This is a genomic window from Streptomyces capparidis, assembly GCF_054782095.1.
In genome coordinates, this window is record NZ_BAAGTD010000034.1 from 1 (window position 1) to 56,854 (window position 56,854).

A 56,854-nucleotide genomic window follows, 5' to 3' on the forward strand; every position below is an offset into this window, starting at 1 on the left:
CCAACGACCTCGCCATCTCCTTCTGCCACGGCATCAGCACCTGACCACCTCCCACCCCCGAACCCAACCCCACCCCCCGAACCCAACCCCAACCCCAGCCGCGGCCCTTCAACCGCGGCCCTCCAACCGAACAGCGCCACCCCCCTTTACCGAATATCACTTTTATTCCCACTTTTCCCTCCCGGCAGTTCGAGAAGGCGGCCCCGGAGACCGGCGGCTGGACCTACCCGCGGATCCCGGACCTGACCATGCGCCAGAAGCTCCTGCTCCTGCCGCGGCCACGTCGAACAAGCCCTCCTGGAAGGCGCCACCACCGCCTGACCTCCCGAGCCGGGGAGGCGCGGCACCGTCTGGTCACCCACTGGCCAACTCCCAGTGGTGGTCACGCGAACATCTGCGCGAATAGTTTCGGGGCCGACCGCGCGCGACCAGGTGGGCCATCCGCCGTCGTCCGCACCACCCCTCACAGCCCCGAGCGGAGAGAACCTGCCTTGAGAGCGAGATCCTTCTGGTCGCGCCGCGCCGCACTGCGACCCGTGCCCGCGGTGCTCCTGCTCGTCGGTCTCCTGTCCGTCCCGCAGGAGGCAGCCGCCGCCGCGTCGGACCCGCGCGACATCCCCGTCAGCGCGGGCATCAGCGGCCGGGCCGCCACCGCGCTGACCGGCGAACTCGGCCCGGAGCGCACCGGCGGCGTCTATGTGGACCGGGAGAGCGAGCGGCTGGTGGTCACGGTCACCGACGAGGCCGCCGCGGCCGAGGTCCGCGAGGCGGGCGGCGTCGCCCGGCGCGTCAGCCACAGCGCGGCGGACCTGGACGCCGTCACCGCGGCGTTCAACGAGTCCATCAGCATCCCCGGCACCACGTGGGGCACGGACATCAAGGCGAACCGGGTGAGCGTGGAGGCGGACAGCCGCGTCTCCGACGCCGACTACGCCCGGCTGCTGCGCACGGCCGAGCCCTTCGGCTCCGCCGTGCGGGTCACCCGCAGGGAGGACGGCGAGCTCACCAAGACCATCTCCGGCGGCAACTACATCTCGGCGGTCGGCGGCCTGATCGAGTGCTCGCTCGGCTTCAACGTCCGCAGCAAGAGCGACAACAACTCGCTGTTCTTCCTCACCGCCGGGCACTGTCTGCACGCGGCGCCCGGGACCGCCGACTGGCGCAACGGCGCCGGGACCTACGTCGGCTACGAGGTGGGCGGGTCCTACCCGACCAACGACTTCGGGCTGGTCCGGCACTACAACGCCGACATCGGCAAGCCGGGGAACGTCTACCTGCACGACGGCAGCTACCAGAACATCACCCACTCGCGTGACCCGGGCGCCGACGAGTACCTGTGCAGCAGCGGCTTCAAGACCGGCTGGATCTGCGGCTACGTGCTCCAGAAGAACGTCACCGTGAACTACGGCGACGGCAACGTCGGCGGTCTGTTCCGGTGGACGAACTGCACCGAGAGGGGCGACAGCGGCGGCCCCGTCTTCCACGGCGACGCGGCGCTGGGGATCAACTCCGGCAACATCACCTGGAACGACGGCTGCGACAGCCTCGCCCAGCCGGTCAACGAGGCGCTGGCCTGGCACGGCATGGAGGTCTACTGACCTGAACCCCGCCGACGGCCCGGCCCCCGGCACCGCGCCGGGCGCCGGGCCGTCGGCGCCGGGCGGCGAGACGGACCGGCGAATGTCATGCCGGCTTCAGCGGGCGGTCACCGGGCGGGCCCAGGATGACCGGCGTTCGCACATCGGCAACATCTCCGGGAGTGGTGGCCTTGTCCGGTTTCCCCCGTCCGACGGACTGGGATCGCAGACGGTTCGTCCAGGCGCTGGGCGGTCTCGCCGGGTTCGCGGCGCTGGCCCAGGTGCCCCTGGAGCGGGGAGCGCTGGCCGCCCCGCGCGGCGGGCTCGGGGGCTACCCCTTCTCGCTGGGCGTGGCCTCGGGCGACCCCTCGCCCGACGGCTTCGTGCTGTGGACCCGGCTGGCCCCGGACCCGCTGGCGCCCGGCGGCGGGGGCATGCCGGACCGCCCGGTGGCCGTGGACTGGCAGGTGGCCACCGACGAGGGCATGCGCCGGGTCGTGCGCGGCGGCACGGTGCGGGCGCTGCCCGAACTGGCGCACGCGGTGCATGTGGAGCCGACCGGCCTGCGCCCCGACCGCGTGTACTGGTACCGGTTCCGCTGCGGGGACGACCTGTCCCCGGTCGGCCGCACCCGCACCGCGCCCGCCCGCAGCGCGCGCGTGGGACGGCTGTCGTTCGCCTTCGCCTCCTGCCAGAACTGGCCGGACGGCCACTACTCGGCCTACCGCAACCTCGCCGAGGAGGACCTGGACCTCGTCGTCCACCTCGGCGACTACGTGTACGAGGGCGGCATCCCGGCCGACGGCGGCCTCCGCCGGACCCCCGTGCCCGAGCAACTGCGCCCGGCCTGCCGCACCCTGGACCGCTGGCGGCTCCAGTACGCCCTCTACAAGAGCGACCCCGACCTCCAGCGCGCCCACGCCCGCTTCCCGTGGGTCGTCACCTGGGACGACCACGAGGTGCAGAACGACTACGCCGGTGAGACCTCGCAGTACGAGGGCGGCATCGCCGCCCTGCGCGCCGCCGCCTACCGGGCGTACTACGAGCACCAGCCGCTGCGCCGCGCCGCCATCCCGCGCGACGGCGGGATGCGCCTGTACCGGCGCCTGGCCTACGGCGACCTCGCGGAGTTCAACGTCCTCGACGGCCGCCAGTACCGCAGCGTCCCGCCCTGCGGCTGGGGCGAGGCGCCCGCCTGCGACTCCGCCCACGACCCGTCGGTGACCATGCTGGGCCGGCGGCAGGAGAGCTGGCTGGAGCACGGCCTCGCCCGGTCCGGGGCGCGGTGGAACGTCCTGGCCAGCAACGTGATGATGGCCCGCCTGGACCACGACGGCCCCTCCGGCGACACGCTGTGGCACGACGCCTGGGACGGCTTCCCCGCCGCCCGGAACCGCTTGACCGGCCATCTGGCCGAGGCCCGGGTGCGCAACCCCGTCGTCATCACCGGCGACTGGCACTCCACCTTCGTCAACGACATCCGGCGCGACTTCGACGACCCCGGCTCGCCCGTGGTCGCCACCGAGTTCGTCGGCACCTCCGTCTCCAGCAACGGGGACGGCGAAGTGTACGGGCCCTACTACGGCCCGATGATCCGCCACAACCCGCACATCCGCTTCTTCGACGGCGACCGGCGCGGCTATGTGCGCTGCACCCTCGACCGCCGGCGGTGGCGCACCGACCTGCGGATGGTCGGCACGGTCAGCCGACCCGACGTGCCCGCGGAGACCTTCGCCTCCTTCCTGGTCGAGGACGGCCGCCCCGGCGCCCACCGGGTGTGACGGACCGAGGGGGCGCCCACCGCGGTGGGCGCCCCCTCGGTGTCCCGGGCCGGCCGGGGCGTCAGTGCCGGTTCTGCACCTCGGGGTCGTTGAAGCCCACGGAGAAGACGGTCCGCAGCGACATCGAGGTCTCGCTGTCGTAGCCGAGGCAGGCGTCACCGTCCCCGGTGGCGTCCTTGAAGTCGTCCGGGTGGTTCGCCTTCAGCGAGTTGCTCGGGCAGATGTGCTCCGTCAGCCCCCACAGCTCGTCCACCTGCGTCGCGTCGAGCTTGGGCCAGTGGCTCAGGGCCTGCGGCGTGCCCACCGCCCAGTTCCCGGTGGCCTTCCCCTCGGCGTTGGTGCACGCCGTCGGGGCCCGAGTGTCGCCCACCCAGGTGTGCGAGAACACGGCCGGCTTGGTGCCGCAGCCCTTGTGGAACGCGAAGTGGAGCAGGCCCTGGCCGTCGGTCCAGGTCATGCCGCCCTGAAGGCCCCGGTAGCGGGAGGCCGCGTAGGCGTCCTCGATGACGGTCTTGCCACCGGACATGTTCAGCAGCCCCGGATACGTCGCCGAGCCGGCCGGGTTGAGCTGGTAGCGCACCACCCGGCCGCCGTTGAGCTCACCGAACCACTCGCCCGTCACCAGCTTGAACGGCCCGCCGCCGGTCTTGTCCAGCGACAGCCACGAGTAGCAGAGCTGGTCCGGGTCCATCACGCCGTTGCTCCCGTTGGCGGCGCAGGAGCTCGGCGTGCCCGCCTGCTGGTAGTAGTGCACCTGCGGCAGCACGTACGGGTAGCCGCACGCGCTGGACCTGCCGTTGCTGATGCCGTAGCCGGTGACACCCGAGCCGTAGGTGTCCACCTTGGCGAGCTTGTTGATGTCGAACACGCGGATGCCGTGGGCGGTGTCCGTCATGTAGATGTGGTTCGCGTACCAGACGATGCCGCCGCCGTGCCCCGTGACGTACTTGAAGTTCGAGGCGGTGGACGAGGTGCTGGTCGGCTCGACGAGCAGGACGTGGCGGTACTTGCCGGTGTCCCGGTCGATGAAGGTGAGCTTCATCGTGTTGTTGGACTTGCAGCCGTTGCTGGTGTCCTCGCCCTTGAACGTCTTGTAGTGCCAGGCGACCGCGGTGACGTGCTTGCCCTGGATGGCGCCGTCGCCGCCGTCGGCGGTGCCGGTGCTGCTCATCCCCTGCGGCCACCAGCGCGCGGTGGTGTCGTCGGCGTGCGCCGACGACCAGCACCAAGCGGTCTTGGTGGTCACCGGCGGCAGCGCCTTCGTCTCATTGCCCGAGCAGGCGCGCATCGACCGCAGGTTCATCCAGTTGTCGGTCGCGCCGGACGAGTTCTTGGTGTAGTTCGTCGTGACGACGTCCGTCAGGTCGGCGTGGTCGGTGAGGTGGTTGTTGTAGAGGTTGTTCGTCGCCGCCACATAACTGGTGTCGGTCATCTTGAACTTGTCGCCACTGAGCGACAGCCGCGTCATCGTCGGCGCGTCCTCCGCGACCGCCGACTGCGCGCTCACCCCGGTGAACAGCGCGGCCGTCGCCGCGACACAGGCCAGCAGCCTGGATCTCCGTGTACGTCCCATGGGCACCTTCCGCCGAATCATGTGATGAACATGCAAAGTGCCCAAGATCCTAAACGCGCCCGACCCACCAACACCCACCCCGGCCACGGACGACGGAACCCGGACCTTCGGTGCCCCACGGGGAACGCGCACTTCCACGACACCGCGCACGCCCTGGGCGGCCGCGCCGGGGCCGGGTGTTGGTCCTTGCGTGCCGGTGGGCGGTCAGCGGCGGCGCAGGGAAGGGTCGAGCAGCGCGGGCGGAGTGTCGTACTTCTCGTGTGGGGCCAGGTCGGTGCCGGGGGCGACGATCGCGTCGATGGCGTCGAGCACGTCGGCGGGGAGCACGGTGTCGGCGGCGGCGAGTTGCGCGGGCAGGTGGTCCGGTGTGCGGGGGCCGATGAGCGCGCAGGTCACGGCGGGGTGCGCGGTCACGAATCCGAGCGCGAGCTGGATCATGGTGAGTCCGGCCTCGTCGGCGACCAGGGCCAGCTTCTCGACGGCGTCGAGCCTGGCCCGGTTGGCGGGGACGGCGAGGTCGAAGCGCTCCGGCAGGAGCGACGACCGGTTGGTGGTGATCTCCCGGCCCGCGCGGACCGCGCCCGTCAGCCAGCCCGACGCCAGCGGGCTCCACGCCAGCACCCCGAGCCCGTACTCCTCGGTCACCGGCAGGACGTGGGCCTCGACGCCGCGTTGCAGGATCGAGTAGCTGGGCTGTTCGGTGACGTAACGGCTCAGACGGTGCTCGCGGGCGGCCCACTGGGCCTGCACGATGCGGTGGGCGGGGAAGGTCGAGGAGCCGAAGTAGCGGATCTTGCCCGCGCGTTGCAGGTCGGTCAGGGCGGACAGCGTCTCCTCGTCGCCGGTGCTCGGGTCCCACCGGTGGAGCTGGTAGAGATCGACGTGGTCGACGCCGAGGCGGCGCAGGCTGTTGTCCAGCTCGGTGACCAGCCAGCGGCGCGAGCCGCCCCGGTGGTTGCGCTCCTCGCCCATGGGCATGCCCGCCTTGGTGGCGAGCACGATGTCGTCGCGGCGGCCGGCGATGGCCTTGCCGACCATCTCCTCCGACTCGCCGTCGCCGTACATGTCGGCGGTGTCGATGAGGTTGATGCCGGCCTCGAGGGCGGCGTCGACGATGGCGGTGGCCTCGTCCTGGGTGGTGCGGCCGATCCGGCCGAAGTTCATCGCGCCGAGCGCGAGGGAGCTGACCTGCACACCGGTGCGGCCCAAGGTGCGGTACTGCATGCGTGCTCCTCCATGGGAGACAAAGCGGTGGGTGGGACGATGCACGAGTTGGTGACCGGGCTCGTGCTCTGCCATCATCGGGAAATCGGAACCTTGTTCCGGAACGACGTTACGGAACGCTGTTCCGTTTTGCAAGGCCGGTGGTGGAGGGAGTCGCGCGGTGGGCGGGAGTGGCGAGGGTGCGGGGCGGGCGGCCCCGGCCGGGCGGAAGGACGCCCGGCGCAACAAGGAGGCGCTGCTGGACGCGGCCGCGGCGGTCTTCGTGGAATCGGGCGTGGAGGCGCCCGTGCGCGAGATCGCGGCCAGGGCCGGCGTCGGGCTGGGCACGATCTACCGCCACTTCCCGACCCGGGCGGACCTGATCATCGCCGTGTACCGGCACCAGGTCGACGCCTGCGCCGACGCCGGCCCCGCCCTGCTGGCCGCCGCCGCGACCCCGCACGCGGCACTGCGGCAGTGGATCGACATGTTCGTCGACTTCCTGGTCACCAAGCACGGACTCGCCGCCGTGCTGCACTCCGACGAGGCCGGCTTCGACGCGCTGCACGCCTACTTCCTCGACCGCCTGGTGCCCGTGTGCGCCCAACTGCTCGAAGCCGCGGCCGCCGCCGGCGAGATCCGCTCCGACCTGGGGGCCCACGAGCTCATGCGCGGCGTCGGGAACCTCTGCATCGGCGCGGACAGCGACCCCCGCTACGACGCCCGGCGGCTGGTCGGGCTCCTCGTCGAAGGACTGCGCCGGCCGGACTGACCGCCGCCGCCGACCGCGGACTCCCGCCCGCGAGCACCCGCGGGGGAGTGACGCGCATCACATGCCAGGGGTGGAGATTCATTGCCGGATGCCACGCCGCCCGGGGCCGAGAAGGGAAGCTGTCCCCGATCCCGGTGAGGAGTCCACGTCCGTATGACCGCCCCCACAACCGCCGCCGAGAGCGCGGGTGACGCGCCGACGCCACCGCTGCGCATACCGGCCCTCTCCTGCGACGAGGGCCCGCGCGTGACACTCGTCCGGGCCCGTGGCGACCGGCGCAACGTCCTGGTGATCGGCGGCGATCCACGGGTGCGCCGCCCCGTCCTGGTCGCGCTCGAACAGGACGGCTCGGTCTCCCGGCGGTACTTCGCCGACGACCCGCACGCGCCCCCGGAGCCCGTCAGGCCCTTCGACGCGGACACCACGCGGCTGGTGCAGGCGCTCCAGGCGCGCGAGGCCGCGGTGCTCGGCGCCGACCAGGTGGTGGACCGCTTCACCACGGACGTCCTGGGGCGGCGTGGCGCACGGTGGCGCGAGGCGGTGTCCACCGCGCTGCTCGGCGACTGGAACGCCCCGCTGATGCGCGACGAGCGCCTCGACCCCCGGATCATCGGCCGCCTGAAGGGGGAGGCCGAGCGGCTGCACCGCCAACTGATGCCGCTGTGGCGGCGCCGCACCCGCGGTTCCCGGCTGCTGCTGCTCGACACCCCGCTCGGTGACGGGCTCACCCTGTACGACCTCGTGGCGGACCGCGCGGCCCCCGAGCGGGCGGGCCTGGAACGCGGGGGAGACGACACCCGCCTCGTCGCCGTCCTGAGCCGCCTGCGCCCGGACGAGCGCATCGTGGCCCTGGCCTGGGCCGAGCGGGGGGTGACGACATGGGCGGAGGCCGCCCTGTACGCGGGCGCCGAGGACCCCGTCGCCACCGGCGAGCGCGTCCGCCGCAAACTCAAGCGCCTCGCCGCCCGCCACCACGCCCGCGCCGCGGCGGCCGCACGCACCCGGGCGGGCGCCCCGTGAACCTCCTCGCCGCCGCCCTGCCGGAGTTCCTCGGCGGCCTGGCCGCGGCCCTCGCCGCCGCCCCGGTCACCTGGGCCCTGCGCCGGGTGCGCGGCGGTCCGCGCCGCCCTCCGCCCGGCGACACCACCGGGGCGTGATCAGCGCCCGCGCGGTGGCCGGGCACCGGAGTTCGGCGTACGTCGGCGGGGCGGGGAGCGTGATGGGATCATGAGGGCATGACCAGCAACGTGTTCTTCGACATGACGATAGGCGACCAGCCCGCGGGGCGGATCGAGTTCAAGCTCTACGACGACGTGGTGCCCAGGACCGCGCGCAACTTCCGGGAACTGGCCACCGGCGAGCACGGCTTCGGCTACAAGGGGTCGTCGTTCCACCGGATCATCCCCGAGTTCATGCTCCAGGGCGGCGACTTCACCAACGGCAACGGCACCGGCGGCCGCAGCATCTACGGCGACACGTTCGACGACGAGAACTTCTCGCTCAAGCACACCAAGCCCGGCCTCCTCAGCATGGCCAACCGGGGCAGGAACACCAACGGCTCGCAGTTCTTCATCACCACCGTCGTCACCTCCTGGCTGGACGGCGCCCACGTCGTGTTCGGCGAGGTCGTGGAGGGCTACGACCTCGTCAAGAGGATCGAGTCCCAGGGCAGCCAGTCGGGCACCCCGAGGACGAGGATCACCATCGCGGACTGCGGGACGCTGTAAGGCCCCCGCTTCGGCACCGCCGTCGTCGCCGGACGGGCACCGGGGCGTGCCCGGCGGCTCCTGCCCGTACGCCGTCCCGGCGGGGTCGCGGGCAGGAGCCGTGGCCGGCGGGGAGGCCGCGGAGCCGCGGCCTCGTGGGGCGCGGCGCCGATCGAGCTGCCGGCCCGAAGCCGACCGCGGGGAGCGGGGGCGGTCCGGGGACGAACGCCGCGCAGTGCCCGCAGGCCATGCCCCCGACGCCGTAACCGCGCTCGATCACGCCGACCCCTCCTCGGTGCCGGGCGTCGCGCTCGCCCATACCGCGAGCGAGGAGCAGGACGCCGGTCGCCTGTCTGGAGAGGACGCGGAGGGCGCGCTCCGCGCCAGTCTGTTCCGCGTGCTCGGCGCGGCCGGGGGAGAGGGTCCTTCGCCGCGGCCCGAGTGAGCACATCGTCGTGAGCGCGGTCGTTCGCCGTCCGGCCGTGTCGGGCGAGGGCGAGGGGTGGGATCGCGAGCCCAGGCCGACGGCGGTGACCGGCGCCATGACCGCTAAGATGAACAGCGTCGTCAAGATTTCGGGTGCGGAGCCCACGCGCGGAGGCGCCGATGCCGAGTGAGATCCCCGGTGGGCCGCGGACGGCGCCGGTTCGTCGCCGGGCGGACGCTGAGCGGAACCGCGACGCGATCGTCGTGGCCGCGGCCGGTTGCTTCCTCGCCGATCCCCAGGCCGGGATGTCGGCCATCGCCCGCGCCGCCGGGGTCAGCCGGGTCACGCTGTACGCGCACTTCCCCACCCGGGAAGCCGTTCTGGAGGCGGTGCTGGAGCGCGTGGTGGAGGACGCCTCCGCGGTGCTGGAGGCGCGGACCGGGGAAGCGGTCCCGGCGGACGAGGCCCTGCTCGGCCTGGTCCGGTCGTCCTGGCAGGTCCTGGACCGTCACTCCGCCCTGTTCCTCGCCGTCTCCACCGCGCTGAGCCCGGCGCGGATGCGTGAACACCACGAACGGGCGCTCGCTCCCCTGCGTGAGCTGCTGCTCCGGGGGCGGCGGGAGGGCGTCATCCGCCGGGACCTGCCCGTCGAGTGGCTCGTGACCGTCTTCCACACCCTCATCCACGCCGCCGCGGCGGAGGTCCAAGCCGGAAGGCTGTCCGCCGACCAGGTTCCGGACGTCCTGGGGCGCACCCTCCTTTCGGCGATGCGTCCCGCGCCGAGCTGACAGGGGCGGCAGCGGTGGCCCCGAGCCGCCCGGTGGGCCGGAGGCGACCGGGAGGGGGCGCGGCCGCGGCGGGGTGAGGGCGAGGGCTCGGGCGGGATTCGCCGCGGAGCGCCGGGTCCGGTCGCTCAGGTGAGCGCCGAGCGCCAGCGAAAACTTTACATAGATGTTCACAATCCTTGGCCGCGCGGGCTACGGTAACCCTTACACCACTGTTCAATATCAGGAGTCTCGGTGACCCGCGAGCACGCCGCCGTACCCGCCCCGCCCCGCCGCTGGCTGACCCTGGCCCTGCTGTGCATGGCCCAGTTCATGCTGATCGTCGATGTCACGGTCATCAACGTCGCGCTGCCCACCGTCGGCGAGGAACTGGCCCTCACCCCCGCCGAGCTGACCTGGACGGTGACCGCCTACACGCTCTGCTTCGGCAGCCTGCTGCTGCTCGGCGGCCGCGTCGGCGACGCGGTGGGCCGCAAACGGATGTTCCTGGCGGGGCTGTCCGTCTTCACCGCCGCGTCCCTGCTGTCCGGCCTCGCCGAGAGCGGCGGCACGCTGATCGCCGCCCGCGCCGCCCAGGGGGTGGGCGCCGCCATGCTCTCCCCGGCCGCGATGGCCGTCATCACCTCGATGTTCCACGGCCAGGAGCGCAACAGGGCGCTCGGTGTGTGGGCCGCCGTCGGAGGCAGCGGCGCCGCGTTCGGGGTGCTCCTCGGCGGCCTGCTGACCTCGGGGCCGGGCTGGGAGTGGATCTTCTTCGTCAACGTTCCGGTCGGTGTCGTCGTCCTCCTCTCCGTGGCCGCCGTGCTGAAGGAGGAAGCGCGCCCGCACGGCCGTCACGGTGACGGACCGAGGGGTGTCGACCTCCCCGGGGCGCTCACCATGACGGCCGCGCCCGCACTGCTGATCTACGGTCTCGTCCAGGCCCGCGACCACGGCTTCGGCTCGGCGTCGGCGCTGCTCCCACTCGCGGGCGCCGCCGCCTGCGCGGGGGCGTTCGTCGCGGTGGAGCGGTCGGTGCGGGCCCCGCTGGTCCGGCTCGCCGTCCTCACCCGGCGCAACCTCGCGGGCGGCGGCCTCGTCATGCTCGCCGCCTCCGGACTGCTGATCTCCATGTTCTTCCTGTGCTCCCTGTACGCGCAGGAGGTCCTGGACCTGGACGCGCTGGACACCGGCCTGGTCTTCCTGCCGGTGGCGGTCGCCATCACGCTGAGCGCGCACGCCGGCTCCCATGTGATCGGCCACCTCGGCTGGCGGCCCACGGCCGCGGCGGGCTTCCTGCTCGCCGCGCTCGGCAGCCTCCTGCTGTCCCGGGTCGGCGACAGCGGGAGCGCGTGGTCGCAGGTGCTGCCCGGCTTCCTGCTGGTCGCGCTCGGCCTGGGCGCCGGGTTCGTGGCCGCGACCACCAGCGCCATGAACGGCACGCCGCACGAGGACATGGGCCTGGCATCCGGCCTGGTCAACACCTGCCACGAGATGGGCTCCGCCCTCGGGGTGGCCGTGGTGGCGGCGGTCGCCGGCGGAAGCCTGGAGGCGGGCGGCGGAGCGGCGCCGTCGGTCGGCGGTTTCGCCGACGCGTTCCTGGCCTGCGCCGCGCTCTCGCTGGCCGCGGCCGCGGCCGGGGCGCTGCTGCTGCCGCGCGGCCTCCCGGACCCCTCCCAGGGGCCGGTCCTCGCGCACTGAGCCACGGTGGCGCACCGGGTCACGGGGACGACGGATCGGAGTACGGCCACCTGGACCCGGTCAGCCCCGCCGGGCGCGGCGGCACGGAGCAGTCCGGCGGGCACCTACCATGTGGGCGTGATCCGTATCGGGCAGCTCGCAGGGCCGCGGCCGCGTCGGCCGCGGTCGAGCGGGTTGCTCGTGCTCGCCCTGCTGGTGGGCCTCATCGGCATGCACGGGCTGAGTCCCGCCGCCACGGCGGCCTCCGAGCACCGGGGCGGGGCCGACGTCGTGATGACGGGCACCGTCGTCACCCCGGCGCAGCACGACGGCTGCGACGAGCACGGTCACGACTGCGACGGGCACGGCGGCGCCGACCACGCCGATCAGACCTGCGCGTCCGGCGCGGTGCCCGGTGGGCCCGCGCTGCCCGCCCTCCTCCCGGCCCTGACCCGCCCCGTCATCGAGCCGGAGGCGGTACGCGCCCCGGTCGTGCACGCGCCGGACGGCGGGCGGGCCCCACCGTCCCTGGCCGAGCTCCAGCTCCTGCGCATATAGGCGCGCCCCGCGACGCCGCACGCCCTGTCGGGCGGCGCGGCGCCGCCACCGCACGCGCCTTTTCGACCACGCAGCAGGAGTACTCACGACATGACGTCCCACCGTTCGCTCGCCCGCCGTGCCGCGCTTGTCGCGGCAACCGCCGCGGCGGCCGCTGTCCTGGCCGCCTGCGGCTCGGACGATGGCCACGGCGGCCACGACCCGGGTTCCACGACGAGCCCGAGCGCCTCCCCCTCGGCGAGTGCCCCCGCGGAGGCCGCCGCGCACAACGCCGCCGACGTGACGTTCGCCAAGGACATGATCCGGCACCACCGCCAGGCCATCGCGATGGCCGACCTCGCCGCGACCCGGGCCTCGTCCGCCGACGTCGAGTCGCTGGCGGAGAAGGTCAAGGGGGCCCAGGAGCCGGAGATCAGGACGCTCTCCGGATGGCTCACCTCCTGGGGTGAGCAGGTCCCCGAGGAGGGGGCGGGCGCGGACCACGGCGGTCACGACATGTCCTCGGGGATGCCCGGGATGATGAGCCCGACCGAGATGGACAGGCTCGAGAAGGCGTCCGGGACCGCGTTCGACACCATGTTCCTGGACATGATGATCAAGCACCACGAGGGCGCGGTCACCATGGCCAGGACCGAGAAGGAGGACGGCGAGTACGGCGCGGCCATGGAGCTCGCCGACAAGGTCATCGCGGACCAGAGCGCCGAGATCCGGCAGATGGAGAAGATGCTCGGCAAGAGGTGAGCCGGGCGGAGACCCGCGGGGTGGGGCGGCGCCGCCCCACCCCGCGGGGCATCCGGTGCGCCGGGGCCACCGGGCGGTCCCTTCCCGACCCGCCGGGTCGCCCTTCCGCCTCCCGGGAGCGCGGGCACGCGGAGGTTCCCGCGGGTCCTGCGCACACCGTCCCGCCCGCACGAGGAGGTTCGTGCGGGCGGGACGGTGCGAGGGCGGTCCGGCCGCCCTCGCGGCGGTGGCAGTGGCCGCGGCGGCGCGGGGTCAGTGGTAGGCGTGGGCGACGGCGTGGCCCTTGCCGCGGCCGATCATCCACTTGTTCACCGGCGTGGTGATCACGAACGCCACCGCGAAGCCGCCCAGCAGCGCGGTCCAGAACAGCGCGTCGGACAGGTGGGCGTCCATGGCTCCGGGGGTGAGCGCGATGATCGCGTTGTCCACCGTCTCCATCACGGCGATGGAGACGGTGTCGGCGGCCAGCGCCACGCGGATGGCGGCCTTCCAGCCCAGGCCCGTGCGGCGGACCGCGAACAGGGTGAAGGAGTAGCCGAACACGAAGGCCAGGGAGATCGCGAGGACCATGGTCGGGGCGTTGGCCCACCCGAGGGCGGTGCCGATGACCATGCCGAGGATCTCGCCGATGGCGCAGCCGGTGAGGCAGTGCAGGGTCGCCTTGGCGGCGGTGCTCCACGAGGCTCCGGACGCGTGCCCGCCGTGGTGGCCGTGGGCGTGGCCGTGGTCCTTGCCGTCGGTGTGGGCGTGCCCGGAGTGCTCGTGGGTTGATGCGCTGGCGTGGTGAGACGCGTGGTCCACGGTGTCCTCCCTTTCCTGGCTGTTCTGTTCCCGCGCGGACCCGACTTCCGGCTCCACACTCAGGAAGTTATACCCCCAGGGGGTATCTGTCCAGGGAATCTGTCCAGGGATTCCGTGGGCGGACTTCCCGGCTGCCGGTGGCGCCCCGGGTCGCGCGGCGCCCGGGGAGGGGGGCCGGACGGGGTGCCGACCGCGCCCACCTCGGGGCCGGCGGCGGGCCGGCCGAACGGGCCGCGGTGTCGGGTGGCCCGCCTCGCCCCCCGGAAACGTCCGGCTCCGGGCGGGCGACCGCCCCCTTCGTCGGCGGGCCCCTCGCCGCGCGCCGTCCTGTCGCCCTCGGGGCTTCACGGGAATACCTCCGGGGGGTATGTTGTCTCCGCGAGTCAAGGTACCCCCCGGGGGTATGTGTCGTGTCGTGGAGGAGGAAGGGTCATGCAAACCGTCAATCCCAAGCGCTGGTGGGCACTGCTGGTGCTCGCCGCCGCCCAGTTCATGGTGATCATGGACACGTCCATCATCGGCGTGGCGCTCCCGGAGATGCAGCGGGACCTGGGCTTCTCCCAGGGAGACCTCCAGTGGGTCTTCAACGCCTACGTCATCGCCTTCGGTGGACTGCTGCTGCTGGGCGGCAGGCTCTCCGACCTGCTGGGCGCCCGGCGGATCTTCGTCGGCGGCTGGGTGGTGATGATCGCCGGCTCGGTGGTCGCCGCCGCCGCGAGCACCGCGTGGGTGGAGATCGCCGGCCGCGCCGTGCAGGGCGCCGGCGGCGCCCTGATCGCCCCGTCGTCGATGACGCTGCTGATGATGCTCTTCGCCCATGACCCGAAGGAACTGGGCAAGGCCATGGCCCTGTACGGGGCCGCCGCTCCCGCCGGCGGCACGGCCGGTGTCTTCCTCGGCGGCGTGTTCACCGAGTGGATGAGCTGGCCGTGGGTGTTCATCATCTACATCCCGATCGGCATCGCCACGCTGCTGGCCACCGGGCTGCTCCCGGACGTCGCCGGCCGCCGCGGGTCGGTGGACGTCCTGGGAGCGGTCGCCGTCACCGCCGGTCTGGCGCTCGCCGTCCTGTCCGTCGTCCGGGCCCCCGAGGCCGGCTGGGGCTCCACCGGGACCGTGCTCGGGCTGATCGGCGCCGCCGTCCTGCTCCTGCTGTTCTTCCTCGTCCAGCGGACCGGCAGGGCGCCGCTGATGCCGCTGGGCATCTGGCGGGTCCCGGGCCTGGGCGTCTCCAACCTGGCGATGACGCTGCTGGGCGCCGCGTGGATCCCCATGTGGTACTTCCTGAACCTCTACCTTCAGCAGGTCCTCGGCTACGGGGCCTTCGCCAGCGGGGCGGCCCTGCTGCCCATGACGGCACTGCTGATGATCTTCATGACGGCCGTCACCGCGCGGCTGCTGGCCCGCCTCGGCGCGAAGCCGCTGATCGTGGGCGGTCTGCTCGCCCTGGCGATCGGTCTGGTGTGGCTGTCCGCGGTGGAGCCGACCGGCACCTTCGCGGTGGACGTGCTCCCCGCGTCCCTGGTCGCCGCCCTGGGCATGTCCCTGGCCTACATCCCCGCGATGATGTCGGCGATGTCCGGCGCGCCGCGGGAGCAGGCGGGCCTGGCGTCCGGCATCGTCAACACCACCTACCAGGTCGGCTCGGCGCTCGGCCTCGCGGCGCTGACCGCCGTGGCCACTTCTCGGGGCGCGGACCGGATCGGCGACCTGAACGCGCTGACCGACGGCTTCCGCGCCGCCTTCATCGGCGCGGCCGCCGTCGCCGCCACCGGGGCCCTGCTCACCCTCCTGCTGATGCGCTCAGGCGGGCCGGGCGGGGGCGCGGCGGAGGAAGCGCCCGCGGAGCGGCTCCCGGGTGAGTCCGTGAGCGCCTGATCCGCGTGGGCTGCCGCACAGGGACACCCCACATCGAGAACGCGGCGGGACCGCCCGGAGAAGCCACAGGCACCGGGCGGTCCCGCCGCGTGCGCTCAGGGATGAGCGGACCTCGCGCGCGACCCGGGCAGGGAGGGGCTCCTGCCGGGTGCTCATGGGCCCGGCGGGAACGGCCGCCTCATGCTCCGGCGGCCTCGATCAGGGAGAAGGCCAGGGGCGGCGGCAGCGGGGTGACGGTGGTGACGGTGAGGCCCGCCCGGTCGAGCAGGGTCTCGAACTCGGCGCGGGTGCGCTCGCGGCCCCCGACGTTCACCAGCATGTTCAGGTCGGTCAGATACATCACCGGGGGCGTGGTGCCGTCCACGGTGGGCCGCAGGACCGGCTCGACGACGAGGACGCGGCCGTGCTCGGGCAGGGCGTCGCGGCAGTGGCGCAGGATGGCGGCGGCCCGTTCGTCGTCCCAGTCGTGGACGACGCTCTTGAGCAGGTACAGGTCGCCCCCGGCCGGGACGGAGGCGAAGAAGTCGCCGGTGCGCAGCTCACAGCGGTCCTCCACGTCCGCGCGCTCCAGTGTCTCGCGGGCCTGGGCGAGGCCCTCCGGTGTGTCGTGGAGGACGCCGCGGCAGGTGGGGTGTTCACGCAGGATCGCCGCGAGCAGGGTGCCGTCGCCGCCGCCCACGTCCACGACGGTGCCGAACCGGCCGAAGTCGTAGGCCGCGGGCAGGGCGGCGGCGGTCGCCCGGGTGCCCTGGCTCATCGCCGCGTTGAACCGGGCGGACAGCTCGGGGTGCTCCTTCAGATAGGCGAAGAAGTCCGTGCCGAACACGTCGTCGAACGCGGTGCGTCCGGTGCGGACGCTGTCGTCGAGGTGCTCCCAGGCCCGCAGCATGGCCGGATCGCTGAACATCAGGCTGAAGGAGTGGAGCGAGTCGGGCCGGTCGGTGCGCAGCAGCGCTCCGGCCGAGGTGGCGGAGAAGCGGCCCGGCTCCGTCTCGGCGAGCAGGTCGAGCGCGGCGAGCGCCCGCAGCAGCCGCGACGTGGCCCGGGCGTCGGTGCCGTACTCCCGGGCGAGCTCCTCGGCGGCCGCCGCGCCGTCGCCGATCCGGTCCATCAGGCCGAGCCGCGCGGCCGTCGCGACGACCTGGGCGGCCATGGGCCCGAGGATCATCTGCACCAGTTTCCCGCGCGCCGCCTGCGCCGCCGCCTTCTGATCAGGGTCCACGGTTCCCCCTCGTGACGTCCGACTCGGTGCTCACTGACGAGTGATCAGAAGCGTAGGCGAGGGGAGAGGCAGGTGGCAATGAATGTCGTTTCGGATCGCTGGAGTCCCGGTCGACCCGACTTCCGGGAAGAGGGTTTCCCCCCGGTCCGCGGCGGCCGTTCAGGAGCGGACGAGGCGGGCGATGGCCTGCGAGGCCTCGGCGACCTTCTCGCGTGCCTCGTCGCCGCCCTTGCCGATGGCGTCGGTGACACAGCAGTTCAGATGGTCGTCCAGCAGCGCGAGAGCGCAGGACTGGAGGGCCGCCGTGGCGGCGGAGATCTGGGTGAGGACGTCGATGCAGTACACGTCGTCCTCGACCATCCGCTCCAGTGCCCTCACCTGCCCCTGGATGCGACGCAGCCGCCGCAGGGCGGTGTCCTTGCCGTTGCCGTTGCCGTTGCCGTGACCGGGCATGGGTGCCTCATTCCTGTGCTGTGAAAGCGGTGGGGGGTGGACCGTGCGGTCCACCCCCCACAGTCGGCGGTGCGTCTCAGTCGGCGGCGCGGAAGTTGCGCAGTCGCAGGCTGTTGCCGACGACGAACACGGACGAGAAGGCCATCGCCGCCCCGGCGAGCATCGGGTTGAGGAGCCCGGACGCGGCCAGCGGCAGGGCCGCGACGTTGTAGGCGAAGGCCCAGAAGAGGTTGGACTTGATGGTGCCGAGGGTCCTGCGGGCCAGCCGGATGGCGTCGGCGGCGGCGCGCAGGTCGCCGCGGACCAGGGTGAGGTCGCCGGCCTCGATGGCGGCGTCGGTGCCGGTGCCCATGGCCAGGCCCAGGTCGGCCTGGGCGAGTGCGGCGGCGTCGTTGACCCCGTCGCCGACCATGGCCACCGAGCGGCCCTCGCCCTGGAGGCGCTTGACGACGTCCACCTTGTCCTGCGGCATGACCTCGGCGATGACCTCGTCGATGCCGACCTCGCGGGCGACGGTCTCGGCGACGGCCTTGTTGTCGCCGGTGAGCAGGATCGGGGTCAGGCCCAGGGCGCGCAGGCGGCGGATGGCCTCGGCGCTGGTGTCCTTGACCGCGTCGGCGACCTCCAGGACGGCGCGGGCCTCGCCGTCCCAGGCCACGGCGATGGCGGTGCGGCCCGCGCGCTCCGCCTCGTCCTTGGCGGCCTTCAGCTCGGCGGGCAGTTCGACGCTCCACTCGGCGAGCAGCTTCTCGCGGCCGACGAGGACGGCGTGACCCTCCACGACACCCTGGACGCCGAGTCCGGGGACGCCCGTGAAGTCCTCGGGGGTGGGCAGGGTGCCGACCCGCGCGGCGGCGCCGGTGGCGACGGCCTGCGCGATGGGGTGCTCGGAGGCGTGCTCCAGGGCGCCGGCGAGCCGCAGGGTGAGTTCCTCGTCCTCGCCGGGGGTGGTGTGGACGGCCAGCAGGGTCATCCTGCCGGTGGTGACGGTGCCGGTCTTGTCCAGGACGATGGTGTCGACCGTGCGGGTGCTCTCCAGGACCTCGGGGCCCTTGATGAGGATGCCGAGCTGGGCGCCGCGGCCGGTGCCGACCATGAGCGCGGTGGGGGTGGCCAGGCCCAGGGCGCAGGGGCAGGCGATGATCAGGACGGCGACGGCGGCGGTGAAGGCGGCGGTCAGTCCGGCGCCGTTGCCGAGCCAGAAGCCGAGGGTGCCCAGCGCCAGGGCGATGACGACGGGGACGAAGACGCCGGAGATCCTGTCGGCGAGGCGCTGGGCGGCGGCCTTGCCGTTCTGGGCGTCCTCCACCAGCTTCGCCATCCGCGCGAGCTGCGTGTCCGCGCCGACCCGGACGGCCTCGACCACCAGGCGGCCGCCGGCGTTGATGGTGGCCCCGGTGACGGCGTCGCCGACGCCGACCTCGACGGGCACGGACTCGCCGGTGAGCATGGAGGCGTCCACCGCCGAGGTGCCCTCCACCACGGTGCCGTCGGTGGCGATCTTCTCGCCGGGGCGGACCAGGAAGCGGTCGCCCACCTTCAGCTCCGCCACGGGGATGAGCCGCTCGCGGCCGTCCCGCAGGACGGTGACCTCCTTGGCGCCCAGGTGCATCAGCGCCCGAAGGGCGGCGCCCGCCTTGCGCTTGGAGCGGGCCTCGAACCAGCGGCCGGCGAGGATGAACGCGGTGACGCCCGCAGCCGCCTCCAGGTAGATGTTGCCCGCGCCGTCGGTGCGCTCGACGGTCAGCTCGAACGGGTGGGTCATGCCGGGCTCACCGGCCGTGCCGAAGAACAGCGCCCACAGCGACCAGGCGAACGCCGCCGAGGTGCCGACGGAGATCAGGGTGTCCATGGTGGCGGCGCCGTGCCGGGCGTTGGTCCAGGCGGCGCGGTGGAAGGGCCACGCGGCGTAGGTGACGACGGGCGCGGCCAGGGTCAGCGACAGCCACTGCCAGTACTCGAACTGGAGGGCGGGGACCATCGCCATCGCGATCACGGGGACGGCCAGGACGGCGGCGGTGATCAGGCGCTGCCGCAACGGCCGCAGCTCGTCGTCCGCCTCCCGCTCCTCGGCCTGCCCGCCCGCCCCTCGGCCGGTGGGCGGTGGCTCGGGCCCGCGCTCGGTGGCGGTGTAGCCGGTGGCCTCCACCGTGGCGATCAGGTCGTCCACGGCGACACCGTCGCGGAAGGTGACCTTCGCCTTCTCGGTGGCGTAGTTGACGGTGGCCTCGACCCCGTCCATGCGGTTGAGCTTCTTCTCGATGCGGGCGGCGCACGAGGCGCAGGTCATGCCGCCGATGGCGAGTTCGACCTCGGCGGTGCCGGGCGTGGTGGTGGTCATCACTGCTCCTCGGGCTGGTGGGCGTGGGGCGGCCGGGGTCCGGAGTGCTCGGTCGTCCGGGCCCCGGCCGTGCTGTCGTCTCGCCGGGGAGGGCGAGGGGGAGGGTGTCAGGCGGCTCGGCCGGTGAGCTCGTACCCGGCCTCGTCGATCGCCTTGGCGATCAGGGAGTCGTCGGGGGCCGCGGCGGTGGTCACGGTGACCTTGCCGCCGGTGACGTCGACGTCCACGGACAGCACGCCGTCCAGTCCGCCGACGGCCTCGGTGATGGCGGTCCGGCAGTGGCCGCAGCTCATGCCCGACACGGCGTAGACGGTCGTGACGCCGTCGGTGGCGGAGTTGTCGGCCGAGGCGGTGTGGCAGGTGCCTTCAGGGGTGCAGCAGGACGACGACATGAGGTGTTCCTCCAAGAAGCGGCAGGTGCTGACCTGCGGTCGATTATACCCTAGGGGGGTATGCCTTACTGGTCACAGGTATACCCCTACCCCCTATCGGCTCGCAAGCCCTGCCGGGACTTGGAAGATACCCCCTAGGGGTATATGTTGGGCGGTGCGTCGAGTCCCAGCCGCTCACACCGCGCTCAAGGAGCAGCCATGAACACCGCACTAAGGCTCACCGCGTTCGCCACCGTCCTGGCCGCCTCGTTCGGCGCCGCCTACGGCGTGGGGAAGGCCGCCGACCCCGTCACGGCCGAACCCGCCGCGCACACCGGCCACGGGCCGAGCGCGCCGGGGACGGAGCAACCCCCGAGCGGCGGTACGGCCCCCGACAGCGGGCGCACCCCGCCCGGCGGCCTCCAGATCTCCGCGAGCGGCTACACCCTCGACCTGAAGACCCCCCGCATCCAGGCCGACCGCCGCGCCGAGCTGCGCTTCGCCATCCGGGACAGCAGCGGCCGCCAGGTCACCGCCTACCAGCGCGAACACGGCAAGGACCTGCACCTGATCCTCGCCTCGCGCGACCTGACCACCTACCGCCACCTGCACCCGCACCGCGCCGCCGACGGCACCTGGAGCACCCCGGTCACCCTGCCCGAGGCGGGCGACTACCGCGTCTTCGCCGACTTCACCCCCGCCGCCGAGGGAGCCACCGGCCTCACCCTCGGCGCCGACCTGGCCGTCTCCGGCGCCTACCGGCCCGCCGAGACGCCCGCCCCCGCCCGCACCGCCACCGTCGACGGCTACACCGTGGCCCTCGACGGCCGCCTGCGCCCCGGCGCGGGGGAGGAGGTCACCTTCACCGTCACCAAGGACGGCCGCGAGGTCACCGACCTCCAGCCCTACCTCGGCGCCTACGGCCACCTCGTCGCGCTCCGCTCGGGTGACCTCGCCTACCTGCACGTCCACCCGAGCGGCGAGCCCGGTGACGGCACCACCAGGCCCGGCCCGGACGTCTCCTTCACCGCCACCGCCCCGAGCGAGGGCACCTATCGCCTGTTCCTCGACTTCAAGCACGACGGAAAGGTCCGCACCGCCGCCTTCACCGTCACGGCGGGACCGGCCGCCGGGGAGCCCAGCGAGCAGCCGGCCACCGACACCGAGGGGCACCAGGACGACGGCCACCAGCACTGACGAACCCGGGAAGCGCCAAGGGCGGTCGGAGCGTCGGTGATCGGACGCGCCGACCGCCCTGTTCCGTCGGGGCCGTTCGACGGGCGCGGCGAACGCTCCGGCCCAGGCCGACGCGTCCCGTCATGCGGCGTCGAGGGCGGCGGTGATCCCGCGGGCCATCTCGGCCGTGGCGGGGCCGGGCTCGCCGCCGTGGGCCCGGCCGGCCGCGGCAGCCGCCTCACAGCTCGAAGCGGTAGCCCATCCCGGGCTCGGTGATCAGGTGGCGGGGGCGGGACGGGTCCGGTTCCAGCTTGCGGCGCAGTTGGGCGAGGTAGACGCGCAGGTAATTGGTCTCGGTGCCGTAGGCCGGGCCCCAGACCTCCTGGAGCAACTGCTTCCGGCTGACCAGCCGGCCGCGGTTGCGCACCAGGATCTCCAGCAGGTGCCACTCGGTGGGGGTGAGCCGTACGTCGGCGCCGTCCCGGTTCGCCTTCTTCGCCGCGAGGTCGATGGTGAACGCGGCCGCCCGGACCACGGACGTGTCCTCGTCCCGCCCGGGGGCGGCGCGGCGGACGGCGGAGCGCAGCCGGGCCAGGAGTTCGTCCATGCCGAACGGCTTGGTGACGTAGTCGTCGGCGCCCGCGTCCAGGGCCTCGACCTTGTCGCCCGACGCCTGCCGGGCGGACAGCACGATGATGGGCACCCGGCTCCAGCCGCGCAGGCCGTGGATGACGTCCACCCCGTCCATGTCGGGCAGGCCGAGGTCCAGGAGGACGACGTCCGGGTGGTGCTCGGCGGCCATCCGCAGCGCGCTCGCCCCGTCGTACGCGGCCTGGACCTCGTACGCGCGGGCGCGCAGGTTGATCACCAGCGCGCGGACGATCTGCGGCTCGTCGTCCACCACGAGCACTCGGGTCATCCGGTCGTTCTCCTGTTCACGCGTGCGCCTTCGCGGTCGTGCGCCGGGGTGTGCGGTCATGATCACGGCTCGGGTCGGTGGCCGGGTTCGTCGCCGACGATCAGGGCGCCTCTCACCGCACGGCCTCCTGCTCGCCCGGGGGCGGCACCGCGGGCGGGGACGGCGCGGCGGGCAGGGAGACGACCATGGTGAGGCCGCCGCCGGGGGTGTCCTCGGGGGTGAGGGTGCCGCCCATGGCCTCGGCGAGCCCCCGGGACAGGGCGAGGCCGAGGCCGAGGCCGGTGGTGTTGTCGTGGTCGCCCATGCGCTGGAACGGCGCGAAGATCCGCTCGCGGTCGGCGGGGGCGACACCGGGGCCGCGGTCGGTGACGCGCAGCTCGACACGGTCGGCCAGGGCACTGGCCGCCACCATCACGGGCGTGCCCCGCGGGCTGTGGCGGACGGCGTTGGTGACGAGGTTGGCGACGACGCGTTCCAGCAGCGGCGGGTCGGCCTCCACGTCGGGGACGTCCTCCAGGCCGAGTGCCGTGACGGCCTCGGGCGTCCCCGGGGGCAGGCCGTCGAGGGCGCGGGGGACGATCTCGGCGAGGGCGGTGGGCTCCAGACGGAGGGTGAGGGCGCCGGCCTGGAGGCGGCTCATGTCGAGGAGGTTGTCCACCAGCCGGTTGAGCCGGTCCAAGGACTCCTCGGCGGTGGCGAGGAGCTCGTCGCGGTCCTCCTCGGAGAACTCCACGTCCCGGCTGCGCAGGGAGCTGACCGCGGCCCACCCGGCGGCGAGCGGGCTGCGCAGGTCGTGGCTGACGGCGGCGAGCAGAGCGGTGCGCATGCGGTCGGCCGCCTTGACCGGCTCCACCTCGGCGGCGGCCTCGGCGAGCCGGGCGCGCTCCAGGGCGGCGGCGAGGTGGGCGGCCAGGGCGGACAGCACTCGCCGCTCGGACGCGGCCAGGGCGCGGCCGCGCAGCACCAGGTCGTGGCCGGGGCCGACGGGGACCCGGGCGGACACGCCGTCGTCGGGACGCCGCCCCAGGCGGTCGCCGTCCTGTCGGGGAACGAGATCGGCGGCGTCCATGCCGAAGATCTGCCGGGTGCGCTCCAGCAACTCCGGCACGGCCTGCTCGCCGCGCAGCACGCTGCCCGCGAGGGACGACAGGGTGGCCGCCTCGGCGGTGGCGCTCGCGGCCCGCCGGGACAGGCGCAGGGAGCGGTCCACGACGGCGGCGACGACGACCGCGACCACGGCGAAGACCGCGAGGGCCAGGATGTTGTTGGGCTCGCTGATGGTGAAGCCGCCCATGGGCCGGATGAAGAAGTAGTTCAGCAGCAGCGAGGCGGTGACCGCGCACAGCAGGGCGGAGGCCACCCCGCCCAGGCAGGCCACGCCGACCACGGTGAGCAGGAACAGCAGCGCCTCGCTGGTGAGGTTCAGGCCGCCGCGCAGGCCGTGCAGGGCGACGGTGAGCAGCACGGGCAGGACGAGCCCGGCCACCGGGCCGGCGACGCGCCGCCAGGTGGGCAGGTGGCGGCTGCCCCGGGAGGGAAGCAGCCGGGTCCCGCCGGCCCGCTCGTGGCTGACCATGTGGACGTCGATGTCGCCGGACATCCGGTTGGTGGTCTCGCCGATGCCGCGTCCACCGAGGAACCGGGCCAGCCGGCCGCGCCGGGAGGTGCCCATGACGAGCTGGGTGGCGTTCTCGGCGCGGGCGAAGTCCAGCAGCGCGGTGGGGACGTGGTCGCCGACCACGGTGTGGAAGGTGCCGCCCAGGCTCTCCACCAGGACGCGCTGCTTCGCCAGTACCGCGGGTGAGGCCCCGGCGAGGCCGTCACCGCGCGCCACGTGCACGGCGAGCAGGTCGCCGTGCCCGGCCCGGTCCGCGATCCGGCCGGCCCGGCGGACCAGGGTCTCCCCCTCGGGCCCGCCGGTGAGGGCCACCACGACGCGTTCCCTGGTCTCCCACACCCGCCCTATGCGGTGCTCGGCGCGGTACTCCTGGAGGAACTCGTCCACCCGGTCGGCCACCCACAGCAGGGCGATCTCGCGCAGCGCGGTGAGGTTGCCGACCCGGAAGTAGTTCGACAGGGCCGCGTCGACCTTCTCGGGGGCGTAGACGTTGCCGTGCGCCATGCGGCGGCGCAGCGCCTCGGCGGGCATGTCCACCAGCTCGATCTGATCAGCGGCGCGTACCACCTCGTCGGGTACCGTCTCGCGCTGCGGCACCCCGGTGATCTTCTCCACGACGTCGTTGACGGACTCCAGGTGCTGGATGTTCACCGTGGTCAGCACGTCGATCCCGGCGGCGAGCAGCTCCTGGACGTCCTGCCAGCGCTTGGCGTTGCGGCCGCCCGGGACATTGGTGTGGGCCAGCTCGTCCACCAGGGCGACCCTGGGCCCGCGGGCCAGCACCGCGGCCAGGTCCATCTCGGGGAAGACGCCGCCCCGGTACTCCCTCTCCGCGCGCGGCAGGATCTCCAGGCCGGCCAGCATCGCCTGGGTGCGCGGGCGCCCGTGGCACTCCACGAAGCCCACGGCCACGTCGGTGCCCCGCCCGGCCCTGCGCCGGGCCTCGTCCAGCATCCGGTAGGTCTTGCCGACCCCGGGGGCCGCCCCCAGGAAGACCTTGAGCCTGCCGCGTCTCACCGATGCCTCCTCTTCCTCCCCCCAGTGTCACGCCTGCCGGCCGCGCGGCGGGCCCCGCGGCCGGCAGGCGCGAGCGCTCGCCGGGCAGGTCAGCGCAGCCTCGCCAGCGCCAGGTTCAGTTCGAGGACGTTGACCCGCCGCTCCCCGAGGAAGCCGGCCGCCCTGTCCGCCACGTGGTCCTCGACCAGGGCGCGGACCCGCGCGGGAGGCAGGTGCCGGGCCTTGGCGACCCGGTCGGCCTGGAGGCGGGCGTAGGCCGGCGAGATGTCCGGGTCGAGGCCGGAGCCGGAGGCGGTCACCGCGTCGGCGGGGACCCGCGCGGGATCCACGCCGTTGAAACGCGCCACCTCGGCCTTGCGTTCCTCGATCGCCTCGATCAGCGTGCCGCTGTTGGGCCCCAGGTTGGAGGCGCCGGAGGCCAGCGGGTCGTAGCCGCCCACCGATGGGCGTGGCTGAAACCAGACGGGGTCCGGCCTGCCGTCGGCGGTGGTGAAGTTCTGGCCGAGCAGCCGGGAGCCGACCACCCTGCCGTCCTGCTTCACCAGCGAGCCGTCGGCCTTGTCGGAGAAGGCGGCCTGGGCGACGCCGGTGACCAGCAGCGGATAGGCGATGCCGGTGATCACGGTGAACACCAGCAGCATCCGCAGCGCCGCCAGGTGGTGCCGCACCAGGGTGGGCAGATGGGTGGACATCACGTCGCCTCTCTCAGCGCAGTCCGGGGATGAACTGGACGACCAAGTCGATGAGCTTGATGCCGATGAACGGCAGGACGAGGCCGCCCAGGCCGTAGATCCGCAGGTTGCGGCCGAGCAGCTTCGACGCGGACATGGGGCGGTAGGGCACGCCGCGCAGGGCGAGCGGGATCAGCGCGACGATGATCAGCGCGTTGAACACGATCGCGGAGGTGATGGCCGAGGTGGGGCTGTGCAGCCGCATGACGTTGAGCGTGTCCAGGCCCGGGTGGGCGGCCGTGAACATCGCCGGGATGATCGCGAAGTACTTCGCCACGTCGTTGGCGATCGAGAAGGTGGTGAGCGCCCCCCGGGTGATCAGGAGCTGCTTGCCGATCTCCACGATCTCTATGAGCTTGGTCGGGTCGGAGTCCAGGTCCACCATGTTCCCGGCCTCCTTGGCGGCCGAGGTGCCGGTGTTCATGGCCACGCCGACGTCGGCCCGGGCCAGCGCCGGGGCGTCGTTGGTGCCGTCCCCGGTCATCGCGACCAGCTTGCCGCCCGCCTGCTCCCGCCTGATCAGGGCCATCTTGTCCTCGGGCGTGGCCTCGGCGAGGAAGTCGTCGACCCCGGCCTCCTCGGCTATCGCCCGGGCGGTGAGCGGGTTGTCGCCGGTGACCATGATCGTCCTGATGCCCATGCGGCGCAGTTGCTCGAACCGCTCCCGCATGCCGGCCTTGACCACGTCCTTGAGGTGGATGACGCCGAGGACACGGGCCGCGGTGCCGTCGGTGCCGGTGACGACCTCGCCGACCACCAGCGGGGTGCCCCCGGCCGCGCAGATGCCGTCGACCAGCGGGCCGACGTCGTCGGTGGGGCGGCCGCCGTGGTCGCGGACCCATGCCAGCACCGAGGCGGCCGCGCCCTTGCGCAGCGCCCTGCCGCCGTCCAGGTCCACCCCGGACATCCGGGTCCGGGCCGTGAACGGCACGAACCCGGCGTGCCCGGGCTCTCCCTCCTCCCGCCCGCGCGACCCGTGGCGCTCCTCGGCGAGGACGACGATGGAACGCCCTTCCGGGGTCTCGTCGGCCAGGGACGAGAGCCGGGCGGCGTCGGCCAGCTCCGCCACGGTCACGCCGTCGGCGGGCAGGAACTCGGCGGCCTGCCGGTTGCCGAGGGTGATGGTGCCGGTCTTGTCCAGCAGCAGCGTGTCCACGTCACCCGCCGCCTCCACGGCCCGGCCGGACATGGCGAGCACGTTGCGCTGGACGAGGCGGTCCATCCCCGCGATGCCGATCGCGGACAGCAGGGCGCCGATGGTGGTGGGGATCAGCGCGACGACCAGCGCGGCCAGGACGGTGATGTTCTGCTCGGCCCCGGCGTGGATCGCGAACGGCTGAAGGGTGACCACCGCCAGGAGGAAGACGATCGTCAGCGACGCCAGCAGGATGTTCAGCGCGATCTCGTTCGGCGTCCGCTGCCGGGACGAGCCCTCCACCAGGGCGATCATGCGGTCGATGAACGTCGCCCCCGGCTCGGACGTGATCCGCACGACGATGCGGTCCGACAGCACCTTGGTGCCGCCGGTCACCGCCGACCGGTCGCCGCCCGACTCGCGGATGACCGGGGCGGACTCCCCGGTGATCGCGGACTCGTCCACCGCGGCCACGCCCTCGACGACGTCGCCGTCCCCGGGGATCACCTGGCCGGCCTCGACGACGACGAGGTCACCGAGCCGCAGTCGCGTGCCCGGCACCTCCTCCTCCGGCAGGCCCGTGGCACCGGGCCGCCAGTCGCCGGTGATCCGGCGGGCGACCGCGTCGGTCCTCGCCCTGCGCAGGGTGTCGGCCTGCGCCTTGCCCCGGCCCTCGGCCACCGCCTCGGAGAGGTTCGCGAACAGCACGGTCAGCCACAGCCAGGCGGTGATCACCCAGGCGAACACCGACGGGTCCCCGACCGCGAACAGGGTCGTGACCGCGGCCCCGACCAGCACCACGAACATGACGGGGTTGTGGACCATGACCCGCGGGTCCAGCTTGCGCACCGCGTCCGGCAGGGAGGCGACGAGCTGCCCGGGGTCGAGCAGGCCCCCGGAGACCCGGCGCCCGCGCCCCGGGCCCCCGGGCGCGGGCCCCTCGGCGACCGGGGGTTCGACAGTGGTCACGGACATCAGTGCAGACCCTCCGCGAGCGGCCCCAGAGCCAGGGCCGGGAAGTAGGTGAGGCCGACGACGATCACGATCACGCCGGTCAGCAGGCCGACGAACTGCGGCCGGTGCGTGGGCAGCGTCCCCGCCGTCACCGGCACCGGCTGCTGCCGCGCCAGGGACCCGGCCAGCGCCAGCACGAACACCATGGGCAGCAGCCGCCCGAAGAGCATGGCCAGGCCGAGGACCGTGTCGTACCAGACGGTGTTCGCCGTCAGCCCGGCGAACGCCGAGCCGTTGTTGTTCGCCGCCGAGGTGAACGCGTACAGCACCTCGGAGAAGCCGTGCGGTCCGGTGTTGAGCATGCCCGCCCGCTCTCCCGGCAGGGCCATCGCCAGCCCCGAGCCGGTCAGGACGATCGCGGGAGTGGTGAGGATGTACAGGGCGGCGAACTTCATCTCCCGCGCGCCGAGCTTCTTGCCCAGGTACTCGGGGGTGCGCCCCACCATCAGGCCGGCCACGAACACCGCGACGATCGCGAGGACGAGCATGCCGTACAGGCCGGAGCCGGTGCCGCCGGGCGCGATCTCGCCCAGCATCATGTTGAACAGCGTCATCCCGCCGCCGCCCGGGGTGAACGAGTCGTGGAAGGAGTTCACCGCGCCGCACGAGGTCAGCGTCGTGGACACCGCGAACAGGGCGGACGCCCAGATCCCGAACCGCTGCTCCTTGCCCTCCATCATCCCGCCGGCCGCGTCACCGGCGGCGCTGCTCACCGAGTGCAGCTCGTGGTGGGTGACGACGGCGACGGACGCCGCCCAGATCAGGCCCATGACGGCCAGCACCGCGTAGCCCTGGCGGTGGTCGCCGACCATCCTCCCGAAGGTGCGCGGCAGGCAGACCGCGATGACGAGCAGCAGATAGACCTCCAGCAGGTTCGTGAACGCGTTGGGGTTCTCGAACGGGTGCGCGGAGTTCGCGTTGAAGATGCCGCCGCCGTTGGTGCCCAGCAGCTTGATCGCCTCCTGGGAGGCGGTCGGGCCGGTGATGATGTGCTGTGTTTGGCCCGTGATGGTGGAGATCGACCCGATGCCGTCGAGACTTTGCACCACGCCGCCCGCGACCAGCACGATCGCGAAGACGAACGCGAGGGGCAGCAGGAGCCGGAGCACGATCCGGGTCAGGTCCACCCAGAAGTTGCCCACCCGGTCGGTCCTCTTCCGGGTGAAGCCGCGGATCAGCGCGGCGACCACCGCGATGCCGACCCCCGCGGACACGAAGTTCTGCACCGCGAGGCCGGTCATCTGCACCAGGTGGCCCAGGGTGGACTCCCCGGAGTACGCCTGCCAGTCGGTGTTGGTGACGAAGGAGGCGGCCGTGTTGAACGCCAGGTCCGGCGCGACCTGCGGCATGCCGAGCGACAGCAGCAGATGGTGCTGCAACCGCAGGAAGCCGTACAGGAACAGCACCGAGACGGCGGAGAACGCCAGGACGGAGCGGAGATAGACCGGCCACCGCTGGTCGGCGTCGCCGTCGATGCCGCCGAGCCGGTGGACCAGCCGTTCGGCCCTCAGGTGCTTCGGTGAGGACAGGACGTGGGCGATGTGGTCGCCCAGGGGGCGGTAGGTCAGGGCCAGCGCCCCCACCAGGGCCAGAATTTGCAGCCAGCCCGCGAGAGTGCCGTTCACTGGAACCGCTCCGGGTGGATCAGCGCCAGCACCAGGTAACCCACCAGGCACACGGCGACGACCAGCCCGACGACGTTCTCCGCGCTCACAGCTTCTCGACCCCCCTGGCCACCAGCGCCAGGACGGCGAACACCACCACGGTGAGGAGGACGAAGGCCAGGTCTGACATCAGCGAGACACTCCGGAACGGTCAAGGGAAAGGGCCGCCGGCAGGAACCGGCACGCACAGCAAACCCCTCCGGAACGCCCGGCAGGAGGGCCCTTAGCGCTTTCCTGACGGCGCACGGCCGAGCCTTGACGCTTCGTTGACGCCCCCCGGCCTCGTCCCCCCGGCAGCGCCCCCCTCATGGTGTCCGCGCGCACACATCGGACGGAAACTGTGGTGTCCCGCCACATACGCCGCTGACCTGGGCCTTTCTGCCTTGTGCCGATACGTGTACGTCCGGCAACCCCATGGAAGTGGTGCTCATGGCCTCCCCGGCAAGTGCTCCTCCGGCCTCTGCCCCGCTGCGGCGTGTCGTCGCCGCGAGTCTGCTCGGGACCACCATCGAGTGGTGCGACAACTCATTCGAACGGGGCTGTCACCTGCGTGCTTGCCGCGAATGAGCCCTGTTGGTCAGCACCGGGTCAGCACGGGATGCCGGACGGCCGCAGTTCTGCTTCAGGGAGGGTCCGGAAAACGCACGTGCCGACCGGCGTCTCGGACTTCACGGCGTCACGCTGAGTAGTCGATGTTCGGGTCGAATCATGCCGCTTCGCGCACAAGATGGCCGTGAGTGGTGCGGTCCGCAGGCGTGTGGTCGAGCGGCTTGCGGCGTGGGCGACTCCACCTGCTGACCGGCACCCACCGCCTCCAGGGAACCCCGGCCTTCGCGGCCGGGGTTCCTCTCACCTCCGGCGCCGCCGTCGCGGCCCGGCCCGTGCGCTGTGCCGGCTCGTCGCCGTACTCCGACTCCCATGTCTTCGAGAACCAGTGGGTCCCGCGGGAGCGCCTCCTGGAGCGGCTCGTGACCGAGCGGCCGCCGTGGTCGATCCCGGATTCGACGCCCGGTGCGTCCGATGACTGCCAGGGAAGCTGGCGAACCGCGACTGGGCTGCGGTTCTGCCGAGCCCCTCGGGGCGACGCGTTCCCGATGACGCACCACGTTGAGCGTGTCGCGATCCTTGAACCGGCCGCGAAGGGCTCTGACCTGCGGTTTTCACGTACGCATGACGTGCGCTGTGGGCGTTGCGGGCGATATCTTGACGCTGAAATGACGCTCGGGGCGCTCATTTGACGCTCATCTCTGATGAGCCGTCAGAGCACTCTACGTTGGGTCAGACGGTCTGCTGGCCGCGCAGGCGTGGCACGTCACCCACGCGCCGGGGGGCGTCACCCTCGCTTTCCCCGTAGCGGCGCCCGAGGCGCCGTTACACCGGCGGAACGGCTCAGGCACCCCCTGGCATCCGCCGCCGTCGATGGACTCTCGCATCGTGGCCACGAATGCCGTTGCCTGTTCGGTCGGCGCCTCGTCGTCAGTCTCGCCGAGCGCGATGACCGCCGCCGTACCGAGCGAGACGGCTTCCTCTGGGTCCGTCGTCCACAGGGCTGACGAGAGCAGGAAGAGCGCTCTCCCCCCGTGGCGGTCCCGGGCCGTCCGGTGGAGCGTGATCGCCTCGCGGACCGCTTCAGTGGCCCGGTCCGTGAGCCCGAGCACCTCCCACACCTTGCCCAGATTCATCAGCGCCTTGGCTTGCACGTGGGTGGCGCCGGCCTCCTTGAGCAGGTCACTCGCCCTCATCAGCATCCGGGCGGCCTCGGCTGGCGCACCCGCCTGGAGTCGGCTGGTGCCGAGGTTCGTCAGGGCGACGCCTTCGCCGCGCTTGTCCCCGAGGTCGCGGCAGAGGGCGACAGCCTTCTCAAGGATGCCCGACCCGTCACCGAGTCCGCCCACACGCAGCGCCGCCGCGGGTCGGCTCCCGGTGCTCGGCCGCGCCCTCGACGTCCACGTCCACGCGGCGGGGCACCCGCTCGTGCCCGTCGAGCACCGCGCAGCGCGGCTTCCTCCCCGGTCCTCTTCCCGACTTCGGTGCGGCGGAGCACCGGTGGCCGGTCTCCCGATGGGCGGTGGCCGTCGCGCCGTCGCCCGTCCCGAGATCCGAGACGCTCGTCACACCTGGCCGGTTCTCCCTGTTGTGGGCTGCGCCGCCCTTCAAAGATTGATTGAGAACTAAACCACTTGGCCCGCAGTCAGTGATCACTCACATATCGACGAAGGACACGATGGTGACGAGTTCAGCAGCCAGGCCACGACGGGACGGACGAGAGGTTCAGGCGAGCGGCGGGGAGGGTCCCCGCAACTGGCGCAAGGCGCTGGGGCCGGTGGTGCGAGTGGCCGTCGGGTCGCTGGTACCCGGTGAGCCACCGCGCACCGTGCGGGAGAGCCCGGAGCACGTCAGAGCGCTGGCCGGCGCGCCGGGTGAGCTCCCGCCGATCATCGTGCACCGGGCGACCATGCGCGTCGTCGACGGCCTGCACCGGCTGCGCGCCGTGGAGCTCAGGGGACAGGAGTTCATCGCCGCGCGGATGTTCGACGGGGATGAGTCCGACGCGTTCATCCTCGCGGTTCAGGCCAATCTGACGAGCGGGCTGCCGCTGTCCGTCGCCGACCGCAAGGCGGCCGCCCTGCGCATCGTCACCTCACACCCGCACTGGTCGGACCGCATGATCGCCTCCGCGTCCGGGCTGTCCGCGAGAACGGTGGCCGAAGTCCGGCGCAGCCACCCGGCGCCGACCGCGCTGGGGCAGAGCAGGGTCGGCAGGGACGGGCGGGTGCGGCCGGTCAACGCCGCGGAGAAACGCAGGATGGCCTCGGAGCTGTTCCGGCGGAACCCCGACCTCTCCCTGCGGCAGGTTGCGAGGGCTGTGGGCATCTCGCCGGAGACGGCTCGGTCGGTGCGCAACCGGCTCACGCGCGAGGGGCAGCAGGACCCGTCCGGGACCGTGCGGCCCGACGGCCCGGCGCGGACGGACGAGAGTATCGTGGCGGCCGGTCGGCGGGGATCGCCGGCGGCGGACGTCGGGCGCACGGCGGCGCCGGTGGACCGCGCCGAGGTCATCCGGCGCCTTCGGGTGGACCCCGCGCTTCGCTACAGCGACGACGGGCGGGCCCTGCTGCGCCTGCTCCAGGCCCACGCCCTGAGCGACGAGCAGTGGACGGCCCTGCTGGACAGCGTCCCCGCCCACCGCCGGGGGATCCTCGCCCACGTGGCGCTGGACTGCTCGCGGGTGTGGCTGCTGGTGGCGCGGATGCTCGGGCGCAACGCCCCGCACTCGGTGTAGCGGGGGGCGGGCCGGGGGGGGCGGCGGGGCGGGCGGACCGGGGTGTCCAACCGGGGAAGATCTTCTGTTGGACACCCGGCGGGCTGGCTACCGTGATCTCGGTCGGCGTGCGAACTCCCGTACGAGCCGACCGCGTCCCCCGTTCCCCCCTTCCCGGGAGGTCCGCGCATGTCGGAAACCGAGGCGACATCCCCCGCGTTCGAGGACGAGAAGGAGCTCCGGCGCCGCCACCGGGCCGTGGTCGAGGATTACATGAGCAGGCAGGGCCCGGGGCGTCTGACCCGCTATCTGCTCTTCACCGAGGACGGCCACGGCGGCCTGTACACGGCCGACACCGTGGAGCCGCTCGTCTCGCGGGGCCATGGGAAGCTGAAGGCGCACGGCGAGTGGTCGCTGAAGTGCTTCCCCGACTGGCGCTGGTACAACATCGAAATATTCGAGACCCAGGACCCGAACCGCTTCTGGGTCGAGTGCGACGGCGAAGGCGCGATCCTCTTCCCCGGGTATCCGCCGGGCCACTACAGGAACCACTTCATCCACACGTTCCTGCTGAGGGACGGGAAGATCGTCGAGCAGCGCGAGTTCATGAACCCCTACAACCAGCTGCGCGCGCTCGGCATCGAGGTCCCGGTCATCCGCCGCGACGGCATCCCCACCTGACATGCCGGAGGAAGCGGACGTGAAGGCCGACCTGACGGCGGCGCGCGAGGTCGTCGAGGTGATCACCGGTGGATGGCGGGCGCAGGCCCTGTACACCGCGGCCAGGCTCGGCCTCCCCGACCACATCGCGGCGGGCCGCGTCACCGACGCCGAGCTGGCCGAGGCGACCGGCGCGAAGGAGGAGGGCATACGCCGCCTGATGCGCCTGCTGGTGGCGATGGGCGTGTTCCAGGGCGGCCCGAGCACCGGTTACACGGGCACCCCGGTGAGTGCCGCGCTGCTGGAGCGTCCCGGGAGCATGCGGGACATGTGCCTGCTGTACGGCGAGGAGTTCTACACCGCGTGGGGGCGCGCCGCCGAGTGCCTCACCACCCTGACGGCGGGGTTCGAGCTCGCCTACGGCGAGCCGCTGTACACCTACCTCGACGGCCACCCCGACCTCGCCGACCGCTTCCAGCGGACCATGAAGGCGGGCAACATCTTCTTCGACCACGTGCCCGAGGTCTTCGACTTCTCCGGCAAGACGGTCGTGGACTGCGGAGGCGGCAACGGCCATCTGCTGTCGGTGGTCCTGGGCGCCGCCCCGGACGCCCGCGGCAAGCTGCTCGACCGCGACCACGTGATCCCGATCGCGCGCGAGTACCTCTCCCGCACCGTCGGCCCGGACCGGGTCGAGCTCTTCGGCGGCGACATGTTCCAGGCGGTGCCCGAGGGCGGCGACGTGTACCTGTTCTGCCGGGTGCTGGCGGGCTGGTCCGACGAGGCCGCCGTGACGGCGTTCGAGCACGCCAGGCGCGGCATGGCGGGCCCGTCCTCCCGGCTGCTCGTCCTGGACCGCATGGTCGTGGACGAGGGCTCCACGGTGCTGCCCGCGCTGTGGGATCTGCACCTGCTGATGACGACCGGCGGCCGCCACCGCTCCGTCGAGCAGTTCCGCACCCTGCTGGACCGGGCCGGTTACGAGGTCGAGCGGATCGCCGAGCTGCCGATGGAGACGACCGCGCTGATCGCCGCGCCCCGCTCCTGACGACACGGACACGGAAGCAGTCACCCGATGACCGGCATACCGAGCATCGCCCCGTACCCCCTGCCCACCGCGCGCGGCCTGCCGGAGAACACCGCGCGATGGACCCCGGACCCGGAACGCGCCGTGCTGCTCGTCCACGACATGCAGCGCTACTTCGTGGGCGCCTTACCCGAGCCCCTGCGCTCCGAGCTGGTCCGCAACGCCGCCGCGCTCCGCGGGCGCTGCGCCGCGCTCGGCGTGCCCGTGGCGTACACGGCCCACGCCGGGCGGATGACGCAGGAGGAGCGCGGCCTGCTCAGGGACTTCTGGGGGCCGGGGATGCGCACCGACCCGGCGGACCGGGAGGTGGTGCCCGATCTCGCCCCGGCGGAGGGCGACTGGCTGCTCACCAAGTGGCGGTACAGCGCGTTCTTCCGCACGGACCTGCTGGACCGCATGCGCGCGGCAGGCCGCGACCAGTTGCTCCTGTGCGGGGTGTACGCGCACATCGGCGTACTCGCCACCGCGATCGAGGCGTTCAGCCACGACCTCCAGCCGTTCCTGGTCGCCGACGCCCTCGGCGACTTCTCCGCGGCCGACCACCGCCTCGCCCTGGAGTACGCGGCCCGGCGCTGCGGAGTGGTCGTCCCGGCCGAGGCGGTGTGGCCGTGACCGCGCCGCCCCCGCTCCGTCGCGACCTGCTGGCGCGGGTCCTCGCCCTGGAACCGGACGCCTTCGCGCTGCTCCACCGTCCCGAGAGCGGCACCCCGGGCACCGTCGACGTCCTGATCGGGGAGGTGACCTGCCCCGGGGCCCTGGCGGACCTCCCCCTGGACGAGGGAGGGCCCGCCACCCCGCGCCACGACCTGCTGGCCGTCGTGCCGTACCGGCAGCTCGCCGAGCGCGGGTTCCCCGCGCCCGACGACGGCACGCCCCTGGTCGCGATGACCGTCACCGGGCAGGAGACGGTGCCGGTGCACGACCTGGTCGACAGGGTGCCGCGGGTGCCGACGCTTCTGACGGGGCGCCGGTTCGAGCGGGACGACGACCGGTACGCAGAAACGGTTCAGCGGATCGTGGCGGACGAGATCGGGACCGGCGAGGGCGCCAACTTCGTCATCAAGCGCTCCTTCCTCGCCGAGATCGGCGACTACTCGCCGCGCCACGCCCTGCACTTCTTCCGCAACCTGCTCGCCCAGGAGCAGGGCGCCTACTGGACGTTCCTCATCCACACCGGGCAGCGCACCCTGGTGGGCGCCACCCCCGAGCGCCACGTCTCGCTGCACGGCGGGAGGGCCGTGATGAACCCGATCAGCGGCACCTACCGCTACCCGCCCGGCGGGCCGACGCTGCGCGGGATCACCGAGTTCCTCGCCGACCGCAAGGAGACCGACGAGCTGTACATGGTCCTCGACGAGGAGCTGAAGATGATGGCGCGGATCTGCGACGGTGGCGGCCGGGTCCTCGGCCCGCGCCTGAAGGAGATGGCCCGGCTCGCCCACACCGAGTACCTGATCGAGGGCCGCACCGGCCGCGACGTCCGGGAGATCCTTCACGAGACGATGTTCGCCGCGACCGTCACCGGCAGCCCGCTGGAGAGCGCGGCCCGCGTGATCAGCAGGTACGAGCCGGAGGGGCGGGGGTACTACAGCGGGGTCGCCGCGCTGGTCGGCCGGGACGACCGCGGCGAGCGCGTCCTCGACTCCGCCATCCTCATCCGCACCGCCGACATCGACCCCGGCGGCCGGGTGCGGATCGACGTCGGCGCGACGCTGGTGCGGCACTCGGACCCGCGGTCGGAGACCGCGGAGACGCGCGCCAAGGCGTCCGGGCTGCTCGGCGCCCTCCAGGACGACACGGGCCCCCGCTTCGCGGACCACCCGGAGGTCGTCACCGCCCTGCGGAACCGCAACGTGGACCTCGCGCAGTTCTGGCTGCGGCCCGCCGCGGAGCGGCGGGCCGCAGGGGTCCCGGGCCTGGCAGGGGCGAAGGCGCTGGTGATCGACGCCGAGGACTCCTTCACCGCGATGATGGCCCATCAGCTCTCCGCGATCGGGCTCGAGGTGGTCGTCCGGCGCTTCGACGCCGCCCACGCCTTCGACGGGTACGACCTGGTGGTGCTGGGCCCGGGCCCCGGCGATCCGCAGGCCGAAGGCGATCCCAAGATCGCCAGCCTGAGGGCGGCCGTCGGCACACTGCTGGCCGAGCGCCGCCCGTTCGTCGCCGTCTGCCTGAGCCACCAGGTGCTCAGCGCACGGCTCGGCCTGCCCATCACGCGCCGGGAAGTCCCCAACCAGGGGGTGCGGCGGGAGATCGACCTGTTCGGCGCCCGCGAGCGCGTCGGCTTCTACAACACCTACGCGGCCCGCGCCGGCGAGGACAAGCTCGACCTCCCCGGGATCGGCACGGTGGACGTGAGCCGGGACCCGGACAGCCGCGAGGTGCACGCGCTGCGCGGCCCCCGCTTCGCCTCCACGCAGTTCCACGCCGAGTCGGTGCTCACCGTCGACGGGCCGCGCCTGATGTCCGAGATGATCCAGGGGGTGCTCAGCCGGCCATGAGAGTGGACATCGCCTGGTGGGACCTCGACGGGACACCGCAGACCATCGACTCCCTGCGCGAGCACCTGCGGGACGGCGGCGCCGAGCCGTGGGCCGAGGTCCCGGGACTGCGCCTGAAGATGTGGTTGGCGGACCGGGAGGGGAACCGGTGGGGCGCGGTGATGCTGTGGGAGGCGGAGCGGCCCCCCGTCCTCCCGCCCAACCGCGCGGCCGAGCTGATCGGCCACCCGCCCACCCAGCGCCTGAGCTTCGAGGTCGAGGCCGCGGTCGAGGGTATGCACACGCTCCCCGGACTCCACGGCCTCGGCCCCGTGTTCGCGCCCTAGAGATCCCAGGGAGGACCCCGTGCACGAGTACACGGTCGTGGACGCCTTCGCGCGCCGACCGCTCACCGGCAACCCCGTGGCCGTCTTCTTCGAGGCCGCCGACCTCACCGCCGAATCGATGCAGCGCATCGCCCGGGAGATGAACCTGTCCGAGTCCACCTTCGTCCTGCCCGCCAGGCAGGGCGGTGACGCCCACATCCGGATCTTCACCCCGGTCAACGAGCTGCCGTTCGCCGGCCACCCCATCCTCGGCACGGCCGTGGCGCTGCGCCACGCCCTCGGCAAGGACATCCTGCGCCTGGAGACGGCCATGGGCGTCATCCCGCTCGAGCTCCGCGACGACGACGGCGCCACCGCGGTCCGGATGCGGCAGCCGGTGCCCACCTGGGAGCCGTACGAGCACGCGGCCGAGCTGCTCGCCGCGCTGGGCGCCGCCTCGCCCACCGCGCCCGTCGAGATCTACCGCAACGGGCCCCGCCACGTGTTCGTGGGCGTGGAGACCGTGGCCGCGCTGTCGGCGCTCACCCCGGACCACCGCGCGCTGGCCCGGTTCCCGGACATGGCCGCCAACTGCTTCGCCGGGGACGGCACCCGGTGGCGCACCCGGATGTTCTCCCCCGCCTACGGGGTGGTCGAGGACGCGGCGACGGGCTCGGCGGCCGGACCGCTCGCCATCCACCTGGCCCGGCACGGGCTCGCCGCCTACGGGCAGGAGATCGAGATCCTCCAAGGGGTCGAGATGGGCCGCCCGTCGCTCATGCTCGCCACCGCCGAGGGGACGGGCGAGCAGGTCCACGAGGTGCGGGTCGGCGGCCACGGGTGCGTCGTCGCCCGCGGCGCCCTCTACGTCTAGCGAGGTTCACATGGACACCAGCAGGCTCGAAAGTCTCAGCGGTGAGGTCGATCTCGACTTCCCCGAGTACGCGGCGCCGCCCCCGGAGCCCATGGGGCTGGTCCAGCGGTGGATCGAGGAGGCCACCGCGCGCGGCGTGCGCGAGCCGCGCGCGCTGGCGCTCGCTACAGCGGACGAGCACGGCCGGGCCTCCACCCGCATGGTCGCCGTCCTCGAGGTGTCCCCGCGCGGGCTGGTGTTCACCACGCACAGCACCAGCCAGAAGGGGCGCGAGATGGCCGCCACGGGCTGGGCGTCCGGCGTGCTCTACTGGCGCGAGACCGGCCAGCAGCTCGTGCTGTCGGGGCCGGTGCCGCGGCTCACCGACGAGAAGGCCGACGCCCTGTGGTTCGCCCGCCCCGCCCCGCTGCACGCCATGTCGGCGGCCTCCCGGCAGAGCGAGCCCCTGGACGACGCCGAGGCACTGCGCGCGCACGCCCGCGACCTGGGCGCGGCCGGCACGCCCCTGCCCCGCCCCGCCCGGTTCGCCGGCTACCGCCTGGAACCGTCCGTCGTGGAGTTCTGGTGCGCCGCCTCCGACCGCCTGCACCGCCGCCTGCGCTACGACCGGGACGGGGACGGCTGGCGGGCGAGCCGACTTCAGCCCTGATGCCCTGAGTCCTTGGTCTGCCGTTGGTTCGGGTATGGGGCGTCCTTGGGCCGAAGCCGGCGGAGTTGGTGTTGCAGGCTGCGCCGGTTGAAGAAGACCATGCACCTGCCGCCAGCAGGTGGACTTCGAGACCGGCATCCTGTACATCGATCGGCAGGTCACGCAGGACGGGGAAAACGAGAAGCCCAGGACCCCACGGCAGAAGGCTGCCATCAAAGGGCGTGGCCGTGCTCACTGCGTTCGCCATCTCAAGTGGCGCGATCAGGATGAGGGACGTGCGGTGCCGATGCCGGCGACCGTCGCGGCGAAGGTGCGGCGGCACATCGAGGAGTACGGCACCTGTCGCGTCGAGAACGGCCTGAACCGCATCGAGGACGACTGCCTGTTTTCGAACGTGGGACGCACCAACATCCTCATGTACTCGCTCGTGGACCGGCTGTGGCGAAGGGCCAAGCAGGCCGCGGGGATCACAAGGAGGATCACTCCTCACTGGTCGAGGCACTTGTTCGCTTCGGCCGGACTGTCCAAGGGCGTGCCGGTGACGGACATGGCCGAGTGGCTCGGTCATCGCGACCCCGAGATCACCTACCGGACGTACGCCCACGTCGTGCCCGACGCGCCGCAGCGCCCGCGTGCGGTCATGGACTCGGTGTTCGACCTGGACTCCGAGTTGTCCCTCCCCCTGTCCTCCGAAGCGCTCGTCGAGGCCGCGTAGCCGGCCCCGTCCACCGGTTCTCTCGGTCGGCGGTCGGCGGTCGGCTGTGCTGAGACTGCGCGTATGTCGAGGTCGGGCTGCGCGGCCCGCGGTCCTCTTCGGTGCGGTTGCCGGTCAGGCAGTGCCGCGGGTGAGGCGGCGAGGGGGTGAGCCGTCGAGCCCTGGTCCCGTCCGTGCGGAATGTCGGAGTTCAACGCTGCGTAGTCAGCACCGAAGCAGCACGGGAGTCGGCACCGGGTGGGCAGAACGTGCGGAATGGTGCGAGTCCGGCAAGGTGCTGTCCGTGCTCGCCGAAGCTCCCGGGCGGCAGGTTGCCCTCCTCGTGGTGTCCGCGCGCACACATCGGACGGAAACTGTGGTGTCCCGCCACATACGCCGCTGACCTGGGCCTTTCTACCTTGTGCCGATACGTGTACGTCCGGCAACCCCATGGAAGTGGTGCTCATGGCCTCCCCGGCAAGTGCTCCTCCGGCCTCTGCCCCGCTGCGGCGTGTCGTCGCCGCGAGTCTGCTCGGGACCACCATCGAGTGGTACGACTTCTTCCTCTACGGGTCGGCCGCCGCGCTGGTGTTCAACGAGCTGTTCTTCCCCGACTCCGACCCGCTCGTCGGGACGCTGCTGTCGTTCCTCACCTACGCGGTGGGCTTCGCGGCGCGGCCGATCGGCGCGTTGGTGTTCGGGCACTACGGGGACCGGCTGGGACGCAAGCGGCTGCTGGTGCTCAGCCTGCTGCTGATGGGCGGGGCCACCTTCGGCATCGGGCTGCTGCCCACCCACGCCACGGTGGGGTCGCTGGCGCCGGTGCTGCTGACCGCGCTGCGGCTCGTCCAGGGGTTCGCCCTCGGCGGGGAGTGGGGCGGGGCGGTGCTGCTGGTCTCGGAGCACGGCGACGCGCGGCGGCGGGGGTTCTGGGCGTCGTGGCCGCAGACCGGGGCGCCCGCGGGGCAACTGCTCGCCACGGGCGTGCTGTCGGCGCTGACCGCGCTGCTTTCGGACTCGGCGTTCGAGTCCTGGGGGTGGCGGGTGCCGTTCCTGCTCTCCGGGGTGCTGGTGATCGTCGGGCTGTGGATCCGGCTGTCCGTGGACGAGTCGCCGGTGTTCAAGGAGGCGCTGGCCCGCGCCGAGCAGCGCCGGGCCGAGGTGGGCGCGGTGGAGCAGCCGCCGCTGGTGGCCGTGCTGCGGCACCACTGGCGGGACGTGCTGGTGGCCATGGGCGCCCGGATGGCGGAGAACATCGGCTACTACGTCATCACCGCGTTCGTGCTGGTCTACGCGACCGAGCACGTGGACGTGGACAAGCAGACCGCGCTGAACGCGGTGCTGGTCGCCTCCGCGGTGCACTTCGCGGTGATCCCGGCCTGGGGCGCGCTGTCGGACCGCGTCGGGCGGCGCCCGGTCTACGCGCTGGGCGCGGTGGGCGTGGGCGCCTGGGCGTTCCCCTTCTTCCAACTGATCGACACCGGGGACTTCGGCGTGATGGTGCTCGCGGTCACCGTCGGGCTGGTCTTCCACGGCGCGATGTACGCGCCCCAGGCGGCGTTCTTCTCCGAGATGTTCGCGACCCGGATGCGCTACTCGGGCGCCTCCATCGGCGCGCAGTTCGCCTCGGTGGCCGCGGGGGCGCCCGCGCCGCTGATCGCCACCGCGCTGCTGGCGGACCACGGCAGCGCCACCCCGATCGCGCTGTACGTCATGGGGGCGGCCGTGCTCACCCTGATCGCGGTGGCGGCGGCCCGGGAGACGCGCTGCCGCGACCTGGCCGAGCACGACGAGGAGCCGGCGGCGCGGGAGGCCGCCGACCCCGAGCGGTCACGGGACGCCAGGCCCGTCCGCGGCTGAGGGACCGGGCGGCGGGCGCGGACCGGCACGAGAGGCCGGTCAGCGCCCGACGGCCGCGGCGAGCCGGTGCAGCCGCAGCGCCAACTGGATCTCCAGCGCCCGCGGCGGCTCCTGCCAGTCGGGGCCGAGCAGCCGCCCTATCCGCTCCAGGCGCTGCGCCACCGTGTTGACGTGGACGTGCAGCGCGTCCTTGGCCCTGGCCGGGCTCATCCCGCAGGAGAAGTAGGCGTCCAGGGTGCGGGCCAGCTCCGTGCCGCGCCGCTCGTCGTAGTCGAGCACCGCGCCGATGGTGCCGCGGACGAACCCCTCGACCCGGGAGCCGTCCCGGGTGTCGGCCAGCAGCAGCCCGAGGAACCCGAAGTCCTCGGCGGCGGCGCCCTGCCCGGACCGGCCCAGCAGCCGCAGCGCGCTCAGGCAACTGCGGGCCTCCGCGTACGCCTCCGCGACGGCGCCCGGCGCCGCGGCGGGCGCCTCCACCGGGGCGGAGGCGCCGACGGTGACGGGGGCGTGGACGGCGGAGCCGAGGTGCGCCGCGGCCCTGCGGGCGGTCCGCGAGGCGCTGTCGCCCGGGGCGAGCGGCAGCAGCAGCACGGTGCCGCCGTCCCGGGTGGCGGCCAGACCGTGCCGGGTGGCGGCCAGGTGGGCGGCGGCGGACCACAGGCGCTGCCGCCCCGCGGTGTCCTCGGCGTCGCCCGCCGCCCCCGCCCTCGGGTCGCCGTCGGGGGTGTCGATCCGCGCGGCGAGCACGACGTGCGGCGCGTCCAGGTCCGCCCGCAGCCGGGCGGCGCGTTCCCGCAGCAGCCGCGGCGCGCGGTCGGGGGCGTCCAGCAGGTCGTCGAGCAGTTCGCCGCGCACCCGCCGCTCGGCCTCGCCCGCGGAGCGGCGGGCCAGCAGCAGCAGCGAGGTCACCATGGCGGCCCGCTCCAGGGTGCGCTGGTCCACCGGGTCCAGGCGCGGGTGGCCGTGCAGCGCCAGCGCTCCCAGCAGCTCCCCGCCCGCGGACACGGCGGCCACCCAGCCGTCGCCGTGGCGCACGGCGCGGCCGTCGGCGCGGGACCGGTCCACGGCGGCCACCGGGCACCGCTCCGCCTCGACGAACTCCACGGTGCCGCTGAGCACCTCGGCGACCGCGGCGGCGACGTCGTGCACGCCTCCGCCGCGCAGCACCAGCTCGGTGAGGCGGTCGTGCACCTCGGCGGCGCGTTCGATGACGGCGCTGCGGTCGCGGATGATCTCGTTGGCCGCCTCCAGGTCGGCGAGCGCGGAGCGGGTCTCGGCCAGCAGGTTCGCGGTGTCGATGGCCACCGCGGCGTGCGCGGCGAACGAGCCGAGCAGCGCGATCTGCTCCCGTTCGAAGACGCGCGGCCTGCGGTCGGCGGCGAACAGCACCCCGGTCACCCCGCCGCCGAGCAGCAGCGGCACGCCGAGGATCGCCACCAGGCCCTCCTCGCGCACGCCCGCGTCGATGGTCCGGGTGTGCTGGAAGCGCGGGTCGTCCAGGTAGCTCTCGGTGGCGTAGGGGCGGGCGGTCTGCGCGACCAGGCCGCCCAGGCCCTCGCCCATGCCGAGGCGCAACTGCTGGAACCGGGCGGACACCGAGCCGTCGGTGACGCGCATGTAGGTGTCGCCCGCCGCGCGGTCGTTGAGGGTGAGGTAGGCGACCTCGGTGCCCAGCAGGGAGCGGGCGCGCTGCACGATCGCCTTCAGCACGGTGTCCAGGTCCCGCAGCCCCGCCAGGTCGTGGGCGGTCTCGAACAGCGCCGACAGCTCCGCCTCGCGCCGCCGCCTGCCCTCCAGCTCGCCGCGCACCCGCAGCGCCGTCAGCTTGGCGCGCTCCAGCGCGGCGAGCCGCTCCGGCGCCGCCCCGTCGGCGCGGGCGCGCAGCACCGGCCGCTCGTACGCCTCGGCGGGCGCGCCGTGGGCGAGCAGCCGCAGATACGGCGCCTCGGGCGGCTCGTCGTGCGGCGGCGCGTCGGGTGGCGGCGCGTCATGTGGCATGGGGCCAGCATGCCGTCCGCCCGCGGCCGGGGCGCCCAGGGGGTCGCGGGCGGCCGGGGCGCCGTCCCTCAGTGGGCGGTCCATCCGCCGTCCATCAGCAGGGAGGAGCCGGTGACGAAGGAGGCGTGCGGCGAGCACAGGTAGGCCACGGCCTCGGCGACCTCCTCCGGCTCCACCAGCCGCTTCACCGCCGAGTCGGCGAGCAGCACCTCGCCGACGACCCGCTCCGGCGGGATGCCGTGCGCGGCGGCCTGGTCGGTGATCTGCTTCTCCACCAGCGGGGTGCGCACATAGCCGGGGTTGACGCAGTTGGACGTGACGCCGTGCGGGGCGCCCTCGAGCGCGGCCACCTTCGACAGGCCCTCCAGGCCGTGCTTGGCCGCCACGTACGCCGCCTTGTACGCCGAAGCGCGCACCCCGTGCACGGAGGAGATGTTGACCACGCGGCCCCAGCCCCGCGCGTACATGTGCGGCAGCGCGCCTCTGATCAGCCGGAACGGGGCCCGGAGCATGACGGTGAGGACGGCGTCGAACACCTCGGGCGGGAACTGCTCGATGGGCCGGACGAGTTGCAGCCCGGCGTTGTTGACCAGGACGTCGGTTCCCGCGGCGGCCGCCTCCGCGGCGTCGAGGTCGGTGAGGTCGAGCACCTGGGGCACCACGGACCCGGCGAGGCCCCCGGCCCGCCCGGCGGCGTCGGCCAGCGCGGCCAGCCCGTCCTCGTCCCGGTCCAGGGCGCGCACGGTGGCCCCGGCGGCGGCCAGCCGCAGCGCGCAGGCCCGCCCGATGCCCCCCGCCGCCCCGGTGACCAGGGCGGTCCGGCCCGTGAGGTCGAGGTCGGCGCCGCCCGGGGCGGGCACGGCACCCGGCCGCGGCCCCGGCTCCTGCGGGGTGCGGGCGGCGGTGCGACGGACGGATTCCGGTGTGGTCGGCGCACTCATGGGGGGCAGCCTAGGCACGCCCCGCCCCGGCACCGATGTGGCGGCGCACCACACTTTCCCGCCCCCGCACGGGCGCGGACCACGTGGGGGCGCGCCGACCGCGGTGTCGTACCCGGTGGCTAGGGTGCCCGGCATGACCGACGAGCAGGCGCTGATCGAGCAGACCCTCGCCGCGTGGCGCAGGATCGAGGCGTGGCTGGAGAGGTGGGCGCCGCGGAGCCACCGGCGTCTGCCCCCGCCCGCGGCGGAGGACGCCGTCCTGGCCGTGGAGCGGGACCTGGACCTGGTGCTCCCCGCCGACCTCCGGGCGTTCTACCGCCTCCGCGACGGCACCGGGCCCGGCGTCGACTTCGAGTGGGCCACCTGGGACGGCCCGCTGCCGATCCCGCAGGACCAGTGGGACCCGGAGCTGGAGCCGAGCGGGTACCTCCTGCCGGAGGGCGGAATGGCGCCGCTGGAGAAGCTGGCGCACTGGGTGGACGGGCCCGCGGGGTACGAGCGCGAGGCGGACCCGGGGCAGCGGTACCTGCCGTTCGTCGCGTCGGACCCGGACGGGTTCTACGGGCTGTTCGCCGACTGCACCCCGGGCCCCGGGTACGGCGCTCTCGGCGGGTACGGCGAGGCCGACGCGCCCACCCCGGGGCTGTGGCCGTCGTTCGCCGGCTACCTGACCGAGGTGGCGGACGCGCTGGAGGAGGGGCGGGGCGTGGGCGGCGACGGGTACGTGCCCGGTCTGCTGGCCGGGTGCCTGCGCTGGGACGACCCGCACTCGCCGCTGGAGCCGGGCTGGGCGCCGGTCCCCGGGCGGGCGGCGCGGGCCGCCGCCGGGGAGGGCGCGCCCGGGGCTCCGGGGCCGCCCGGGTAGCCCCGCCCCGGGTTCACGACCACGGCAGCGACGACCTGGCGCTCCAGTACTCCGCCGCGGGCTCCGCCATCGCGGCCAGGCGGTCCAGTTGGTCCGGTGTCAGCCGCAGCTCGGCCGCGGCCAGGTTGGCGGCCAGTTGGGCGACGGTGGCGGCGCCGGACAGGACGAGGTCCGCCCACGGCCGGGCCGCGACCGCGGCCAGCGCGACGGTGTCGCAGGCGGCGCCGGTCTCCTCGGCCACCGCCCGCAGCGGGGCCGTCCCGGGTCCGGTGGCGCCGCGCGCCGCCAGGCGGCCGTTCGCCACGCCCTCCTTGACGATGACGGCGCGGCCCGCGGCGTGCGCCTCGGCGAGCGCCTCGCCCGCGGAGGGCTCCAGCAGGTTCCAGGTGGCCTGCACCGAGCGGAACAGCGGCTCGCCGTCCACCGTGACCGCGAGGGCGGCCCGCACCGCGTCCGCCTGCGCCGGGCCGCTGGTGGAGATCCCCACCGTCACGCCCCGGCCGGCGAGCGCGGCCAGCTTCCGGTGCAGGGCCGCGTCGGTGAGCGCGGGGCTGTCCGGGGTGACCGAGTGGACCTGGTACAGGTCCAGGCGCCCGCCGAGCAGCGCCCGGGTCTCGGCGAGCTGGCGGTCGAAGGCCGCCGCGCCGTGGTCCTTCACCTCGTGCACCTCCGCGTCGGTGCGCCAGCCCGCGGTGTAGGTGTAGCCCCACTTGCTGCCCACCACCACCTCCTCCCGCGCCCGCGGCCGCGCCCCCAGCCACCCGGCGAGGAACTCCTCCGCCCGGCCGTAGGAGCGGGCCGTGTCGACGTAGCGCACGCCCCGCGCGTACGCGGCGTCCAGCAGTTCGTGGCAGCGCTCGCGCAGCGCGTCGGGCGTGCGCGCGGCGGGCAGGTCGGCGTCCCGGCCCAGGGTGATGTAGCCGGGCCGCCCGACGGCGGCCAGCCCGATCCCGAAACGGGCGGCGGGAGCCGCCGCACGGGTCGGCGCGGCGGTGAGGCGGTCCAGGGGCATGGTGCTCCGTCCGGGAGGCGCGGGAGGGCGGGCCGGGGACCACGGTAGCCCGGACCTGCGGCGACGGGCGGGGAGCCGCCATGTGCGGCACCCCCTCCTCCTGTGGTACCCCTACCCGGAGTCGAGCGGGCCGCCCGAGTGGACGGCGGCCCGGAGCGGGGGAGCGGCACGATGGTGTGGTTGGCGCCTGACCAGGCGGAGCCGCTGACGCGGTTCGCGGTCGTGTTCGAGCCGGGGGACCCGGCGCGGACCGGCCGGCTGGCGTTCTGGGACCCGGACGCCCTCGCCGCCCCGGACCTGCCGCCGCTGCCGGCCGGTGAGCGCGGCGAGGCGTGCCTGGCCGTCCGCGCGGAGGGCGGCGTCGCCCGGCGGACCGCGACGGTGCTGCGGCTGACCGTCGCCGAGGCGCTGCCCGTGCTGCTGGCGGCCCGCCGCGGGTACGGGGAAGACCGCAGGCGCGGGGAAGGCCGCAGGCGTGGGGAAGGCTGCCGGGACGGGGAAGGCCGCCGGGACGGGGAGGACGGGCCGGCGCCCAGCCACTCCGCCGCGTTCTGGGGCGCCGCCGCGGCCCTCGCGCTGCACCTGGCCGCGCGGGAGCGGCTGCTGCCCGGAGTGTCGGACGGCGGCTACGACGCGTGGCGGGCGGGCCCGCTGGACGCGGAGGACGCCCGCCGCCTGCACGAGCTGGCCGCCGCCGCGCCGCCGGAGGCCCGCGCCGTGCCGGTGCCCGTCCCGGACGGCGGCCCGCTGCTGCTGCCGGACGCCGCGCCGCTGGTCCGCGCGTTCGTCGACGCCGTCGCCGACACGCTGCCGCGGACCGCGGCGGCGGCCGTCGCCACCGGCCGTCCCGCGTTCGCCGCGGCCGAGCCCAGCCACGTGCCCGAGCTGCGCTCCTGGGCGGAGGAGATCGCGGCGGGCCTGGACTCCGGGGTGCGCCTCACCCTGCGCCTGGAGGTGGCCGGGGACACGGACGGCGGCGCCCCGCCCGCCCTGCGCCTGGTGCCCGAGGTGCACAGCCTCGCCGACCCCGCGCTGCGCGCCGACGCCGGGGCGCTGTTCTCCGCGGCGGGCGCGGCCGGGTTCGGGCCGCGCGCCCAGACCGACACGGTGCGCGCCCTGCGGCGCGCGGCCGAGCTGTGGGAGCCGCTGTCCGGCCTGCTGCCCGTGCCGTCGGCGCTCACCCTCACCGACCGGGAGGCGCAGGACCTGCTCGGCGCGGGCGCCGCCCGGCTGCGCGCCCACGCCATCGACGTGACCTGGCCGAAGGACGCCGCGGCGGGCCTGACCGCGCGGGCCGTGGTCGGCGCCGACCGGGTCCCGGACGGCGACCTGCGCGAGTTCCTCGGCGCGGGCACGGTGGACTTCCGCCGCCGGTTCGACCTGGACGGCGAGCCCCTCACCGAGGCGGAGACCGACCTGGTCGCCGCGGGCCACCCGCTGGTGCGGCTGCGCGGCCGCTGGGTGCTGGTGGACGCAGCCACCGCCCGCCGGGCCCGGGAGCGGGAGCTGAAGCCGCTCACCGCGATCGAGGCGCTCGCCGTCGCCCTCACCGGCTGCGCCACCGTCGGCGACGAGCAGGTGCGGGTGGAGCCGGGGCCGTGGCTGGTGGCGCTGCGCCGCCGCCTCGCCGACCCGGACGGCGGCGGCGAGCCGGTGGAGCCGCCCGCCGCGCTCGCCGCGACCCTGCGCGACTACCAGTTGCGCGGCCTGCGCTGGCTGGCCCGCATGACCTCGCTCGGCCTCGGCGGCTGCCTCGCCGACGACATGGGCCTGGGCAAGACGGTGCAGCTCATCGCCCTGCACCTGCTGCGGCAGGAGGAGCGGGCCGGCCGCGGCCCCACCCTGGTGGTCTGCCCGGCCTCCCTGCTCGGCAACTGGGAGCGCGAGATCGGCCGGTTCGCGCCCGGCACCCCGGTGCGCCGCTACCACGGGCCCGGCCGCACCCTCGACGGCGCCGGCGACGGGTTCGTGCTCACCACCTACGGCACGATGCGCCTGGACGCGGGGCGGCTCGCCGCCCACCGGTGGGGCCTGGTCGTCGCCGACGAGGCGCAGCACGTGAAGAACCCGGCGTCCGGCACCGCCCGGGCGCTGCGGCTCGTCCCCGCCGCCGCCAAGGTCGCCCTCACCGGCACCCCCGTGGAGAACAACCTCACCGAGCTGTGGTCGATCCTGGACTGGACCACCCCGGGGCTGCTGGGCGGCCACGCCCACTTCCGCCGCACCTGGGCGGCGCCCGTCGAGGCCGAGCGCGCCGCGCCGGACGGGCCCGCGGGGCGGGCGGCCGAGCCGGGGCCCACCGCGCGGCGCCTGGCCGAGCTGGTGCGGCCGTTCCTGCTGCGCCGCCGCAAGTCCGACCCCGGCATCGCCCCCGAACTGCCCCCGAAGACCGTCACGGACCACCCGGTGGCGCTCACCGCCGAGCAGCGGCGACTGTACGAGGCGCACGTCCGCGACTGCCTGGCGGCGATCCGCGGCAGCGAGGGCATCGCCCGCAGCGGCCTGGTGCTGAAGCTGCTCACCGGGCTGAAGCAGATCTGCAACCACCCGGCGCAGTTCCTCAAGGAGGAGCGCGACACCGCGCTGCCGGGCCGCTCCGGCAAGCTGGAGCTGCTGGACGAGCTGCTGGCGGCCATCACCGCGGAGGGCGGCGCCGCGCTGGTGTTCACCCAGTACGTGGCCATGGCCCGGCTGCTGGAGCGGCACCTGGCCGAGCGCGGCGTGCCCGCGCTGCTGCTGCACGGCGGCACGCCCGTGCGGCGCCGCGAGGAGCTGGTGCGGCGCTTCCAGGACGGGCAGGCGCCGGTGTTCCTGCTGTCGCTGAAGGCCGCGGGCACGGGCCTGAACCTGACCCGCGCCGACCACGTCGTGCACTACGACCGCTGGTGGAACCCGGCCGTGGAGGCGCAGGCCACCGACCGGGCGTACCGCATCGGGCAGACCCGGCCGGTGCAGGTCCACCGGATGCTCACCGAGGGCACCGTGGAGGAGCGGATCGCCGCGCTGCTCGAGGCCAAGCAGGGGCTCGCGGACGCCGTGCTCGGCACGGGCGAGCAGGCGCTGACCGCGCTGACCAACGACGAGCTGGCGAACCTGGTCGAGCTGAGGAGCACACGATGAGCGGGGAGCACACCGAGGCGCGGACCTTCCCCGCCTTCGCCGCGCGCCGCGGCGGGCGGCCCGGCACCTTCTGGGGCCTGGCCTGGAGCGAGGCGGTGGAGGACACCGTGCTCGACCCCGAGCCGCTGCGCCGGGGCCGCGCCCACGCCCGCTCCGGGCGGCTGGGGCCGGTCACCGTCAGCGCCGGGCACGTCGTCACCCATGTGCGCGAGGGCGGCGCCGTGCACCGGGCCATGGCCACCGTCGAGGTGCTGGACGAGGCCGCGTGGGAGCGGCTGTGGGAGACGGTGGCGGCCCGGCCCGCCGAGGCGGAGGCGCTGCTCGCCGGAGCGCTGCCGCCCGAGCTGCTCGACGCCGCGGAGGACGCCCGGGTGCGGCTGCTGCCCGCCTACGGCGACCTGGACACCGACTGCGACTGCGGCGCCTACGAGCAGCCCTGCCCGCACGCCGCGGCGCTGTGCCACCAGGTGTCCTGGCTGCTGGACGAGGACCCCGCGCTGCTGTTGCTGCTGCGGGGCCGCGACACCCGGCGGGCGGCGGAGGAGCTGAAGTCCGCGGTGCTGCTGCGGGCGCTGGCGGGGGACGGCGAGGACGGCGAGGACGACGACGAGGAGGACGGCGCCGGGGCGGCCGGGGCGGGGGACGGGTCCCCGGCCGCCGGGGGCGACCCGGCGGACGACGCCTACGCCCGCCCGCCCGTCCCCCTGCCGCCGCTGCCGCCCCTGCCCGGCGGCCCCGCGCCGGACACCGAGGCCGACCCGCTGGACCGGCTGGTCGCCGACGCCGCGGCCCGCGCCGGGGAGCTGCTCGGCTACCTCCACGGCCGCGCCGCCGCCCCCCGTCCGCCGCTGGAGCGGTGGCCCGACCTGGTACGGATCGCGGCGACCCACCCCGACCCGCGGGTGGCCGCGCGGCTGCGCGAGGCGTGCGGCGACCCCGACCTGCTCGACCGCGCGGCCGGGGCGTGGCGACTGGCCGGCCGGGCCGGGCTCGCCGCGCTGGAGGAGGAGTGGACCCCGCCGCGCCACGAGCTGGCCCGCGCCCGCACCGCGCTGCTCGCCGACTGGGACGACCTGCCCGAACCCCGGATCTCCGGCAACCGCCTCACCCTGCCGGGCCGCGACATCCAGTTGCGCTACGGCCGCGACGCGTGCTGGTACCCGTTCCGCCGCGCCGGCCGCGCCTGGCACCTGGCCGCGCCCGGCCACCCCGACCCGTCCACCGCCCTGGCCGAACTGCTGGGGTCCTGACCGGCCCCGCGCCGCTACGATCCCCCGCCATGACCACCTACACCGGTCCCGCGACCGTCGTCACCGGCGACGGCACCCACATCCCCGTCACCGCCGAGCTGCACAGCGGCGCGGACGAGGACCTGACCGACTGGGGCGGCACCCTGGCGCCCGCCCCCGGCACCAGCCCGCTGCCCCTGTTCAGCGCCTCCCGGGGCACGCTGCGCCTGCCCGACGGAAGCGAGGCCGGCTTCATCACCACCAACACCTCCGCCACCGCCACCCGGCACGGCCCGGACACCGCCCTGGACATACTCGGCGAGGGAGCCGCCCCCTTCTGACCCGGGCCCGCGTCCGCCCGGCCGGGCGTCGCCGCGCCGATCGGGGGTACCCGCCCGCGCGGAGGCCGTCGGAAACGGAGCCGGAGCCGGAGGGAGCGCGGGATGCGTGAACGGGATCGGGTCGCGGTCGTCACGGGGGCGTCCAGCGGGATCGGGCGGGCCACCGCGGCGGCCTTCGCCCGCCGGGGCTGGGCGGTGGTGCTGGCGGCGCGGCGGACGGAGGAGCTGGAGCGGGCGGCCGCGGAGTGCCGCGGCGAGCGGACGCTGGTGGTGCCCACGGACGTCACCGACGCCGGGGCCGTGGAGAACCTGGCCCGGCAGGCCGTGGCCCGGTTCGGCCGCATCGACGTGTGGGTGAACAACGCCGCCGTCAACGCCTTCGGCCGGTTCGAGGACGTGCCGCTGGAGGACTTCCGCAAGGTCCTCGACGTCAATGTGATGGGCTGTGTGCACGGCGCCCGCGCCGCCCTGCCGGTGATGCGGCGGCAGGGCACCGGCACGCTGGTCAACATCTCCTCCGTCGCCGGGGCGGTCGCCCAGCCCTACAGCCACCCCTACAGCGCGTCCAAGTACGCCGTGCGGGCGCTCGGCACCAGCCTGCGCCAGCAGTTGCGCCTGGAGGGGGAGGACGGCATCCACGTGTGCACGGTGCTGCCGCCGGGCGTCGACACCCCGCACTTCGCGCAGGCCGCCAACCACCTGGGCCGCAAAGCGGTGGCGATGCCGCCGGTGTACACCCCGGAGCGGGTCGCCCGCGCCGTCGTGGCCCTGGCCCGCCGCCCCCGCCGCGAGGTCGCGATCGGGCCCGCGGGACGGGCCGTGGTGCGGCAGGCGAGGCTGGCGCCGGGCCTGGCGGAGCGGATCATGGCCCGGCAGGTGGACCGTACCCACTTCGCGGACGAGCCGGCCCCGGCCACCCACGGCAACCTGCACGTGCCCGCCGCCCCCGGCGACGGCGCGGTGCACGGCGGGTGGGGCGGCCGCCGCCGCACGGCGCTGCGCCGGGCGGCCATGGCGACGGCGGTCGCCACAGCCGCCGCCGCGGTCTCCCGCCGCGCGGCCTGCAAGCTGCTCGCGGCCCGCTGAGCCGAGGAACGCACGCGGGGGCCGCGCCGCTCGTCCCGCGGCGCGGCCCCCGCGTGCGGTGCGGGCTCAGCCGCCCTGCTGGGCGACGGCGGCGTCCGCGGGCTCCCCGGGCCGCTCCGGCGGCCGGACGCCGCTGATGACGAAGCCGCTGCGCATGCGGGCGGGGACGCGGCCCAGCGGGATCCGCAGGTCCTGCTCGGGCATCCGGTACTCCAACCGGGCCAGCCTCGGGGCTGGCGCGGCGAGCAGCGCCACGGTGATGTCCTCGCCGGGGCGGCGGTGCAGGGCGTGCCCGGCGCAGGCGACGAACCAGCACACCGCGACCGTGGGCCGGACGACGTTGAGCAGCTCCACCGCGGCCGTGCGCGGGTCGAGCCGCTCGCCGTCGGCGTCCAGGTGCCGCGCCACCACGTCCACCGCGGAGCCCTCGGTGGCGGGCCCGGCCGCCGCCCGGTTTGCCGGGAGGGCCGAAGGGAACCCGGGGCCCATGACCGCCAGGTTCCACTCCCTCGCCGCCCTCGCCCCGTTCCGCACCGCGACCGTCCGGCGGGTGCTGCCGACCCCGGAACGCAAGGGCCGCGTCCTGTCCGCCGTGGACCGCCTGGAGCGCGCCGAGGCCGTGGACGCGGTGACCGGCCCGCTGCGGCGCGGCGTGCGCGCCCTGCCGCTCGGCGGCGCCCGCGACGCCCTGCACGGCCGGTGGCTCGGCCACCCGGTGCACCCCCTGCTGGTGCAACTGCCGATCGGCGCCTGGGCCTCGGCGGCCGCCCTGGACCTGCTGCCGGGCGAGCGGCGCTCCGCGTCCGCCCTGGTCGCGCTGGGCCTGACCGCCGCGGGACCGGCCGCGGTCGCGGGCTGGGTGGACTGGGCTGAGCTGCACCCCGAGCAGGAGCGCGTCGGCGTGGTGCACGCCGCGGCGAACCTCGGCGCGGTCGCGCTGTACGGCGCCTCCCTGGTGGCCCGGCTGCGCGGGCGGCACCGCGCCGGGCGGGCCCTGGGCTTCGCTGGCCTCGCGGCGATCGGCGTGGGCGGCGCGCTCGGCGGGCACCTGGCGTACCGGCAGGCGGCGGGCGCCAACCACGCCGAGCACGTGCCGCACGTCGTCGCCCCCGGCTGGCACCCGCTGGGCGAGGTCGCCGACTTCCCCGTCGGGCAGCCGGTGCGCGCCGACGTGGACGGCGTGCCGGTGGTCGCCGTGCGGGACGCGGGCGGCACGGTGCGGGCGCTGGCGGACCAGTGCAGCCACCTGGGCGGGCCGCTGTCCGGCGGCGAGGTCGCCGACAACTGCGTGCGGTGCCCGTGGCACGGCAGCACCTTCCGGCTGACGGACGGCCACAACGTGCGCGGCCCGGCCACCGCGCCCCAGCCCGCGTTCGACACCCGGGTGGTGGACGGCCGCGTCGAGGCCCGCCTGCACCGGTGACCGCGGGGCGCCCCGGGTTTGCCCGCCGCCCGCCGCGGGCACTCGCGGTGCCGTGGTGTCGCGGGAGCCCGAGCAGCGGGTCCGACTGCCCCTGGTGTGGTCCGGGTGGCTGCGGCAGACGTTCGTGCACTGGGCCTACCCGCCCGACGCCGTGCAGGCGCTGCTGCCGCGCGGCCTGACCGTGGACACCCACGGCGGGGCGGCGTGGGTGGGCCTGACCCCGTTCCTGATGTCCGTGCCGCCGCTGGCCGCGTTCCCGGAGACCAATCTGCGCACCTACGTCCGTCGGTCCGGCGGCGTGGACGGCCTGTGGTTCTTCACCCTGGAGGCGGCGAACCCGCTGACCGCGGCCGCCCGCACGGCGATCGGCGCCCCCTACCACGTCGGCCGCCTCGGGATCACCGCGCGCGGCGGCACCGTCACCTACACCGGCGCGGGACTGGCCGGTGGCGCCGGGTACCGGCTGACCGTGCGGCCCGGCGGGCCCGCCGGGCCGTCGGAGCACGCGGTGTGGCTCACCGGCCGGTGGCGCGCGTTCACCGAGCGGCTCGGCGTCCTGGTGGAGACCCCGGTGGAGCACGAGCCGTGGCCGCTGGCCTCCTGCGCCGTGGAGCACCTGAGCGAGACCGTGACCGCGGCGGCCGGGCTGCCGCCGCCGCGGGGCGAGCCGGTCGCGCACTACAGCGAGGGGGTGCGGCGGGTGCGGCTGGGCCTGCCGCACCCGGTGCGGCGGGGCGCCGCGCCCGGGAAGGGGCGGACGGCGACGTAGGTGCCTCCCGTGGACGGGAGTCCACGCCGCCGCCCCGCCCCCGTGCCGTGCGCCGCGGGCGCCGTCACGCGCCCGGGTCCGGCCCCCGCCCCGGCGCGGTGACGGGCAGGCCCGCGGCCCGCCAGGCCCGGAAGCCCCCGGACAGGTCGGTGGCCCGGGTCAGGCCGATCGCCCGCAGGGACGCCGCGGCCAGCGAGGACGCGTAGCCCTCGTCGCAGAACACGATCCAGCGCACGTCCGCGGAGCGGGCCTGCGGGAGCGCGCCCTCACTGGTGGGGTCGCAGCGCCACTCCAGGTGGTTGCGCTCGATGACCAGCGCCCCCGGGATGCCGCCCTCGGTGCGGCGGCGGACCTCCGGCCGGGTGTCCACCAGCAGCGCGCCCGCGGCGGCCTCGGCGTGCGCCCGGTGGGGGTCCACCCGGTCCAGGCCGCGGCGGACCTCGGCCAGATGGCGGTCGATGCCCTTGAGGCCGCCCGCGCCGCCCGGCCCGGCCGCGCGCGGACGCCCGCCGTCGCCGCCCACGCCGCTGCCGTGCCCGCCGTTCCCCGCCATGTCGTTCCCCCTCGCGTCGGTGTCCGCCACGTCCCGTCCGGTGCTCACGCGTCCACCGGCTCGACCCGCTCCCGCACCAGGCGCCCGTCGGGCAGGTGGCGGTAGTAGGCCATCGTGGTCAGGGCGGGGGAGTAGGCGTGGATGCTCACGGCCGGAGTGCCTCCGTGGTTGGCGACCTGGTGGACGTGCCGGGGCCCGAAGCCGCGCACGGCCCCGGTCGGCAGCGCCCACGGGGCGGGGCGGACGGGCTGCGGGGAGGGCGGGAACGAGCGCTCGGTGAGCTCGCCCGCGGCCACGGCGAACGCGCCGCGGGAGCCGCCGTGCCCGTGGATCTCGGTGCCCTGGCCCGGCAGCCACGTCAGCAGCCACACCTCGTGGTCCTCGGCGCGGACCAGGCGCGTGTAGTAGCGCTCGGCGGCGTCGAAGCGGACCAGCGGCCGCCACAGGTCGGGCCGGGCGGTGAGGCGGCGCACCGTGTCGGCGAGCGCGCCGCGGGTCGGGGCAGGGGCGGGGGAGGGCGGAAGAACGATGGACATGCTGGGCTTCCCGGTGTGCTGGACGAGGGGCGGGTGTGCGGGGGCAGCCGCACACCGGGCCCTTCGGGGCACCGGGCGCGGCCGTCAGGGACGGCCGCGGTGACACAGGGCGCTCGCCACGCGGACCAGGTCCACGTGGTGCCGCGCGAAGAAGCGCTTCCCTGTCGTCACGGATGCAAGATTTCCAGCAGCCCGGGGCCGCGGTCAAGGCGACCCGGGGCGGGCGCCCGGCCCGCGGGCCTCACCCGGCGGGCCCGTCCGGCTCCCGCGGCCCCTCGTCCGGCGGCCCGGCGACCGCCACCTGCGCGGGCCGCAGCAGGTGGTCCCCCACCCGGTACCCGGGCCGCAGCACCGCCACGCAGGTGGGGCCGCGCACCTCCGGGCCGGTGGCGTAGGACACGGCCTCGTGCACGGCCGGGTCGAACGGCTCGCCCACCGCGCCGAACGCCCGCAGGCCCAGCTCCGCCAGCTCCCGCTCCAGCACCTCGGCGACCCGCGCGAACCCGCCGGTGACCTCGCCCTGCGCCCGCGCCCCGGCGATCGCGTCCAGCACCGGCAGCAGCCCGCCGAGCACATTGGCCACCGCGATCTCCCGCACCGCCAGCCGGTCGCGGCGCACCCGCCCGCGGAACGCGGCGTACTCCTCCCGCACCCGCCGCAGCTCCTCCGCGCGCTCCCGCAGCGCCTCCGAGGCGGCGGGCGCGGCGGTCCTGCCCGCGCCGGGCCCGGCCCTGCCCGCGCCGCCGGGGCCCACCGGCACCAGCGCGCCCCCCTCCGGGCGGGGCTGGTCCCGCACCAGCGTCAGCGGATGCCCGCCGGGGCGCCCGGCTCCGCTCCTGCGGCTCATCCGGCGCCTCCCTGCCGCCGGTCCTCGTCCACCACCTCGGCGTCCACGACCTCCTCCTCGGCGCCCTCCGCCCCCTGCCCGGCGCCCTCCGCCCCCTCCGCGCCCTGCGTGGTCCCGCCGGCGGCGCCCCGGTCCTGCTGCGCCCGCGCGTACATGGCGGTGCCCACCTTCTGGGCCGCCGCGGTCACCCGGTCCGTGGCCTGGCGCACCGAGGAGGTGTCCGCGTCCTGGCGCGCCAGGGTCTCCTTCAGCTCGGCCAGCGCCGTCTCCACCTCGCCGCGCACGTCGCCGGGGATCTGGTCGGCGTTGTCGGCGAGCAGCCGCTCGGTGCGGTAGGCGGCCTGCTCGCCCTGGTTGCGGGCCTCGGCCGCCTCGCGCCTGCGGCGGTCCTCCTCGGCGTGCTGCTCGGCCTCCCGCATCATCCGGTCGATGTCGTCCTTGGGCAGCGCCGAGCCGCCGGTGACGGTCATGCGCTGCTCCCGGCCCGTGCCCAGGTCCTTCGCGGTGACGTGCATGATGCCGTTGGCGTCGATGTCGAAGGCCACTTCGATCTGGGGGACGCCGCGGGGGGCGGGCGGCAGGCCGGTGAGCTCGAACATGCCGAGCTTCTTGTTGTACGCGGCGATCTCGCGCTCGCCCTGGTAGACCTGGATCTGCACCGACGGCTGGTTGTCCTCGGCGGTGGTGAAGATCTCCGAGCGCTTGGTGGGGATCGTGGTGTTGCGCTCGATGAGCCTGGTCATGATGCCGCCCTTGGTCTCGATGCCGAGGGACAGCGGGGTGACGTCGAGCAGCAGGACGTCCTTGACCTCGCCCTTGAGCACGCCCCCTTGCAGCGCCGCGCCCACGGCCACCACCTCGTCGGGGTTCACGCCCTTGTGCGGGTCCTTGCCGGTGAGCTCCTTGACCAGCTCGGTGACGGCGGGCATCCGGGTGGAGCCGCCGACCAGGATCACGTGGTCGATCGCGGAGACCTCGATCCCCGCGTCCCTGACCGCGTTGTGGAACGGGCCGGTGCAGCGCTCCAGCAGGTCCGCGGTGAGCTGCTGGAACTGGGCGCGGGTGAGCTTCTCGTCCAGGTGCAGCGGGCCCTCGGCGGACGCGGTGACGTAGGGCAGGT

General features: G+C 74.5%; 51 protein-coding genes and 1 pseudogene (1 of these 52 cut by a window edge). 29 read left to right on the forward strand and 23 right to left on the reverse strand.

Translation table 11 applies throughout. The annotated features are described in order from the left end of the window. The first annotated feature begins 536 nt into the window (after nt 1-536). Together ACYVO2_RS24585 and ACYVO2_RS24590 are read left to right on the forward strand one after the other, a co-directional pair. Nucleotides 537-1,598 (forward strand): S1 family peptidase, encoded by a 1,062-nt coding sequence (locus ACYVO2_RS24585; protein WP_461010142.1) that lies wholly within the window; start codon nt 537-539, stop codon nt 1,596-1,598. 164 nt (nt 1,599-1,762) lie between these two features. Next, nucleotides 1,763-3,358 carry an alkaline phosphatase D family protein gene (locus ACYVO2_RS24590; RefSeq protein ID WP_461010224.1) on the forward strand — a complete coding sequence of 532 codons (1,596 nt, stop codon included), beginning with the start codon at nt 1,763-1,765 and terminating at the stop codon, nt 3,356-3,358. Between the two features lie 61 nt (nt 3,359-3,419). Here the strand turns inward: ACYVO2_RS24590 and ACYVO2_RS24595 are convergent, their stop codons facing one another. Continuing rightward, nucleotides 3,420-4,931 (reverse strand): hypothetical protein, encoded by a 1,512-nt coding sequence (locus ACYVO2_RS24595; protein ID WP_461010143.1) that lies wholly within the window; start codon nt 4,929-4,931, stop codon nt 3,420-3,422. A 204-nt stretch (nt 4,932-5,135) separates the two neighbouring features. After that, a complete protein-coding gene (locus ACYVO2_RS24600) occupies nt 5,136-6,155 on the reverse strand; it encodes an aldo/keto reductase (protein WP_461010144.1) in 1,020 nt (339 codons plus the stop codon). Nucleotides 6,156-6,315: 160 nt separating this feature from the next. On the opposite strand from ACYVO2_RS24600, the gene ACYVO2_RS24605 reads away from it, so the two are divergent. The 8 genes from ACYVO2_RS24605 to ACYVO2_RS24640 all read left to right on the forward strand — a co-directional run bounded on the left by ACYVO2_RS24605 (nt 6,316) and on the right by ACYVO2_RS24640 (nt 12,782). Continuing rightward, nucleotides 6,316-6,906 carry a TetR/AcrR family transcriptional regulator gene (locus ACYVO2_RS24605; RefSeq protein WP_461010145.1) on the forward strand — a complete coding sequence of 197 codons (591 nt, stop codon included), beginning with the start codon at nt 6,316-6,318 and terminating at the stop codon, nt 6,904-6,906. 153 nt (nt 6,907-7,059) lie between these two features. Further along, a complete protein-coding gene (locus tag ACYVO2_RS24610) occupies nt 7,060-7,926 on the forward strand; it encodes a hypothetical protein (protein WP_461010146.1) in 867 nt (288 codons plus the stop codon). After that, nucleotides 7,923-8,063 (forward strand): hypothetical protein, encoded by a 141-nt coding sequence (locus ACYVO2_RS24615; protein WP_461010147.1) that lies wholly within the window; start codon nt 7,923-7,925, stop codon nt 8,061-8,063. The genes ACYVO2_RS24610 and ACYVO2_RS24615 overlap by 4 nt, the downstream gene beginning before the upstream one ends. A gap of 78 nt (nt 8,064-8,141) precedes the next feature. Next, nucleotides 8,142-8,633: a peptidylprolyl isomerase gene (locus tag ACYVO2_RS24620; protein ID WP_461010148.1), complete on the forward strand. Its 492-nt coding sequence runs from the start codon at nt 8,142-8,144 to the stop codon at nt 8,631-8,633. Between the two features lie 585 nt (nt 8,634-9,218). Next, a complete protein-coding gene (locus ACYVO2_RS24625) occupies nt 9,219-9,827 on the forward strand; it encodes a TetR/AcrR family transcriptional regulator (protein ID WP_461010149.1) in 609 nt (202 codons plus the stop codon). Nucleotides 9,828-10,058: 231 nt separating this feature from the next. Beyond that, the gene (locus ACYVO2_RS24630) at nt 10,059-11,504 is read left to right on the forward strand and encodes an MFS transporter (protein WP_461010150.1); all 1,446 of its coding nucleotides are present in this window, start codon (nt 10,059-10,061) and stop codon (nt 11,502-11,504) included. A 117-nt stretch (nt 11,505-11,621) separates the two neighbouring features. After that, on the forward strand, nt 11,622-12,041 hold the full coding sequence (locus ACYVO2_RS24635; protein WP_461010151.1) for a DUF6153 family protein: 420 nt from the start codon (nt 11,622-11,624) through the stop codon (nt 12,039-12,041). Between the two features lie 90 nt (nt 12,042-12,131). Continuing rightward, entirely contained in the window at nt 12,132-12,782 is a 651-nt protein-coding gene (locus ACYVO2_RS24640) for a DUF305 domain-containing protein (protein WP_461010152.1), read from the forward strand. A gap of 252 nt (nt 12,783-13,034) precedes the next feature. Here ACYVO2_RS24640 and ACYVO2_RS24645 read toward each other — a convergent pair whose 3' ends face one another. Then, on the reverse strand, nt 13,035-13,583 hold the full coding sequence (locus ACYVO2_RS24645) for a DUF4396 domain-containing protein (protein WP_461010153.1): 549 nt from the start codon (nt 13,581-13,583) through the stop codon (nt 13,035-13,037). A 432-nt stretch (nt 13,584-14,015) separates the two neighbouring features. Between ACYVO2_RS24645 and ACYVO2_RS24650 the strand changes: the two genes are divergently transcribed. Beyond that, a complete protein-coding gene (locus tag ACYVO2_RS24650; RefSeq protein ID WP_461010154.1) occupies nt 14,016-15,461 on the forward strand; it encodes an MFS transporter in 1,446 nt (481 codons plus the stop codon). A 178-nt stretch (nt 15,462-15,639) separates the two neighbouring features. On the opposite strand, the gene ACYVO2_RS24655 is transcribed toward ACYVO2_RS24650, so the two are convergent. From ACYVO2_RS24655 to ACYVO2_RS24670, 4 genes are all read right to left on the reverse strand, one after another. Then, nucleotides 15,640-16,683, reverse strand: coding sequence for a methyltransferase (locus ACYVO2_RS24655; RefSeq protein WP_461010155.1), 1,044 nt, complete (start codon nt 16,681-16,683; stop codon nt 15,640-15,642). A gap of 159 nt (nt 16,684-16,842) precedes the next feature. After that, a complete protein-coding gene (locus ACYVO2_RS24660) occupies nt 16,843-17,136 on the reverse strand; it encodes a metal-sensitive transcriptional regulator (protein ID WP_461010156.1) in 294 nt (97 codons plus the stop codon). Nucleotides 17,137-17,212: 76 nt separating this feature from the next. Further along, the gene (locus tag ACYVO2_RS24665) at nt 17,213-19,477 is read right to left on the reverse strand and encodes a heavy metal translocating P-type ATPase (RefSeq protein WP_461010157.1); all 2,265 of its coding nucleotides are present in this window, start codon (nt 19,475-19,477) and stop codon (nt 17,213-17,215) included. 107 nt (nt 19,478-19,584) lie between these two features. After that, on the reverse strand, nt 19,585-19,869 hold the full coding sequence (locus tag ACYVO2_RS24670; RefSeq protein WP_461010158.1) for a heavy-metal-associated domain-containing protein: 285 nt from the start codon (nt 19,867-19,869) through the stop codon (nt 19,585-19,587). Nucleotides 19,870-20,067: 198 nt separating this feature from the next. On the opposite strand from ACYVO2_RS24670, the gene ACYVO2_RS24675 reads away from it, so the two are divergent. Further along, on the forward strand, nt 20,068-21,045 hold the full coding sequence (locus tag ACYVO2_RS24675; RefSeq protein WP_461010159.1) for a hypothetical protein: 978 nt from the start codon (nt 20,068-20,070) through the stop codon (nt 21,043-21,045). A 217-nt stretch (nt 21,046-21,262) separates the two neighbouring features. Here ACYVO2_RS24675 and ACYVO2_RS24680 read toward each other — a convergent pair whose 3' ends face one another. The 7 genes from ACYVO2_RS24680 to ACYVO2_RS24710 form a co-directional block, all read right to left on the reverse strand. Then, a complete protein-coding gene (locus tag ACYVO2_RS24680) occupies nt 21,263-21,943 on the reverse strand; it encodes a response regulator (RefSeq protein WP_461010160.1) in 681 nt (226 codons plus the stop codon). A 112-nt stretch (nt 21,944-22,055) separates the two neighbouring features. Then, nucleotides 22,056-24,578, reverse strand: a complete 2,523-nt coding sequence (locus tag ACYVO2_RS24685; RefSeq protein ID WP_461010161.1) for an ATP-binding protein — start codon at nt 24,576-24,578, stop codon at nt 22,056-22,058. A gap of 89 nt (nt 24,579-24,667) precedes the next feature. Then, nucleotides 24,668-25,270, reverse strand: a complete 603-nt coding sequence (kdpC, locus tag ACYVO2_RS24690) for a potassium-transporting ATPase subunit KdpC (protein WP_461010162.1) — start codon at nt 25,268-25,270, stop codon at nt 24,668-24,670. Between the two features lie 13 nt (nt 25,271-25,283). After that, nucleotides 25,284-27,419: a potassium-transporting ATPase subunit KdpB gene (kdpB, locus tag ACYVO2_RS24695; RefSeq protein WP_461010163.1), complete on the reverse strand. Its 2,136-nt coding sequence runs from the start codon at nt 27,417-27,419 to the stop codon at nt 25,284-25,286. Next, nucleotides 27,419-29,083, reverse strand: coding sequence for a potassium-transporting ATPase subunit KdpA (gene kdpA, locus ACYVO2_RS24700; RefSeq protein ID WP_461010164.1), 1,665 nt, complete (start codon nt 29,081-29,083; stop codon nt 27,419-27,421). The genes kdpB and kdpA overlap by 1 nt, the downstream gene beginning before the upstream one ends. Beyond that, nucleotides 29,080-29,172: a K(+)-transporting ATPase subunit F gene (gene kdpF, locus ACYVO2_RS24705; RefSeq protein WP_461010165.1), complete on the reverse strand. Its 93-nt coding sequence runs from the start codon at nt 29,170-29,172 to the stop codon at nt 29,080-29,082. Before kdpF ends, kdpA begins: the two co-directional genes overlap by 4 nt. A 1,218-nt stretch (nt 29,173-30,390) precedes the next feature. Beyond that, nucleotides 30,391-31,017 carry a hypothetical protein gene (locus ACYVO2_RS24710; RefSeq protein ID WP_461010166.1) on the reverse strand — a complete coding sequence of 209 codons (627 nt, stop codon included), beginning with the start codon at nt 31,015-31,017 and terminating at the stop codon, nt 30,391-30,393. A gap of 428 nt (nt 31,018-31,445) precedes the next feature. Between ACYVO2_RS24710 and ACYVO2_RS24715 the strand changes: the two genes are divergently transcribed. The 10 genes from ACYVO2_RS24715 (at nt 31,446) to ACYVO2_RS24760 (ending at nt 41,014) form a co-directional block, all read left to right on the forward strand. After that, the gene (locus tag ACYVO2_RS24715; protein ID WP_461010167.1) at nt 31,446-32,405 is read left to right on the forward strand and encodes a ParB/RepB/Spo0J family partition protein; all 960 of its coding nucleotides are present in this window, start codon (nt 31,446-31,448) and stop codon (nt 32,403-32,405) included. Between the two features lie 168 nt (nt 32,406-32,573). Next, the gene (locus ACYVO2_RS24720) at nt 32,574-33,065 is read left to right on the forward strand and encodes a PhzA/PhzB family protein (protein ID WP_461010168.1); all 492 of its coding nucleotides are present in this window, start codon (nt 32,574-32,576) and stop codon (nt 33,063-33,065) included. 1 nt (nt 33,066) lies between these two features. Continuing rightward, entirely contained in the window at nt 33,067-34,092 is a 1,026-nt protein-coding gene (locus ACYVO2_RS24725) for a methyltransferase (RefSeq protein ID WP_461010169.1), read from the forward strand. A gap of 27 nt (nt 34,093-34,119) precedes the next feature. Then, nucleotides 34,120-34,743, forward strand: a complete 624-nt coding sequence (locus ACYVO2_RS24730) for an isochorismatase family protein (RefSeq protein ID WP_461010170.1) — start codon at nt 34,120-34,122, stop codon at nt 34,741-34,743. After that, the gene (locus tag ACYVO2_RS24735; RefSeq protein ID WP_461010171.1) at nt 34,740-36,632 is read left to right on the forward strand and encodes an anthranilate synthase family protein; all 1,893 of its coding nucleotides are present in this window, start codon (nt 34,740-34,742) and stop codon (nt 36,630-36,632) included. Before ACYVO2_RS24730 ends, ACYVO2_RS24735 begins: the two co-directional genes overlap by 4 nt. After that, complete coding sequence (locus tag ACYVO2_RS24740; protein ID WP_461010172.1) at nt 36,629-36,958, forward strand: hypothetical protein; 330 nt, start codon at nt 36,629-36,631, stop codon at nt 36,956-36,958. The genes ACYVO2_RS24735 and ACYVO2_RS24740 overlap by 4 nt, the downstream gene beginning before the upstream one ends. 19 nt (nt 36,959-36,977) lie before the next feature. After that, entirely contained in the window at nt 36,978-37,811 is an 834-nt protein-coding gene (locus tag ACYVO2_RS24745) for a PhzF family phenazine biosynthesis protein (protein WP_461010173.1), read from the forward strand. A gap of 10 nt (nt 37,812-37,821) precedes the next feature. After that, nucleotides 37,822-38,460, forward strand: a complete 639-nt coding sequence (phzG, locus tag ACYVO2_RS24750; protein WP_461010174.1) for a phenazine biosynthesis FMN-dependent oxidase PhzG — start codon at nt 37,822-37,824, stop codon at nt 38,458-38,460. A gap of 118 nt (nt 38,461-38,578) precedes the next feature. Beyond that, nucleotides 38,579-39,175: a tyrosine-type recombinase/integrase gene (locus ACYVO2_RS24755; RefSeq protein ID WP_461010175.1), complete on the forward strand. Its 597-nt coding sequence runs from the start codon at nt 38,579-38,581 to the stop codon at nt 39,173-39,175. Nucleotides 39,176-39,619: 444 nt separating this feature from the next. Then, nucleotides 39,620-41,014 carry an MFS transporter gene (locus tag ACYVO2_RS24760; RefSeq protein WP_461010176.1) on the forward strand — a complete coding sequence of 465 codons (1,395 nt, stop codon included), beginning with the start codon at nt 39,620-39,622 and terminating at the stop codon, nt 41,012-41,014. A gap of 39 nt (nt 41,015-41,053) precedes the next feature. Here the strand turns inward: ACYVO2_RS24760 and ACYVO2_RS24765 are convergent, their stop codons facing one another. Continuing rightward, a complete protein-coding gene (locus ACYVO2_RS24765; protein WP_461010177.1) occupies nt 41,054-43,012 on the reverse strand; it encodes a helix-turn-helix domain-containing protein in 1,959 nt (652 codons plus the stop codon). Nucleotides 43,013-43,080: 68 nt separating this feature from the next. Further along, a complete protein-coding gene (locus tag ACYVO2_RS24770; RefSeq protein ID WP_461010178.1) occupies nt 43,081-43,953 on the reverse strand; it encodes a 3-hydroxybutyrate dehydrogenase in 873 nt (290 codons plus the stop codon). Nucleotides 43,954-44,086: 133 nt separating this feature from the next. Between ACYVO2_RS24770 and ACYVO2_RS24775 the strand changes: the two genes are divergently transcribed. After that, nucleotides 44,087-44,818, forward strand: a complete 732-nt coding sequence (locus ACYVO2_RS24775; RefSeq protein ID WP_461010179.1) for an SMI1/KNR4 family protein — start codon at nt 44,087-44,089, stop codon at nt 44,816-44,818. Between the two features lie 13 nt (nt 44,819-44,831). On the opposite strand, the gene ACYVO2_RS24780 is transcribed toward ACYVO2_RS24775, so the two are convergent. Beyond that, complete coding sequence (locus ACYVO2_RS24780; RefSeq protein ID WP_461010180.1) at nt 44,832-45,830, reverse strand: aldo/keto reductase; 999 nt, start codon at nt 45,828-45,830, stop codon at nt 44,832-44,834. A 171-nt stretch (nt 45,831-46,001) separates the two neighbouring features. On the opposite strand from ACYVO2_RS24780, the gene ACYVO2_RS24785 reads away from it, so the two are divergent. The 4 genes from ACYVO2_RS24785 (at nt 46,002) to ACYVO2_RS24800 (ending at nt 51,606) form a co-directional block, all read left to right on the forward strand. Further along, nucleotides 46,002-48,950, forward strand: coding sequence for a DEAD/DEAH box helicase (locus ACYVO2_RS24785; RefSeq protein ID WP_461010181.1), 2,949 nt, complete (start codon nt 46,002-46,004; stop codon nt 48,948-48,950). After that, nucleotides 48,947-50,200, forward strand: coding sequence for an SWIM zinc finger family protein (locus tag ACYVO2_RS24790; RefSeq protein ID WP_461010182.1), 1,254 nt, complete (start codon nt 48,947-48,949; stop codon nt 50,198-50,200). The genes ACYVO2_RS24785 and ACYVO2_RS24790 overlap by 4 nt, the downstream gene beginning before the upstream one ends. A 29-nt stretch (nt 50,201-50,229) precedes the next feature. Continuing rightward, nucleotides 50,230-50,520 (forward strand): hypothetical protein, encoded by a 291-nt coding sequence (locus ACYVO2_RS24795; RefSeq protein ID WP_461010183.1) that lies wholly within the window; start codon nt 50,230-50,232, stop codon nt 50,518-50,520. Between the two features lie 102 nt (nt 50,521-50,622). Next, nucleotides 50,623-51,606, forward strand: coding sequence for an SDR family oxidoreductase (locus tag ACYVO2_RS24800; RefSeq protein ID WP_461010184.1), 984 nt, complete (start codon nt 50,623-50,625; stop codon nt 51,604-51,606). A 66-nt stretch (nt 51,607-51,672) separates the two neighbouring features. Here the strand turns inward: ACYVO2_RS24800 and ACYVO2_RS24805 are convergent. Next, nucleotides 51,673-52,059, reverse strand: a pseudogene (locus tag ACYVO2_RS24805) (hypothetical protein); the annotation flags it as partial. 34 nt (nt 52,060-52,093) lie between these two features. On the opposite strand from ACYVO2_RS24805, the gene ACYVO2_RS24810 reads away from it, so the two are divergent. Further along, nucleotides 52,094-53,029 carry a Rieske (2Fe-2S) protein gene (locus ACYVO2_RS24810; protein WP_461010185.1) on the forward strand — a complete coding sequence of 312 codons (936 nt, stop codon included), beginning with the start codon at nt 52,094-52,096 and terminating at the stop codon, nt 53,027-53,029. A gap of 52 nt (nt 53,030-53,081) precedes the next feature. After that, nucleotides 53,082-53,798: a YqjF family protein gene (locus tag ACYVO2_RS24815; protein WP_461010186.1), complete on the forward strand. Its 717-nt coding sequence runs from the start codon at nt 53,082-53,084 to the stop codon at nt 53,796-53,798. 64 nt (nt 53,799-53,862) lie between these two features. Here the strand turns inward: ACYVO2_RS24815 and ACYVO2_RS24820 are convergent, their stop codons facing one another. From ACYVO2_RS24820 to dnaK, 5 genes are all read right to left on the reverse strand, one after another. Beyond that, nucleotides 53,863-54,351 carry a rhodanese-like domain-containing protein gene (locus tag ACYVO2_RS24820; protein WP_461010225.1) on the reverse strand — a complete coding sequence of 163 codons (489 nt, stop codon included), beginning with the start codon at nt 54,349-54,351 and terminating at the stop codon, nt 53,863-53,865. A gap of 44 nt (nt 54,352-54,395) precedes the next feature. Further along, complete coding sequence (locus tag ACYVO2_RS24825; RefSeq protein ID WP_461010187.1) at nt 54,396-54,887, reverse strand: cysteine dioxygenase; 492 nt, start codon at nt 54,885-54,887, stop codon at nt 54,396-54,398. Between the two features lie 84 nt (nt 54,888-54,971). Next, nucleotides 54,972-55,058, reverse strand: coding sequence for a putative leader peptide (locus ACYVO2_RS24830; RefSeq protein WP_461010226.1), 87 nt, complete (start codon nt 55,056-55,058; stop codon nt 54,972-54,974). 70 nt (nt 55,059-55,128) lie between these two features. After that, on the reverse strand, nt 55,129-55,734 hold the full coding sequence (grpE, locus tag ACYVO2_RS24835) for a nucleotide exchange factor GrpE (protein ID WP_461010188.1): 606 nt from the start codon (nt 55,732-55,734) through the stop codon (nt 55,129-55,131). Further along, nucleotides 55,731-56,854, reverse strand: the 3' portion of a protein-coding gene (dnaK, locus tag ACYVO2_RS24840; protein ID WP_461010189.1) for a molecular chaperone DnaK. 772 nt of this gene lie beyond the right edge of the window; 1,124 of the gene's 1,896 nt are visible here — the last part of the coding sequence; its start codon lies off the right edge, out of view; its stop codon occupies nt 55,731-55,733. The genes grpE and dnaK overlap by 4 nt, the downstream gene beginning before the upstream one ends.

Bases quoted from the DNA above. Each gene is read 5' to 3' on its own strand.
- ACYVO2_RS24620 (WP_461010148.1), top strand. From the start codon at position 8,142: ATGACCAGCAACGTGTTCTTCGACATGACGATAGGCGACCAGCCCGCG.
- ACYVO2_RS24790 (WP_461010182.1), top strand. From the start codon at position 48,947: ATGAGCGGGGAGCACACCGAGGCGCGGACCTTCCCCGCCTTCGCCGCG.
- ACYVO2_RS24795 (WP_461010183.1), top strand. From the start codon at position 50,230: ATGACCACCTACACCGGTCCCGCGACCGTCGTCACCGGCGACGGCACC.
- ACYVO2_RS24640 (WP_461010152.1), top strand. From the start codon at position 12,132: ATGACGTCCCACCGTTCGCTCGCCCGCCGTGCCGCGCTTGTCGCGGCA.
- ACYVO2_RS24780 (WP_461010180.1), bottom strand. From the start codon at position 45,830: ATGCCCCTGGACCGCCTCACCGCCGCGCCGACCCGTGCGGCGGCTCCC.
- ACYVO2_RS24740 (WP_461010172.1), top strand. From the start codon at position 36,629: ATGAGAGTGGACATCGCCTGGTGGGACCTCGACGGGACACCGCAGACC.
- ACYVO2_RS24670 (WP_461010158.1), bottom strand. From the start codon at position 19,869: ATGTCGTCGTCCTGCTGCACCCCTGAAGGCACCTGCCACACCGCCTCG.
- ACYVO2_RS24660 (WP_461010156.1), bottom strand. From the start codon at position 17,136: ATGCCCGGTCACGGCAACGGCAACGGCAACGGCAAGGACACCGCCCTG.
- ACYVO2_RS24785 (WP_461010181.1), top strand. From the start codon at position 46,002: ATGGTGTGGTTGGCGCCTGACCAGGCGGAGCCGCTGACGCGGTTCGCG.
- ACYVO2_RS24810 (WP_461010185.1), top strand. From the start codon at position 52,094: ATGACCGCCAGGTTCCACTCCCTCGCCGCCCTCGCCCCGTTCCGCACC.
- ACYVO2_RS24600 (WP_461010144.1), bottom strand. From the start codon at position 6,155: ATGCAGTACCGCACCTTGGGCCGCACCGGTGTGCAGGTCAGCTCCCTC.
- kdpC (WP_461010162.1), bottom strand. From the start codon at position 25,270: ATGTCCACCCATCTGCCCACCCTGGTGCGGCACCACCTGGCGGCGCTG.
- ACYVO2_RS24610 (WP_461010146.1), top strand. From the start codon at position 7,060: ATGACCGCCCCCACAACCGCCGCCGAGAGCGCGGGTGACGCGCCGACG.
- ACYVO2_RS24675 (WP_461010159.1), top strand. From the start codon at position 20,068: ATGAACACCGCACTAAGGCTCACCGCGTTCGCCACCGTCCTGGCCGCC.
- ACYVO2_RS24720 (WP_461010168.1), top strand. From the start codon at position 32,574: ATGTCGGAAACCGAGGCGACATCCCCCGCGTTCGAGGACGAGAAGGAG.
- ACYVO2_RS24625 (WP_461010149.1), top strand. From the start codon at position 9,219: ATGCCGAGTGAGATCCCCGGTGGGCCGCGGACGGCGCCGGTTCGTCGC.
- ACYVO2_RS24725 (WP_461010169.1), top strand. From the start codon at position 33,067: ATGCCGGAGGAAGCGGACGTGAAGGCCGACCTGACGGCGGCGCGCGAG.
- ACYVO2_RS24765 (WP_461010177.1), bottom strand. From the start codon at position 43,012: ATGCCACATGACGCGCCGCCACCCGACGCGCCGCCGCACGACGAGCCG.
- ACYVO2_RS24770 (WP_461010178.1), bottom strand. From the start codon at position 43,953: ATGAGTGCGCCGACCACACCGGAATCCGTCCGTCGCACCGCCGCCCGC.
- ACYVO2_RS24775 (WP_461010179.1), top strand. From the start codon at position 44,087: ATGACCGACGAGCAGGCGCTGATCGAGCAGACCCTCGCCGCGTGGCGC.
- ACYVO2_RS24680 (WP_461010160.1), bottom strand. From the start codon at position 21,943: ATGACCCGAGTGCTCGTGGTGGACGACGAGCCGCAGATCGTCCGCGCG.
- grpE (WP_461010188.1), bottom strand. From the start codon at position 55,734: ATGAGCCGCAGGAGCGGAGCCGGGCGCCCCGGCGGGCATCCGCTGACG.
- ACYVO2_RS24595 (WP_461010143.1), bottom strand. From the start codon at position 4,931: ATGGGACGTACACGGAGATCCAGGCTGCTGGCCTGTGTCGCGGCGACG.
- ACYVO2_RS24800 (WP_461010184.1), top strand. From the start codon at position 50,623: ATGCGTGAACGGGATCGGGTCGCGGTCGTCACGGGGGCGTCCAGCGGG.
- ACYVO2_RS24825 (WP_461010187.1), bottom strand. From the start codon at position 54,887: ATGTCCATCGTTCTTCCGCCCTCCCCCGCCCCTGCCCCGACCCGCGGC.
- ACYVO2_RS24650 (WP_461010154.1), top strand. From the start codon at position 14,016: ATGCAAACCGTCAATCCCAAGCGCTGGTGGGCACTGCTGGTGCTCGCC.
- ACYVO2_RS24760 (WP_461010176.1), top strand. From the start codon at position 39,620: ATGGCCTCCCCGGCAAGTGCTCCTCCGGCCTCTGCCCCGCTGCGGCGT.
- ACYVO2_RS24730 (WP_461010170.1), top strand. From the start codon at position 34,120: ATGACCGGCATACCGAGCATCGCCCCGTACCCCCTGCCCACCGCGCGC.
- kdpB (WP_461010163.1), bottom strand. From the start codon at position 27,419: ATGTCCGTGACCACTGTCGAACCCCCGGTCGCCGAGGGGCCCGCGCCC.
- phzG (WP_461010174.1), top strand. From the start codon at position 37,822: ATGGACACCAGCAGGCTCGAAAGTCTCAGCGGTGAGGTCGATCTCGAC.
- ACYVO2_RS24820 (WP_461010225.1), bottom strand. From the start codon at position 54,351: ATGGCGGGGAACGGCGGGCACGGCAGCGGCGTGGGCGGCGACGGCGGG.
- ACYVO2_RS24665 (WP_461010157.1), bottom strand. From the start codon at position 19,477: ATGACCACCACCACGCCCGGCACCGCCGAGGTCGAACTCGCCATCGGC.